The organism is Janthinobacterium darwini, from assembly GCF_051380905.1.
Lineage (GTDB): Bacteria > Pseudomonadota > Gammaproteobacteria > Burkholderiales > Burkholderiaceae_D > Janthinobacterium.
In genome coordinates this window covers 1-57,671 of record NZ_JBNYXX010000003.1, presented here as the reverse complement: position 1 = coordinate 57,671, position 57,671 = coordinate 1, and the positions used below count along the sequence as shown (strand labels likewise).

Below are 57,671 nucleotides of genomic sequence, written 5' to 3'. Positions count from 1 at the left end.
GCACCCGCTGCAGGAAGGGAATCAGCCAGGTATGCACGATGGTTTCAATGACGCCGATGCGTACTTCACCCGTGATCTGCGCGGGCGAGGAATTGGCCGCATACATGTCGCGGCACAGTTCCAGCATGCGCTCGGCATACACAAGCAGGTTGCGCCCGGCGAAAGTCAGGCGGATTTCACGCGCGTCGCGGTCGAACAAGCGCGTGCCGAAGTCCTGCTCCAGCGAGGCGATGCGGTTCGAAATGGCCGCCTGCGTGATGTGCAGCTTGTCGGCCGCCGTGCGAAAGCTGCCCAGCCGCGCAGCCCAGACAAACGCTTCGAGAAAACGGGTATTCAATTTGGCTCTTCAATCAATGGGGGCTATTCTTCACAGTTTGAGTGTTCGCCCCATTGTAAGCCAAAGCGCCCTGCCCTATTTTTCGCCCAGGAAGTCAAGCAGGGTCAGGGCGACGATCTTGCTGGCCTTGCGCAAATCGTCCAGCGCCAGGCGCTCATCGGCCTTCTTTGCGTTCGACTCGGGCACTGTGCGCGGGCCAGCGCCATACAGTACGGCGGGGATGCCCCGTTCGCCGTACAGGCGCGCATCCGCATACAGCGGCGTGCCGACGGCGGGGATGGTTTCGCCCAGGATAGATTGCGCATTCTTTTGCAGGCTCTCGACCAGTTGCTCGGAGCCGGGCAAGGGCCGCAGCGCATGCGACAGCAGCAGGCGGCGGATCTCGATGCGGATGCCCGCTTCGCCGCGCACGGCGTCTTCGATCAGCGCGCGCACCTGCGCTTCTACCGCCACCGGATCTTCTTCCGGAATCATGCGACGGTCCATCTTCATGACGACCTTGCCCGGCACCACATTGGTATTCGTGCCGCCGTCAATGCGTCCCACCAGCATGGTCGGCGAATCGATGCCTGCCACTTTGGACTTGATCTTTTTCAGCTCCGGCAACTGGCCATAGATGGCGTTGAGGATCTTGTTGGCCGCCTGCAGCGCGTCATGTCCCGTCTCCGGCATGGAGCCGTGACCAGACTTGCCGTGCACGGTGATTTCCAGCTGCAGGCAGGCGTTGTGCGCGGTGACGATGCCGTAGCTGAAACCGGCGGCAATGACGAAATCGGGCTTCGTCAGTTGCTGTTCCAGCAGCCATCCCGGCCCCAGCAAACCGCCGAATTCCTCGTCATAGGTGAAGTGAAGTTCCAGTTGGCCCTTTAGTGGAACGCCCAGCGCTTCGAGCGCGCGCGCGGCAAACACATAGGTGGCGAAGTCGCCCTTCGAGACGGCCGTCGCGCGGCCGTAGATATAGCCGTCGTCGATCTGGCCGCCATACGGCGGATAGGTCCAGTTGTCGCCGGGCGGTACCACATCGCCATGCGCATTCAGCGCCACCGTCGGCCCGCCCGCCGCATACGGCCGGCGCACGATCAGGTTGGTGATGCTCTGCATGCCATACGCCGCCACCTGGTCCGCTGGCACGGCATGTTTTTCCGCCTGCCAGCCATATGCCTGCAGCAGTTGCGCTACCAGTTCCGCATGCGGTGCGTTGTTGCCGGGCGGCGTATCCGTCGGCTGCTGCACCACCTGCTGTAGAAATGCGACTTCTTCGTCGAAGTGATCGTCGATCCAGGCCGTGATTCGTTCCGCTTGCGTTGTCATTTTGCTCCTTGCATGGTCTGTTGCAGCCAGGCGCCCAGTTCACTGCGCTCGGCCTCCGTCATGTTGGTCAGGTTGCCGATCGGCATGGCTTTAAGCTCGATGGCCTGCTTGTAAATTTGCGCCGCGTGCTGGCGAATTTCCCTTTCATTATCCAGCATCATGCCGGCCGGCGCCGTGGCGAAGCCCGGCTGCGTGGGCTGGGCCGAATGGCAGGTGGCGCAGCGCTGGGCGATGATGGCATGCACGCTCTTGAACTGCGCGGCCGGGTCCACCGCCGGCGCGGCCGCCACGGCCACGGGCGCTTTCGGCGCAATGGACACGGCCACTGCCATCAGCAGGGCCACGCCGATGGCCGGATAACGCCACTCGACACGGCCCTTGTGGCGCAGATTGAAGAAGTGGCGGATGAAGACGCCGGCCGCCATGATCAGCGCCAGCACCAGCCAGGCGTGATCGTTCCGGTAGGTCATCGCATAGTGGTTGCTGATCATGATGAACAGCACCGGCAACGTAAAATAATTGTTATGCACGCTGCGCTGCTTGGCTTTCATGCCGTGCTTGGGGTCGGGCAGCTTGCCGGCCGCCATGGCTTCGACCATCTTGCGCTGGCCGGGAATGATCAGCATCAGCACATTGGCCACCATGATGGTGCCGATCATGGCGCCCACGTGGATGTAGGCGGCGCGCCCGCTGAGCAAGTGCGTGAGCACATACGCGGCACCGACGATCAGCGCGAACACCGTCACGCCAAACCACAGTTCATATTGCGCCAGCTTGGACCGGCACAGCAGGTCGTACACGGTCCAGCCGATGACGAGGGTGGCGATGCCGATGCCGACAGCCTGGCCGCTGGAAATATCGGCCACGGATTTGTCGATCATCATGGCCTGCGCATTGAAGTAGTAGGCAATCGTCAGCAGCGCAAAACCGGACAGCCAGGTCGAATACGCTTCCCACTTGAACCAGTGCAGTTCCTTTGGCAGTTCGGCGGGCGCCACCATGTATTTTTGCGGGTTGTAGAAGCCGCCGCCATGCACGGCCCACAACTCTCCCGACACGCCCTTCTTCGCCAGCTCGGAGCCAGGCGCGGGCGGACGGATCGAATTGTCGAGCCAAACAAAATAAAAGGAAGCACCGATCCAGGCGATGCCCGTGATGACGTGCAGCCAGCGGACGATCAGGTTCAGCCACTCAAGGCCGTACGGAATCAGGTAGGCAAATACTTCCATAAATTTCCTCTAGTCAGACCGAAGCCATATTCGTGCCAATCTACACAAGATAAACGGATTTACCGCCCTTCACATGAAAAATATCGTATATTTGACATATTCAAATCGATATACAACAGAGCCGCCGCCACATGTCCAGCCTGCCGCAACACCTCGACCTGCACTTGATCCGCATCCTCTACCTGCTGCTGGTGGAAAAGAATGTCTCGCGCGTGGCGCTGAAACTCAATCAGCCGCAGCCCTCGATCTCCGCCTCCTTGCGCAAGCTGCGCGAACTGACGGGCGACCCGCTGCTCGTGCGCGGCGCGCGCGGCATGGTGCCCACCCAGCATGGAGAAAGTCTGCTCAATCCGGCCAAGCGCATCCTCGACCAGACGGAGAGCCTGTTCGTCAAGAAGACGCCATTCGTGGCGCAGGAAGAGGCGCGCACCTTCCATATCGCCGCGCCCGACTACCTGGACAGCCAGTTCCTGCCTAACGTGGTGGCCCTGCTGCGCCGCGGCTCGCCGAAAAGCCGCGTGGTGCTGCATAGCCTGGGACCGGGCATCGACCATATCCGCCAACTCTCCGACGGTGGCCTGGACCTGGTCATCGCCAACTGGGACGAGCCGCCCGCCCACCTGCATATCTCGAAGCTGTTCGAAGACCCCATCATCTGCGCCATGCATGCGGAAAACGCCTATGCGCGGCGCACGGCCAGCGACGCCATGACCCTGGACGATTATCTGAGCCTGCCCCACGTGGCGCCGTCGCAGATGATGCCCGGCTACCACGGCGTGATCGATTCCTTCCTCGAACGGCAAAACCTGCAGCGCAACGTGGTGGTGGAATCGGCGTATTTCGGCCTGATCCCCTACATGCTGACGCAGACGGATCTGGTGCTCACCACGGGCCGGCAATTCATGCGCTTCTATGAAAAGACCCTGCCGCTGAAAACGTATACCGTGCCATTGAAATTCCCGCCCATGCGCTTTTACCAGCTGTGGCACCAGCGCGTGCACCAGGCACCCGAGCATAAATGGCTGCGCGACCAGGTCAGCGCGGCCGCCAAGGCGCTGGTGCAGCGATAGCAGCTATCAGCGCGCGCATATAATGGACGCCAGGACAGGGCGCTATCATCACCGCTTGCATGATCGGAAAACCATGACCACCCTTTCAGACCTGAACACCAGCAGCCAGGCCGACTTTATTGCGCAACTGCATGGCATCTACGAACATTCGCCCTGGATACCCCAGCGCGCGGCAGCGGCCAGGCCGTTTGCCAGCCTGACGGCCCTCAAGATGGAGCTGCAGCGCGTGCTGGCCCTGGCCTCTCCCGATGAGCAGCTGGGGCTGATCCGCGCCCATCCCGAGCTGGCAGGCAAGGCCGCCATCGCGGGGCAACTGACGGCGGAGTCGACGCGCGAGCAAGCCAAGTCCGGCTTGAACCTGTGCAGTCCCGAGGAATTTTCCACCCTGCAGCGCCTCAACAGCGAATACAACGCCAAGTTCGGCTTTCCCTTCATCCTGGCCGTCAAGGGCCCGACGGGCGAAGGATTGACGCGCCAGGACATCATCGCCACGTTTGCGCGGCGCCTGAAAAACCGGCCTGCCGATGAACTGGCCGAATCGCTGCGGCAGATCAAGCGCATCGCCGAACTGCGCCTGAACGACCTGTTCGACGTGCGGCTGGACTTCGGCCCGGCCATCATGCAGCAGGCGGAAACGCTGGCCGGCTGGAGCGACAGCGATTACAACCTCACCTGCGCCTACCTGACGCCAGCGCACCGGAAGACGGCCGCGCAACTGGCCGACTGGATGCGGGAGGCGGGCATGCAGGTGCAGATCGACGCCGTCGGCAATGTCGTCGGGCGCTATCTGTCGGACGCGCCTGGCGCGAAAACGCTGATGACGGGATCGCATTACGACACTGTGCGCAACGGCGGCAAGTACGATGGCCGGCTGGGCATCGTACTGCCGATCGCCGTCGTGCGCCATCTGCATGAGCGGGGTGAAAAGCTGCCCTTCCACGTCGAGATCGTCGGCTTCGCCGAAGAGGAAGGCGTGCGCTTCAAGAGCACATTCCTGGGCAGCACGGCCATCACGGGCAAGTTCGACTTGTCTCTGCTGGAACAGCTTGACGCAGATGGCGTGAGCATGCGCGAGGCGCTGGCCGCCGCCGGCCATGAAGCGGCCGCCATCGGCACCATCGCACGCGATCCCGCCAATTTGCTCGGCTATGTGGAAGTGCATATTGAGCAGGGGCCCGTGCTGCTGGAGCGCGACCTGCCACTGGGCATCGTCACGGCAATTGCCGGCAGTTCGCGTTACCTGGTCAATCTTGGCGGCGTGGCCAGCCATGCGGGCACCACGCCCATGACCATGCGCAAGGATGCGGCCAGCGCGGCCGCCGAAATCATCTTGCTGGTCGAACAACGCTGCAGCCAGGGCGAGGCGCTGGTGGGCACGGTGGGCCAGCTGCAGGTGCCCAACGGCTCCGTCAACGTGATCGCAGGCGCCTGCACCCTGTCGCTCGACATCCGCGCCGCCGTCGATACCGTGCGCCAGGCGGCCGTCGACGATATTCTCGACGGCATCGCCGCCATCTGCGCGCGGCGCCAGATTGACTACCAGCTGGAACTGCTGCTGTCGGCGCGTGCAGCGCCGTGTGCGCCGTGGCTGATGGCGCAGCTGGCGCAGGCCGTGGAATCGGTCGGCATCGAACCATACACGTTGCTGTCTGGCGCCGGCCACGACGCCATGGCCATGGCCGCCATCACCGACGTGGCCATGCTGTTTACCCGCTGCGGCAATGGCGGCATCAGCCACAATCCGCTGGAAACCATGACGGCGGACGACGCCGACATCGCGGCGCGGGCGCTGCTGGCGTTTTTGCGCAACTTCCAGCCCAAGCCCTGAGTGGCGGACGTGGGCCGGTGACCTATACGGCCACGGCCCGCTCCAGCATTGCGTGCAGCAGCACATTGCAGCCCGCTTCCAGGTGCTCGGGCTTGGCATCCTCGATTTCATTGTGGCTGATGCCGTCCTTGCACGGCACGAAAATCATGCCGGCCGGCGCCAGCCTGGCCGCGTAGATGGCGTCGTGACCGGCGCCCGACACCACGTCCATCACGGAATAACCGAGCTTTGCGGTGGCATTGCGCACGGCGCCCACGCAGTCGGGGTGGAACGGGCATGGCGGATAATAGGAAACCCGTTCAAGAGATATATCCAGTCCCGTACCGGTGCGCGTAGCGTCGATGAAAGCCGTGATTTCGCCATGCATGGTGTTGAGCAGTTCGTCGTTCACATTGCGCAGGTCGATGCTGAACTTGACTTCGCCGGGAATCACGTTGCGGCTGTTAGGGAAGACCTGCACCATGCCCACCGTGCCGCGCCCATACGGCGGGTAGCGGTTGGCGATGGCGACGACTTCCTGCATGATGCTGGTGGCCACCTGCAGCGCATCCTTGCGCAGGCCCATGGGCGTGGGTCCCGCATGCGCTTCCATGCCCGTCACCACGCAGTCGTACCACGACAGCCCCATCACGGCAGGCACTACGCCGATGACTTTATCGGCGTCCTCCAGCACGGGGCCCTGCTCGATATGCGTTTCAAAATAGGCGCCGATGGGGTGGTCGCCCGGCACCTGCTCGCCCTTGTATCCGATGCGCGCCAACTCCTCGCCCACCGTTTTCCCTTCCGTGTCTTTCGCCGCGTAGGCGGTTTCGAGCGAGAAGGCGCCGCAAAAGACGCCGGAACCCATCATCACGGGCACGAAGCGCGAGCCTTCTTCGTTGGTCCAGAACGCCACCTCGATGGGTGCCAGCGTCTTGATCTGTAAATCGTTCAGGGTGCGCACCACTTCCAGGCCGGCCAGCACGCCGTAATTGCCATCGAACTTGCCGCCCGTGGGTTGCGTGTCGATATGGCTGCCCGTCATCACGGGCGGCAAGCTATTATCGGTGCCGTCGCGGCGCATGAAAACATTGCCGATCTGGTCGATGGTAATGCTCATGCCCGCCTCCGTGCCCCAGCGCACCACCAGGTCGCGCCCCTGTTTATCCAGGTCCGTCAGGGCCAGGCGCTTGACGCCGCCCTTTACTGTCGCGCCGATCTGCGCCAGTTCCATCAGGGCCGCCCACAGGCGCTCGCCATTGATACGCAATTCATCCATCGTCAACTCCTTATGCGGTGGTGGCGGAAAACGCGGGCCGTTCGATATAGCGTCCGGCCCCTTCGACGGCCATCAGCTCGCCCTTGTGGAACACCACCTTGCCGGCGGCAATCGTGGTGCTGGGGATGCCGCGCACGGTGCGCCCTTCGAAGACATTGAAGCCTCCCCTGGCAAACTGCGTGGCGGCGGAAATGGTGCGCGTGCCCTGCGGATCCCACAGCACGATGTCGGCGTCGCTGCCTGCGGCGATGACACCCTTGCGCGGATACATATTGAAGATTTGCGCCGCATTGGTCGATGATACCTTGACGAATTCGGAGGGCGTAAGCATGCCGGAATTGACGCCAGCATCCCACACGACGGCCATGCGCTCCTCGACGCCGCCGCAGCCGTTCGGGATGCGCGTGAAGTCGTCCTTGCCGGCCGCCTTCTGCTCGGCGCAAAAGGTACAATGGTCGGTGGCCGTCGTGTGCAGGTTGCCGCTTTGCAGGCCGTGCCACAGGGCCGCCTGATGGTGCTTGCCGCGAAACGGCGGGCTCATGACGTGGCCCGCCACGTAGTCGAAATCATCACTCTGGTAGACGCTATCGTCGATCACCAAATGGCCAGCCAGCGCTTCACCATACACGCGCTGGCCATTGGCGCGCGCCCGCGTGATGGCGTCGAGCGACTCGGCGCACGAGACGTGCACGATGTACACGGGGGTATTAAGAACATTGGCGATGGCAATGGCGCGGTTGGCCGCCTCTGCCTCCACGGCAGGAGGGCGGGACAGGGGATGCGCCTGCGGCCCCGTGATGCCCTTCTTGAGCAGCGCCTGCTGCAACTGGAATACCAGCTCACCGTTTTCCGCATGCACAGTCGGCAAAGCCCCAAGTTCCAGCGAGCGGGTAAAACTATTTACCAGGGTTTCATCGTCGGCCATGATGGCGTTTTTATAGGCCATGAAATGCTTGAAACTGTTCACGCCATGCTCGCGCACGAGGGTGCCCATCTCTTCATGTACCTGCTCGCTCCACCATGTGATCGCCACGTGGAAGGTGTAGTCGCCGGCCGCCTTGGACGACCACTCGCGCCACTGATGATAGGCCTCGAGCAAGGATTGCTTGGGGGCGGGAATGACGAAATCCATGATGGTGGTGGTGCCGCCTGCAAGTCCCGCAGCGGTGCCCGTGAAAAAATCGTCCGACGTCACGGTGCCCATGAATGGCAAATTCATGTGCGTGTGGGTGTCTATCCCGCCCGGCATCACGTACAGGCCGCCCGCATCGATCACGGTGGCGCCGACCGGCACCGGCAAGTTCTCGCCGACGGCGGCGATCATGTCACCCTCGATCAGCACATCGGCGCGGAAGGCGCGGTCGGCGTTGACGACAGTACCGCCACGTATCAGTGTAGTCATCTTGTCTCCTTTGTGTTTACGACTGCGGCGCCTGCTGCACGTGCGCCACGGCCTTGCCCTTCATCATGACGCCGTAGACGACGGCGGCGATGGCCACGCCCACGAACCAGGCGTAGGTGTAGATGGCTTTAAAGCCTTCGGCCACGCCGGGAAACGCCGTGGGAAAGGCCGCATTCAGAAAACCGGGGATATTCGGCAGCACGGCAATGACAAAGGCGATCAGCGCTGCCATGTTCCAGCCATTGCCATATGAGTAGATGCCGTCATCGCGGTACAGCTGCCTGACGTCGAGCTGCGTCTTGCGCACAAAGTAGTAGTCGACGATGAGGATGCCGGCGATGGGCCCCAGCAGGGCCGAGTAACCGATCAGCCACGTGAAGATATAGCCCTGCGTCGACTCGAGCACCTTCCACGGCATCATGACAATGGCGATGAAGGCCGTGATGTAGCCGCCCATCTTGTACGAAATCTGCTTGGGTGCCAGCGAGGAAAAGTCGTAGGCCGGCCCCACCAGGTTGGCCGCCAGGTTGACGCTGACCGTGTCGATCAGCAAGATGATCAGGGCGATCAACACGGCGGCACCCGTCATGCGGCTGGCCAGGTCGACAGGATCCCAGATGGCCTTGCCGTACATGACCACGGAGCCTGCCGTGACGATCACGGCCAGCATGGCCAGCAATCCCATGGGCACGGGCAAGCCGATGGACTGGCCGATCACCTGGTCGCGCTGCGTCCTGGCAAAGCGCGTGAAGTCGGGAATATTCAGTGCCAGGGTCGCCCAGAAACCCACCATGGCTGTCAACGATGGCCAGAAAACGCTCCAGAACTGGCCCGCCTTCTTACCGCCGGGGATGAATTGCGACGGCTGGTCCAGCAGGCTGGCCACGCCGCCGGCCTTGCTGTGCACCCAGTACAGCAGCACAAAGCAGATGAGAATTTTCAAGGGCGCCGTATAGGTTTCCAGCTTGCGGATCGATTCCATGCCGTGCAGGATGTAATAGAACTGGATGGCCCAGAAAGCCAGGAAGCACAGCAACTGGCTGCCGTTGATGCCAAGTCCCGCGATCTTCTCGCCGCCCAGTTCATGCCCCATCAGCACGCCCATCAGGGTGTAAATCATCTGGCCACCGAACCACGTCTGGATGCCATACCAGCCGCAGGCGACGATGGCGCGCATCAGGGCCGGCAGCCGCGCGCCCATGGTGCCAAACGAGGCGCGCGCCAGTACTGCGTACGGAATGCCGTACTTGGTGCCCGCATGCCCGATCAGGAGCATGGGCAAGAGCACGATGGCGTTGGCGAGAAATACCGTGAGCACCGCCTGGTAGCCGGACATGCCGCTGTCGATCAGACTGGCCGACAGGGTGTAGGCGGGAATGCACATCACCATGCCGACCCACAGCGCGGCGAAGTGATACCAGCGCCAGGTGCGCTGCGCCGCAGTGGTGGGCGCAAGGTCTTCATTCCAGAGTTGCGTGTTGCCTGAATAGTCGTGGTTCACAGGTATGCTCCATCGGTTGGGAGGGGATCGGTATTATAGAAACGGCTGCAGCCTAGCTTACCGCAAAGGACTGCTGCCGTTTACAAAATAAACACACGCAAGATACATGCCTTGCTGCGTTCCCTATGCCGTCTCCACCAACGCATGCGGGTTGCGTGGGTCCTGCGTCCAGTTCATGTACGGCTTGTCCGTGACCTGCGGCACCATCGTGATGCAGCCCTGCACCGGACAGGTGATTTCGCACAGGTTGCAGCCCACGCATTCCTCCTTGATCACCTCATACGTGCGCATGCCTGCAGCGTCGATCAGTTGCGCAATCGACTGGTGCGAGGTGTCTTCGCAGGCCACGTAGCACTTGCCGCATTTGATGCAATCATCCTGGTTGATATGCGCGATGACCTGGTAATTCATGTCCAGGTATTTCCAGTCCGTCGTATTGGCCACGGCCTTGCCGGAAAAATCGCTGATGCGTTCGTAGCCCTTCTCGTCCATCCAGCGCGACAGGCCATCCTTCATCTCTTCGACGATGCGGAAACCATGCAGCATGGCCGCCGTGCACACCTGCACGCAGCCGGCGCCCAGGGCGATGAATTCGGCCGCGTCGCGCCAATTGCCGATACCGCCGATGCCTGAAATGGGCAAGCCGCGCGTCTGCGGATCACGGGCGATTTCCGCCACCATGTTCAGGGCGATCGGTTTCACCGCAGACCCGCAATAGCCACCGTGCGTGCTGGCGCCGCCCACAATGGGCAGGGCCACCATGCGGTCCAGGTCCAGCGAGGTGATCGAGTTGATGGTGTTGATCAGCGAAACGGCGTCCGCGCCGCCCGCCTTGGCCGCGCGCGCCGGCATCCGCACGTCCGTGATGTTGGGCGTTAGCTTGACGATGACGGGAAGACGGCTGTGCTTTTTGCACCACGCGGTGACCATCTGCACGTACTCGGGCACCTGGCCCACGGCGGCCCCCATGCCCCGCTCCGGCATGCCATGCGGGCAACCGAAATTGAGTTCGATGCCGTCCGCTCCTGTCGCTTCCACCTTCGGCAAAATGTCGGCCCAATAGTGCTCTTCGCAGGGCAGCATCAGGGAGACGATCATGGCGCGGTCGGGCCAGTCCTTTTTCACCTGCGTGATTTCGCGCAGATTGATCTCCAACGAGCGGTCGGTAATGAGTTCGATATTATTGAAGCCCACCACTTCGCGGTTCTTGCCGTACAGGGCGGAGTAGCGCGACGAGACGTTGACGGCGGCCGGGTCTTCACCCAGCGTTTTCCACACGACGCCGCCCCACCCCGCTTCGAACGCGCGCACCACGTTGTAGGCCTTGTCGGTGGGTGGCGCAGAGGCCAGCCAGAAAGGATTCGGCGCCTTGATGCCGCAAAAATCGATGCTGAGATCAGCCATTATGCAGCCTCCACTTTATTCAGGAAATCGGAATGGATGGCCAGTGCGGCCAGCTTGCCATGCTGGACGGCTTGCACCGTCAAGTCCTGCCCCGGCGCCACGCAGTCGCCGCCCGCGTAGATGCCCGGCAGCACCGTGCGAAAGCCCGCATCGACGGCGATCTTGTCGCCCTCGCGTTTCAAAAGAGACGCCATCGGGTCATGCAGTACTTCAGTGTCCAGACTCTGGCCGATCGCCTTGAAGATGGCGTCGGCCGCCACGTCGAAGGTTTCGCCGGTGCCCGCCAGGCGCGTGCCCTGCATCCGCGTTTTCTCGAAACGCATGCCTGCCACATGGCCAGCCGCGTCGAGCAGCACCTGCTGCGGCTGGGCCCACGTCAGCATGCGCACCTGGTTCGCCTTGGCGATCTCCTGTTCGTGATGAGTGGCCGTCATGGCGTCGAAGCCGCGCCGGTACACAAGGGTGACCTCCTCCGCGCCCAGGCGCTGAATTTGCACGGCCATGTCGATGGCCGTGTTGCCGGCGCCAATCACAATGGCCCGCTTCGGCACGGGCAGCGCGGCCAGGTCGTGCGCCTGGCGCAGCGCGGCGATGTAGTCGACGGCAGCCAGCAAACCGGGAGCGTCCTCGCCCGTCAAGCCCAGCTTGCGGCTGGCCCCCAGGCCCAGGCCAAGGAAGACGGCATCGTACTGCGCGTGCAGGTCGCGCAATTGCAGGTTCTCGCCCAACACCTGGCGACATCGGATTTCAATGCCGCCTATGCCCAACAAAAATTCGACCTCTTTCTGGGCGAAATCGTCCGTCAGCTTGTACTTGGCGATGCCGTATTCATTCAAGCCACCTGCCTTGCCTTCCTTCTCGAAGATCACCACATCGTGCCCCAGCATGGCCAGGCGGTGCGCGCACGACAGCCCGGCCGGCCCAGCGCCGACAATGGCAATCGTCTTGCCCGTGGCGGCCGCCCGTTTGAACGGGTGCGCCGTGAAATGCATGTGGTCGACAGCATAGCGCTGCAACAGGCCGATCTTGACGGGCTGGCCTTCCGCGTCGTGGTTGCGCACGCAGACGTCTTCACACAGGATTTCCGTGGGACAGACGCGGGCGCAGCTGCCGCCCAGGATGTTCTGTTTCAGAATGCCAGCGGCGGCGCCATTGATGTTCTTGTCGTGGATGTTGCGGATGAAGCTGGCCACGTCGATTTCCGACGGACAGATGCGGCTGCACGGCGCATCGTAGCAGTACAGGCAGCGGGCGCTTTCGATGGCTGCCTGGCGCGCGCTCAAAGGCGGCGCCAGGTCCGTGAAATGGCCCGCCAATTCCTCGTTGGGCAGGGCGGGATGCGGCAAATAGTTCAGGGACTCGATCATCGCGTTTTCCTTCTTTGATCCTGCGGTGGGTTTAGTGTAAAACCGTCACTTCATCTGGGGAAAAGCAAATTCCACACCAGCGCTTGCCGTGTTTGGCCAGCGCTGCATCACGGCCTTGTGCCGCGTATAAAAACGCACGCCTTCGGGACCATAGGCATGGTGGTCGCCAAACATGCTGCGCTTCCAGCCGCCAAAACTGTTGAAGGCCATCGGCACGGGCAAGGGAATGTTGACGCCCACCATGCCGACCTGGATCTGACGCACGAATTCGCGCGCCACGCCGCCATCGCGCGTGTAGATGGCCACGCCGTTGCCATACTCGTTGGCGTTGATCAGCTCCACCGCATGCACCACGTCAGGACAGCGCAGCACGCACAGCACGGGGCCGAAAATCTCTTCCTTGTAGATGCTCATGTCGCGCGTCACATGGTCAAATAAAGTACCGCCGACAAAGAATCCGTTCTCGCGGCCCGGCACCACATGGTTGCGGCCATCGACCACCAAAGTCGCGCCCTGCTCCACGCCCGAGGCGATAAGTTTTTCGATGCGCTGCTTGGCTGCCAGCGACACGACCGGTCCCATTTCCGCACCATCAGCCATGCCGTCGCGCACTTTCAGTGCAGCCGTGCGCGTTGCCAGTGCGTCGATCAACTTGTCGCCCGCGTCGCCCACGGCCACGACGACGGAGATTGCCATGCAGCGTTCGCCAGCAGAACCGTAAGCGGCGCCGATCAGTGCATCGACCGTCATGTCCATGTCCGCGTCGGGCATCACCACCATGTGGTTCTTCGCGCCCCCCAGCGCTTGCACGCGCTTGCCGCTGGCGCTGCCACGCGCATAAATGTATTCGGCGATCGGCGTCGAGCCGACAAAGCTGATCGCCTGCACCACGGGGTGGTCGAGCAAGGCGTCGACCGTCACCTTGTCTCCCTGCACCACGTTGAAAACGCCGTCGGGCAGACCTGCTTCTTTCAGCAATTTCGCGTGCAGCAAGGAGGCCGACGGATCGCGCTCGGACGGTTTCAAGACGAAGGTATTGCCGCAGGCGATGGCGACGGGGAACATCCACATCGGCACCATCACGGGGAAGTTGAATGGCGTGATGCCGGCCACCACACCCAGAGCCTGGCGCATGGACCAGGCGTCGATGCCGCGCGAAATTTGGTCCGTGAATTCACCTTTCAACAGCTGCGGAATACCAACGGCAAACTCCACCATCTCGATGCCGCGCGCCACTTCGCCCTGCGCATCGGCAAAGGTCTTGCCATGCTCGCGCGTGAGCATTGCGGCAAAGTCATCCGTGTGCTGCTGGCACAGCTGCAGGTAGCGGAACAGGACACGGGCGCGCGTCAGGGGCGGCGTAGCGGACCACGAAGGAAAGGCGGCGGCCGCCGCCTGCACGGCCGCGTCGACGTCTTCCACGGTGCCCAGGGCCACGCGGGCTACGGGTACGCCCAGGGCGGGGTTGTAGACGTCGCCGTAGCGGCCACTCCGGGTGTCGACTTTGGCGCCGTTGATGTAGTGGGTGATGGTATCGAGATCGTTCATGACCGTCCTTAATCGAGATTTTTTAATACCTTGGCCAGCTTGCCGAATAGCTCGTCGATATGCTGTTTTTCCAGCACCAGCGGCGGCGACAGGGCGATGATGTCGCCCGTCGTGCGTATCAGCACGCCGTCGGCGAAGGCCTGCTTGAAGGCGTTGAAGGCGCGCGCACCGGGCTTGCCGGCGATGGGGGCGAGTTCGATGCCGGCGATCAGGCCGATGCTGCGCAAGTCGATCACGTGCGGCAGCCCCTTCAGGGAATGCACGGCGTCGCTCCAATACGCCTGCATGCTTTTCGCGTGACCCAGGATGTCCTGCTCCTCGAACACCTGCAGGGTGGCCAGCGAGGCGGCGCAGGCCAGCGGGTGACCGGAATACGTATAGCCGTGGAACAGTTCGATACCGGGTGGCGCGTCCATGAAGGCATCGTGGATATATTGCTTGCTGAATACGGCGCCCATCGGCACCATGCCATTGGTCAGGCCCTTGGCCGTCGTCATCAGGTCCGGCTCGACGTCGAAATAGTCGGCGGCGAATGGCGTCGTCATGCGGCCGAAACCCGTGATGACTTCATCGAAGATCAGCAGGATGCCATGCTTGGTGCACAGCTCCCGCAAGCGTTTCAGATAGCCTTTCGGCGGGATCAGCACGCCCGTGGAGCCAGCCACAGGTTCGACGATGACGGCGGCAATCGTCGAGGCGTCGTGCAGCGCAACGATGCGTTCCAGTTCATCGGCCAGGTGGGTGCCGTATTCGGGTTCGCCCACCGTGTAGGCATTCTTGTCCAGGTTATGCGTGTGCGGCAGGTGGTCCACGCCGGGCAGCAAGGGGCCGAAGGTCTTGCGGTTGCCACCGATGCCGCCCACGGAAATGCCGCCGAAGCCCACGCCGTGATAACCGCGTTCGCGGCCGATCAAACGAGTACGTGCACCCTCACCGCGCACCCGGTGATAGGCCAGCGCGATTTTTAACGCCGTGTCCACGGCCTCGGAACCGGAGTTGGTATAAAAGACGTGACCGAACTTGTGGCCCGTGTAGTCCATCAGTTTTTCCGCCAGGTCGAAGGCGGCTGGATGGCCCATCTGGAAGGTGGGTGCGAAGTCGAGCTGGCCCACCATTTCGCGGATGGCGCCGACGATTTTCGGCTGCGCATGGCCGCATGGCACGCACCAGAGGCCGGCGGTTCCATCGAGGATGGCGTTGCCATCGACATCCTTGTAATACATGCCTTCGGCCGAGACCAGCAAGCGTGGGTTGGCCTTGAAATCACGGTTATTGGTAAACGGCATCCAAAATGCCGACATCGATTCCGGCCTTGTTTCGTTCATGACCTTCTCCTTGAGATGGGCTGGCAGAGCGCCAGGATCGTTTTTGACGAAGCGTAAAATAATTTACCAGTTGGCAAAAAGCTGATGTAATAATAGTCAGGACATTCCCAATGGCACAGATACACAAACGGCAAAGTATCCCAACCGTACAGGTCGGAAAACCATTACAGTTTTGTGCAAGGCAGCATAAGGAGCCACCGTGAAGCACAGCGACAGCGCAGACGATGCCCCCGAGCAAGGCAGTGGTTGGCCCATGCTGGACATCGACCGCCAGAAAAAGGGCGGCCTCGTCGAACAGATCGTCATCGCCATCAGCGTCATGGTGGGTAGCCGCGCCCTGCGCATCGGCACGCGCATGCCCTCCGTGCGCCAGTTCGCCCGGTGCAATGGCGTGTCGACGTTCACCGTCGTCGAATCGTATGATCGCCTGGTCAACCTGGGCTTGCTGTCGTCGCGGCGCGGCTCCGGCTATTTCGTCGCACGCCACGATATCGCCGCCTCGCCGCAAGCGGCGGTGCATGCCAGCCCCACCGCCATCGACGCCCTCACGCCGGACCTGTATTCGGGCGTGTCCGATGCCCTGCCCGTGGGTGCGGGCTGGCTGCCGCCCGAGATGTATGGCGAAGCGACCGTGCTCGATGCCGTGCGCCAGGCCATGCGCATACCCGCCAGCCGGCTGCGCGGCTACGGCCATCCGCTGGGCTTTCCCTCGCTGCGCCAGCACCTGGCAACAAGCCTGTCGGAAGAGCTGTTCCAGGTCGAGCCAGACCAGGTCCTGCTGACGCACGGCGCCACGCACGCCTTCGATTTGATCTTGCGCAGCCTGACCAAGCCGGGCGACACCGTGCTGGTGGAAGACCCCGGCTACAGCAATCTGCAGTCGCTGATACGCCACCACGGCTGCATCCCCGTCGGTATAGCGCGTGGCGAGGCGGGACTCGACCTCGATGCACTGGCCAGCGAGGCCGCGCGCACCCAGCCCAAGCTAATGTTCGTCAACACGGTGCTGCAAAATCCGCTGGGTACCTCACTGAGCCAGGCGCAGACGCACCGCCTTCTGGCGCTGGCCGAGCAATTCGATTTTTGGCTGGTGGAAGACGATATCTACCGCGAACTGGCGGCGCGCGGCGAAGCATCGCTGGCGGCGATGGATGGCTTGCGCCGCGTGATCCGCGTGGGCAGCTTTTCCAAGACCTTGTCGCCCGTGCTGCGCGTCGGCTCCATCTGTGCCTCGCCCCCTCTGGTGGCCGAACTGGTGCGCGTCAAAATGCTGGCGGGTCTGACGACATCGGAAATCAATGAGCGCGCCGTCTACCACGCCATCTCCGCGCGGCCCTACAAGCGCATGGTGGAACGGCTGGTGGCGCAGCTCGACGCGGCCCGGGAACGCAGCATCGACTGCCTGGCGCAGGCGGGCATGGCGCCAGTGGCGCGTCCGCGTGGAGGCATGTTCGTCAGCGCCGGCTGGCCCGATATCCAGACGCCGGAATGGAATGGAAAAATCATCGCCGACATGGCATTAAAGGCTGGCATCCTGCTGTCGCCGAACGAATTTTTCATGCTGCGCGCGCCCGAGACGGTGTGGTTCCGCTTCAACGTGGCCTACACCGACAACCCCGTGCTGCAGGCATTCCTGCAATCGATACGCCCACGCTAAAGAATCCGCCATGGCCAGCGACAAATCCCCTGCCCTTTCCGTGAAAAATGCCGGCGGCCGGCGCCTGCAAAACCGCGACCGCCTGGAAACGGACATCCTGGAGCAAGCCGTGCGCGCGTTCGCCGAAAGCGGCTATGAGGGCGCGTCGATCGCCACCATCGCCGAGCGAGCCGGCCTGTCGAAGCAAAACCTGATGTATTACTTCCCGTCCAAGCAGCTGCTCTACCAACGCGTGCTCGACGACGTGCTCGACGACTGGCTGGCGCGCATGGAGTCGCTGGCCAATGAACACGACGAGCCACGCGACGTGCTGCGTGCGTACATCGGCGCCAAGCTGCGTTTTTCGCGCGAACAGCCATGGGCTTCGCGCGTGTATGCGCTCGAAGTGATTAATGGCGCCCCCCTGTACGGCGCACAGATACGCGACAGGGTCGTGCCCCTGCTGCGCAAGGATATCGCCGTCTTCGAAGCCTGGATCGCCGCCGGCAGGATCGCTCCCGTCAACGCCACCCACCTGATGTTCGCCATCTGGGCCATGACGCAATCGTATGCGGATTTTTCGGCGCAGATGACCCTGGTGCTGGAACGCAAGCAGCTCACGCGCAAGGATTACGAGGATGCCGAAATCCTGCTCACGCACATGGTGCAGGCGGCCATCGCCCTGCCAGCGGCAGCGCCCGCTACGTGACGAAATTTCCAACGAACAATCTGGCAGTGATAGCATGGCGCGCTGGAGCGTTTGCAATAGCGACGCCATCTATCGACAGGATAAGGAACAGGCATGAAACAATGGTCATCGGCGCGCACCGCGTCATTGCTGGGCAAGGCTGCCTGCGCGGCGCTGCTGGCAGTGGCATCCACGGCACAGGCGCAGACAGTGGGCATGATAGACAATCAGCCGCTGAGCGAAACCTGGCTCAACGCGGGCTTTTATTCGTATCACTTTCAGCGCGACAAGAATCTGAACGACAGCAATCCGGGCCTGGGCGCCGAATACCGTTTTTCCACGGTCGCGTCGGCCACGGCTGGCCGCTTCTACAATAGCGACCGCGCCTACTCGAACTATGTGGGCGTGTATTACCAGCCCATCAAGGTAGGCCCGTTGCGCGTCGGCGCCGTCGTTGGCGGCTTCAGCGGCTATCCGAAGATGCGCGATGGCGGCTGGTTCCCGGCCCTGGTCCCCACCATCAGCTATGAATACCAGCGCGTGGGCGTGAATATCGCCATCGTGCCTTCCTACAAGGACCGCCTGTATGGCGCCCTCAGTTTCCAGCTGAAACTCAAGGTCTTCGAGTAACCGTTTGTCTTCGCCTGTCACCGTTCGCTCCGCCATTCCTGCCTTTCGTCGCATACGCGATGTTCGGCGGCAAGATTTTGCCTATAGTGGTTTCATCGCCAGCATGCATACGGCAGCGGCAACCACAGGAGAACGGCATGAAAGACATCAATTCGGTACCGGGCAGCACTTCCTTCAGCGCTTTCTGGAGCGAGCTGTGCGCTTACACGCGCCAGGGCATGGCCGCCCTGCGCGCCATGTCCTGGCCCATGCTGCTGGCGTGCTGCCTGGGACTGGCGTTCCTGATCACCATCTTGCCGCTTGCCATCATGCTGTTTGCCCTAGTCATGCTGCTGAAATGGGCAAGCAACAGCGACGATGCCAGTGCAGACGAGAAAACGCCGGACTCGCAGCAGTCGCCGCAATAAAAATTTTCGTCGTGGCAAGAGTGCAATGATTGTTCTATGGCACTATGAGTGCGCGCGGCACTGACGGACATCAAACCCATCACGATGGATGGGGTCTGATACGGAACGCCGCGCAAGATTAATAATCGAAGCTACTCCCCATCTGCCATAGGAGTTTTCTGATGACCACGACAGCAAAAGCCACAACAGGTACGACCATTCCCTGCCTGCGCTACCGCGATGCCCCCGCAGCCATCGAATGGCTGTGTACCGCACTCGGTTTTGAAAAACAATTGATCGTGCCTGACGGCAACGGTGGTGTCGCCCACGCGCAACTGAGCTTTGGCAATGGCATGGTCATGGTGGCACCGGCCCTCGACAGCGACTATGGCCGCCTGATGAAACTGCCTGGCGACATCGGCGGCGCCAACACGCAAAACTGCTACCTGGTCGTCAGCGATGCCGATGCCGTCTACCGCAGCGCACGCGAAGCCGGCGCCGAGATCGTGCTCGACATCAAGGATGAAGACTACGGCGGACGGGGCTTTACCTGCCGCGATCCGGAAGGCCATATCTGGAGCCTGGGCACCTACGATCCATGGTAAGACGGAGAACAATGATTATCACCACCCTCACCGCCGCCAGCCTTGCGCTGGTCGGCGGCTTCCTGTCCGCTCCCGGACTGGTCGACCAGCAAATCAATCAAGTCTATTCCCAAGCTGCCAAGGCGCCGACGGCCACTACCCAGGCCCTGCACCAGCGCCTGTGGATCGCCGACCTGCACGCCGACAGCCTGCTATGGCAACGCAATCTGAACCGCGACAGCCAGCGCGGCCATGTCGACTTTCCCCGCCTGCAGCGGGGCAACGTGGCACTGCAAGCCTTTTCCGTTGTCACCAAGACGCCGCGCAAGATGAATATCGAGCGCAATGGCAGCGACACGGACAACATCACGGCACTGGTAGTGGCACAAGCTTTGCCACCTGCCACCTGGAACAGCCTGCTGGCGCGCGCCACTTACCAGGCCGATGAATTGCGCCAGCAAGTGGCCAGGAGCAATGGCAAGGTCCGGGTGATCGGCAGCCGCGCCCAGCTGCGCAGCTTCATTACCGCGCGCGAAAAAGACCCCGCCCTGCTGGCCGGCTGGCTGACACTGGAAGGTGCACATGCGCTCGAAGGCAAGCTGGACAACCTTGATACCTTGTACAAGGCGGGCTTCCGCATGGCCGCGCCCACGCATTTCTTTGATACAGAACTGTCCGGCTCCCAGCACGGCCTGAAAAAAGGCGGCCTGACGCCGCTGGGCCGGCAATGGTTGCGCGACATGGAACAGCGCAAGATGATCGTCGATCTGGCGCACGCCTCGCCAACCACCATCGACGACGTATTAACCATGGCGAAACGCCCCGTGATGGTGTCGCACACGGGCGTGCGCGGCACTTGCGCCAACGGCCGCAACCTCAGCGACGCACAATTGAAACGCATCGCCGCCCAGGGTGGCCTGGTGGGCATCGGCTTCTGGAATACGGCCGTCTGCGGCAAGGATGTGGCATCCATCGCGCGCGCCATCAAGTACACGGTAAAACTGATCGGCGCGGAACACGTGGCCTATGGTTCGGACTTCGATGGCGCCGTCACCACCGCTATCGACGCGGCAGGCCTGCCGCGCCTGACGCAGGCGCTGCTCGATGCGGGCTTGTCGGAAGCGCAAATTCGCCGCGTGGCGGGCGAAAACGTGCGCGACTTTTTACTCAAGAACCTGCCCGACGATGACGCCTAGGCCAAGGCCTTGACCAGGGCCTGGTCCGCCACCTGGTGTGGCCGGATACGTATCAGTTTGCGGTATAGCGGCGGCATGGCGTCGCACAGCGCCAGCAGCGCGTCTTGCGCCATGGCCGGGCGCACGTACTGGAATTGCGCGGGATTATTCTCCGGCACCGCCCCTTCCATGGTGGAACCATAGGCGCCCAGGGTCATGAAACTGGCGGCACTGTCGTCCGGCCCGACGGCCAGCACGAAGGTGCCATGCTTGGGATGACCCAGATAACTTTTGATTTCTTCCTGCAGCGCCGGCTCGGCGCCAGCCATCAATTCATAACGCAATTGCGCGTACTGGCGCGTGCATTCCATGAAAGGCGTGCGAATCAGAGAGCGCGCCAGCTGGCCCGGCATGCACAGCAGCAGGTTGCCAAAGGAATCGAGCAAGGCGGCTGCGTCGCCCTGGCCGCCATCGCGCGCGTCCTGCTCCATGGCCGCCTGCAGAAATGGCGCCAGGCCGGCATCGGGCGCATGCGGCGCGCAGCGGTAAGTCAGGGCGTCGGGATAGCGGCGGCGCAAGGCGCGCACCACGGCATGCTCGGATGGCAAGGTGGCGGGATCGCGCAAGTGCACATCGTCGCCGGCGTTCAACAGCTGCATCACCTGGGCCGATGTCGCTTCAAACACGAGCGAGCACAGTGCCTGCGTCGCCTCGTGGATGCTCTTGCCAATGAAAAAAGATTTGGGAGCGGCGCCGGAAGGCACGCGCGCATACTCGGTGGCGCCGCGCACGGCCGGATAGCAAAAGCTGCGACCAGCCTGCGCCTGCAGCGGCGCCGGCAAGGCCGTGAACGTGGCAGCGCCATCGTAATTGACGCCGGCCTTGACATCGGGCGCGGCCACCACCACATTGAAACCGGCAGCCAAAATCGCCCCCGTGCACATGCAGCAGGGGTCGAGCGAAGTAACGATAGTCAGTTCGCCTGGCGGCGGCAAGGGCGTGCCCTTGCCGCGCTCGGCGAAATACCAGTCCACCAGCTGACGCTCGCCATGCGCGGTGGGGTCGAACACCAGGCCCTGGCGCACGACATTGTTGTGCATCGATTGCAGCACGTTGCCGGTGCCATCGAGCAGCACGCCGCCCACGCCAAAGGTACCTTGCGTCTTGGCTGCCATGGCTTCGGCCGCGGCAATCGCCACGGCCGCCTGGATGTCGATCGTCTTGTTCAAGCGTATCCTGTTACTTCATGTCCAGGTCGGAATTGCCGAAGCCGTGTGGCAGCAGCCAGCCCGCCGTCACTTCCATGACATCGTTTTTCAGATTGGTAAGGATCACGGGCAGGTCGGCGCCGCCCATCTCGAACATCACCTGGCGGCAGGCGCCGCATGGCGAGATCGGTTCCGCCGTGTCTCCCGTGACGGCGAGCTTGGCGAAGTCGCCCGGTTTGCAGCCATGCGCGATGGCGCTGAAAAACGCCGTGCGCTCGGCGCAGTTGCACAGGCCATACGCGGCGTTTTCCACGTTACAGCCACGGAAGACGCGACCATCCTTGCACAGCAATGCCGCGCCCACCTTGAAACGCGAATACGGCGCGTAGGCCAGTTCACGGCCGGCGTTGGCTTCCGCGATCAGTTCTTGGTTGTTCATTTTTTCTGTCATACCTTTGAAATCATTAAAGCCGGGGTCAGCCCCTCAATGCCGCTGACGCATAGTTCAGCGTTATCGCAAACGGGAGGCAGACCCCAGTGTTACTTTAGGGACGAATCGTACGGTAAATCACCGGATTGGCCGTCAACGCGATCGCGCTGATGGCATACGCTTCCTGGATTTCCTTGACGGCTTGCTGCGCCGCCGCTTCCGTGCGCGCGTGCACCATGGCCAACGGCTGGCCAACGGCAACTTGCTCGCCCAGGCCCACCAGATCCGTCAGGCCGACGGCGAAATCGATGCTGTCGCTTGGACGGCGACGGCCACCGCCCAGCGCGACGACTGCCAGGCCGATGCCGCGGCAATCGCGCACATTGGCAAAACCGGCGGTGAGCGCTGGCGCCGGCACGACGAATGGCGCCTGTTCCAGATGCTTGTCCGGATTCTCGACCAGGTCCGCCGGGCCGCCCAGGGCGGACACCATGCGCGAGAAGCGTTCAGCCGCTTCGCCCGAATCGAGGGCCGCCATCAATTTGACGCGCGCTTCCTCTTCGGTGGCGGCCAGGCCACCCAGCACCAGCATCTCGGCGCACAGCGCCAGGGTCACTTCATGCAGGCGTGCGGGACGCGAACGGCCCGTCAGGTAATCCATGGCACCACGCACTTCCAGCGCATTGCCGGCGTACGGCGCCAACGATTCATTCATGTCCGTCAAAATAGCCGAGGTCTGCATGCCCGCGCCATTGCCGACGGCGACGATGCTCTCGGCCAGCTCCACCGACTTGTCGTAGGTAGGCATGAAGGCGCCAGTGCCCACTTTCACGTCCATCACCAGCGCGTCCAGCCCCGCCGACAGTTTCTTCGACAGGATGGAGCCGGTGATCATGGCCACAGATTCCACCGTGGCGGTGACGTCGCGGATACTGTAAAAACGCTTGTCGGCCGGTGCCAGCTGCGCCGTCTGGCCGATAATGGCCACGCCAACTTCATTGACCACTTTGCGGAACAATTCATTGTCCGGCACCGTGCAATAGCCGGGAATGGCGTCGAACTTGTCCAGGGTGCCGCCGGTATGGCCCAGGCCGCGGCCAGAGATCATCGGCACGTAGCCGCCGCACGCGGCGATCATGGGACCCAGCAGCAGGGAAACCACGTCGCCCACGCCACCCGTCGAATGCTTGTCGACGACGGGACCAGGCAGGTTCAGCGAACGCCAGTCCAGCACATGGCCGGAATCGCGCATGGCCAGGGTGAACGCCACGCGCTCGTCCATGTTCATGTCATTGAAAAAGACGGCCATGCCCAGTGCCGCGATCTGGCCTTCGCTGACGCTGCCGTCAGTGATGCCGCGCACGAAAAACTGGATTTCCTCGGCGCTCAAAACACCCTTGTCGCGCTTCTTGCGGATGATTTCTTGGGTTAACAACATGGAATAACTCCAATCATGAGATCTGGGGTCAGAGCCGACGGCTCTGACCCCAGCTTTTCCAGCACTACTTATCGATTAGACGCCGTAAGGGATCCACACGTTTTTCACTTGCGACGCATGCGCCAGCACGGCACGGCCACCGCTTTGAGCGGCACTGTACCAGTCGCGGCCTTTGGCGCCACCGACCCAGGTGCGCTTCAGGGTACCGGCCGACAGACGCTCGACTTCCGCGCAACCTTCGGCGGAACCGTCATGGCGCCAGACGGCGTCGATGTCGGCGTGTGTCGCCAGGGTACGCGCCAGTTCATCGGCGTTGCCGCTGATGATGTTGACGACGCCGCCCGGCAAGTCGGACGTATCGAAGACCTGGTACAGGTCCAGCGCGGAGAGCGGATGCGCTTCCGACGGCACTACCACCACGCGGTTGCCCAGCGCGATGGCCGGCGCCACCAGCGAGATGAAGCCGAGCAGTGGCGCTTCATTCGGGCAGACGATGCCGATCACGCCGACCGCTTCGTTGAGTGCCACGGTGATGCCCTTGGTAGGCGGCTGGTGCGCCAGGCCGTCGTACTTGTCGGCCCAGGCGGCGTAGTAGAACAGGCGCTCGATCGATGCCTGCACTTCCTTCTCCGGATTTTTACTGCCCGTCATGGCGGCAATGCGGGCGGCAAATTCGTCGGCGCGCGCTGCCAGATTTTCGGCGATGTAGTACAGCACTTGCGCGCGGTTGTGCGCCGTAGCGCTGGTCCAGCCGGACGCTTTATGTGCCGCTTCGACGGCATTGCGGATATCCTTGCGGCTACCCACGCCCACTTCGGCCAGCAGAGTGCCATTGGCGCCGAACACGGGTGCGCTGTAGGCGCTGTCAGGGCGCGCCTGCTTGCCGCCGATGTACATCTTGGCCGTGCGGTCGATGGCGAACGGATCGGCTGCCGCCGGTTTCGCGTTGCCTTTAGCCTTGGCTTCCACTACCGGCAAGGCCGGACGCGCATCTTCGGCCAGGGCCGTCATGTATTCCAGCATGCCTTCGCGGCCGCCTTCGCGACCGAAACCCGACTCGCGGTAGCCGCCGAAGCCGCAAGCGGCGTCGAACTGGTTCGCGCTATTGATCCACACCACGCCGGCCTTGATGGCGGGAGCAATGTCCAGCGCTAGGCTGATCGACTCGGTCCACACACTGGCGGCCAGGCCGTACACCGTGTTGTTCGCCAGCTGCACCGCTTCGGGCGGCGTGCGGAAGCTCATGGCCACCAGCACGGGGCCGAAGATTTCAGCCTGTGCCACGGCAGCCGACGTCGACGCGCCCGTGATCAGCGTAGGCGGGAACCAGGAGCCGTCCGCCGGCAATTCGCACGCGGGCTGCCAGACGTCGCAGCCTTCGGCTCTAGCCGAATCGACCAGCGCGGCGATACGCTGGCGCTGCACAGGGTCGACCAGCGCGCCCACGTCCATCGATTTGTCCAGGGGCGAACCAAGGCGCAGGTTTTCCATGCGCGCGCGCACCTTGTTCAGGAAGCGCTCCTGGATCGATTCCTGCACCAGCAGGCGCGAACCGGCGCAGCACACTTGCCCTTGGTTGAACCAGATCGAATCGACCAGGCCTTCCACGGCACCATCCAGGTCAGCGTCTTCGAAGACGATGAACGGCGACTTGCCTCCCAGCTCCAGGGACAGCTTCTTGCCGCTGCCGGCCGTCGCTACACGAATCAAACGGCCCACTTCCGTGGAGCCCGTAAACGCGATCTTGTCGACGCCAGGGTGGTTGACGATGGCCGAGCCCACGCGGCCGTCGCCGGTGACAATATTGACCACGCCGGCCGGCACGCCCGCCTGCACGCACAATTCAGCGAACAGCATGGCGGTCAGCGACGTGAATTCGGCCGGCTTGAAGACCACCGTGTTACCGGCCGCCAGCGCCGGGGCGATTTTCCACGACAGCATCAGCAGGGGGAAATTCCACGGCACGATCTGTCCCACCACGCCCACGGCGCGGTAGTCGGCGAATTCTTCCGATTGGAGCTGCGCCCAGCCGGCGTGATGGTAGAAGTGGCGCGCGGCCAGCGGCAGGTCGATATCGCGCGTTTCGCGGATGGTCTTGCCGTTGTCCAGGGTTTCGAGCACGGCGAACAGGCGCGAATGCCTTTGCAGCAGACGGGCCAGCGCATACATGACTTTCGCGCGGCCGTGGCCGCCCATGCCCTGCCATACGGGCAGCGCGCGGCGTGCCGCTTCCACGGCGCGTTCCACGTCAGCATCAGTGGCTTGCGTCAGCTCGGCCAGCTGCGTGCCGTCGGCAGGATTGGTCGAGGCGAACAGCTCCGCCGGCTCGCTCCATGCATTGTCGATGAACAGACCGAATGTGCGCTGGTGGCCATCGAGCCACGCCTGCGCTTCTTTTTGACTTTCGGGAGCAGGGCCGTAGTCCATAGTAGTGAGAATCTCGTTAATTGTTGGCATGACGATTGTTCTTTAAGGTTGTGCGTGACGATGATTGGCCGAGTAGCTGCCGGTGACGTAGTGCTCGAGCTGGCGCTCGATGTCGGTCAGCAGGCTGGAAGCGCCGATGCGGAACAGGTGCGGCTGCAGCCATTCGTTACCCAGTTCTTCCTTCATCAGGGTCAGGAACTGCAGCGCGCTCTTGGCCGAACTGACGCCGCCGGCCGGCTTGAAGCCCACCTTGAAACCCGTCTGCTCGTAGTATTCGCGCACCGTGCGCACCATCGTCAGGGCCACGGGTATGGTGGCGTTCACGCTTTCCTTGCCGGTGGAGGTCTTGATGAAATCGGCGCCCGCCATCATGCAGACCCACGATGCCTTGGCCACGTTTTCCATGGTCAGCAAGTCGCCCGTGGCGAGAATCGCCTTCACGTGCGCTTCGCCGCACGCCTTGCGGTAAGCGAGCATTTCGTCGTACAGCACTTGCCAGTTGCCGTTCAGGACGTGCTGGCGCGTGATGACGATATCGATTTCGGAAGCGCCTGCGGCGACCGACAGTTCGATCTCGCGCAGCTTCGTTTCCATGTTCGTCAGGCCGGCCGGGAAGGCGGTCGACACGGCGGCGATAGGCAAACGGCCCTGGATGACGTTTACGGCCGGGGCGATCATCTCGTGGTACACGCACACGGCGCCGGTGCTCAGTTCCGTCAGGCCCAGTGCATCCATCAGGTCTGCACGCAGCGGGCGCATGGCCTTCATGCACAGACGTTCCACGCGGCCTGGCGTATCGTCGCCGCCCAGGGTGGTCAGGTCGATCATCTGGATGGCTTTGACCAGCCAGGCGGCCTGGTATTCCTTTTTCACCGTACGGCGGTTCGCCAGGCTGGCCGCGCGGCGGTCCGTCGCGGCGCGGTTGACGCGGATCTGGTTGATCCAGCCCAGGTCGAGGCCTACGGCCTCGTTACGCTTGAATTCGGGGTGCATGAGTGTCATAACAAGCTGGTTCCATTAGCAAGTGGTGGTACGCCAAGGTGCTTGGCGAGGGTTTGGCCAATATCGGAGAAGGTCTCGGAAATACCCAGTGCGCGCGGGGCGACGCCGGGGCCGAAGAAGATCATCGGTATATGTTCGCGGGTGTGGTCGGAGCCGTGCCAGGTGGGGTCGCAGCCATGGTCGGCGGTGATCACGACCAGGTCGCCATCTTTGAGTTTGGCCATGAATTCAGGCAGGCGGGCATCCATTTCGCGCAGCGCATCGGCATAGCCCTCGACGTTGCGACGGTGGCCGAAAGCCTGGTCGAAATCGACGAAGTTCACAAAAGTGAGCGACTTGTCCTGCACTTCATCGGCCGTCTTCAACAGCGCTTCGAACAGCGCCATGTTGTCGACGCCCTTGACGACGCGCGAGATGCCCTGGGTGGCGAAAATGTCGCTGATCTTGCCCAGGCCGACGACTTCGCCGCCCGCATTTTTCACGTGATCGAGCAGGGTCGGTGCGGGTGGCGCGACGGCGTAGTCGTGGCGGTTGGAAGTGCGCGTGTAGTTGCCATTGCTGCCCGTGAACGGGCGGGCGATGACGCGGCCGATGTTGTATGGCTCCACCAGCTTGAAAGCCATTTCGCACACTTGGTACAGGCGCTCAAGGCCGAACGATTCTTCGTGCGCGGCGATCTGCATCACCGAGTCGCCCGACGTATAAATAATCAGCTTGCCGGTGGCGACGTGTTCATCGCCATGCTTGTTGATGATGTCCGTGCCCGAGGCATGGCAGTCGCCCAGGAAGCCGGGGACGCCGGACATGGCTTTCAGCTTGTCGGTCAGGTCAGCGGGGAACGACGGCGTGGTGCGAGGGAAGTAGCCCCAGTCGAATTCGACGGGCACGCCGGCGATTTCCCAGTGGCCGCTCTGCGTGTCCTTGCCGGTGGAGCGCTCGCGCGCCGCGCCGTAGGCACCGGTAAAACCGTCGCGCTGGTCGAAGCCCGAGGCCCATTCGCCGCTGGCCAGGTGCGCGGCGGCGCCCAGTCCCAGGCGTTCCATGTTCGGGAGTTTCAAGGTCTTGCCGCTTTTGGCGACAGTGCTGGCAATGTGGCCAAAGGTATTGGCACCTGCGTCGCCATACTTGGCGGCGTCTGGCGTCGCGCCAAGGCCGAAGGAATCAAGCAGGAGGATAAATGCGCGTGACATGATAAGGCTCGCTTTATGGATTGATGCGGGGTGATGCGGACAGTGTAGGCCGGATTTCCCCGGCCTGCCGCGCGGCAGCGCCGGTGGCCGGCGCGCCGCTACTGCGTAAAAAGGTGCTTAGGCTTGCGGCGTAGCCGATACGGTCGCCAGGAAAGCCAGGATCAGCTTGACCAGATCTTTCGCGCCGATGGCCGCGTATTTCAGGGTTTGCTCGTGCGACAGTGCGAATGGCGACATGCCTTCGGCTAGGTTGGTGATGACGGACACGCCCACCACTTTCAGGTCGCAATGACGGGCCGAGACCACTTCCGGCACCACGGACATGCCGACCGTGTCGGCGCCCAGGCGGGCCATCATGCGGATTTCAGCGGCCGTCTCGAAGTTCGGGCCAGGGTAGGCGACGAACACGCCCTCGTGCAGGGTGATGCCGTTCGAGGCAGCCGTGTCCTTGACCAGCTTGCGCAGGTCCGCATCATAGGCGTTGGCCATGCTGAAGAAGCGCGGGCCGAAGCGGTCGTCGTTCGGGCCGACCATCGGCGTGCCTGGCAGCAGGTTGATATGGTCGCTGATGGCCACCAGGCTGCCGGCGTCCACTTCAGGGCGCAGGGAACCGGCGGCGTTGGTGACGAACAGCATTTCGCAGCCCAGCAGTTTCAGGGTGCGGATGGCGCTCGTCATCACGCCCATGCCATAGCCTTCATAGAAGTGGCCACGGCCCTTCATGCAGACGACGGCGACGCCCGACAGGGTACCGACCACCAGTTCGCCGGCATGGCCGTGCACGGTGCTGATAGGGAAGCCTGGCAATTCGTCAAAGCTGATGCTGACGGCGTCCGTCATCTGCTCGGCCAACACACCCAGGCCGGAGCCGAGGATCATCGCCACGCGCGGCTTGAAATTTTCAGGAGCGCGGGCACGGATGATTTCGGCGGCGTGGAAAGGGGTGTTGTTCGACATGGTTATCCTCTGATTGACTAATGATGATGGTTGCTGCCTGCGTGGCCGTGCCCGGTGAGGGATTACGGCCCAGGTATCGGGTATGTTTGCTGTTACAGGTATATCGAAATGCGTATTGCTTCTATTTGCCGCCACTATGCATCAAACGGAATATGTATGGCAAATACCATTTTTCTTGCCCATTTATACAATTCAAATATAAATGGCCGATATTATAGTCCAGGCAAGCGCTCGCCTGCCAGCAGCGGCCACGCCCCGGCGATGCCCCGGAAATGCATGCATACATGCTCCATACGAACACGTTTCGCGCTCTCCTGACACGAACTTGACATCAAACAGACAAATGTTTACAGTTTCAGACAAATGTTTAAACCTTCAGTGAAAACCTTGTGACCGATACCAATAAAAAAGACCAGCTGTACACGCTGATCCGCAACAACCCCTTCATCTCGCAGCAAGACCTGGCGAGCGAACTGGGCTTGTCGCGCTCTGCCGTCGCCGGCCACATCGCCGGATTGATCCGCGAGCGCCGCCTGCTGGGACGCGCCTACGTGCTGCCCGATAGCCGCCCCGTGCTGTGCATAGGCGCCGCCAACCTCGACCGCAAGATGCGCACCATGGCAACCCTGCAGATGGGGACCTCGAATCCCGTGCGTTCGGAAGAAGTGTTTGGCGGCGTAGGCCGCAACATCGCGGAAAACCTGGCCCGCCTGGCTATTCCCGTCGCCTTGCTGACGGCGCTGGGCGACGACGCGGCCGGCCACGCCCTGCAGACGCATGCGGAAGACGCGGGCATCGATATGCGCGGCAGCTTGCATCTGAGCAACACCAGCAGCGGCACCTATACGGCCGTGCTCGACGAACATGGCGAAATGCTGCTGGCGATGGCCAACATGCAACTCTACGAACAGCTGACCCCGGCCTTCTTGCATAGCCGTCAACCGCAGCGCGCCGCCGCCGCCCTCACCGTCTGCGACCTGAACCTGGGCCACGACAGCGTGCAGGCATTGCTGGCCGACGCGCGCCAGGACGCGGCCAACGCGACGCCGCTCGTCATCGTCGCCGTCTCGCAGCCGAAGATGGCGCACTTGCCGCAAGACCTGACGGGCTTGCACCTGCTGATCCTTAACCGGGGCGAACTGGAAACGCGCGTGGCGCGGGCCTTGCCAACGGCGTTTGACGTGCGCGCCGCCTGTCGTGAAGTGCAGCGCCAGGGCGCGCGCCAAGTGATCGTCACCTGCGGCGGCGAAGGCGTGTACTTTACAGATGGCGAAAGCCCGGACGCGCCTGTCGTGCATCTGGCCGCGCGCGAAGTGGACGCCGTCGACGTGACGGGCGCCGGCGACGCGTTTTCCGCCGCCGTCTGCTGGTCGCTCTACCACGACAGCAGCGACTTGAAACTGGCGTGCCGGCGCGGCCTGAAGCTGGCCGCCATGACGCTGGAATCCGATGCCACCGTCTCGCCCCTGATTTCGGCGGGCGCGCTCGACGACATCGACGACGCCGATCTGGCGCCACCTCCCCCTACCCTCTTTCAACAGGATTGAACCATGACGCAACTGAATAATTTCCTCTCGTTCTCGCAAGAAGTCCTCGACGCGCGCGCCGCCGGCAAGGCCATCGTGGCACTGGAATCGACCATCATTTCGCACGGCATGCCGTATCCGCAAAACGTGGAAATGGCACGCGAAGTGGAACAGATCATCCGCGACGGCGGCGCCGTGCCGGCCACTATCGCCATCATCGACGGCAAAATCTGCGTAGGCCTCTCGCCCGAGCAGCTGGAATTGCTGGGCACTTCGCCCGACGCCATGAAAGTCAGCCGCCGCGACCTGCCGTTCGTCTTGTCGCAAGGCAAGCTGGGCGCCACCACCGTGGCCGCCACCATGATTTGCGCGGAACTGGCCGGCATCGCCGTATTCGTCACGGGCGGCATCGGCGGCGTGCACCGCGGCGCAGAAACCAGCTTCGACATTTCCGCCGACTTGCAGGAACTGGCGCAAACGTCGGTGGCCGTCGTCTGCGCGGGCGTCAAATCCATCCTCGACATCGGCCTGACCCTGGAATACCTGGAAACCCATGGCGTGCCCGTCATCAGCGTAGGCCAGGAAGGTTTCCCCGCCTTCTTCACGCGCGAAAGCGGCTACAAAGCCGATTTCCGCCTCGACACTGCCGCCGAGCAGGCTGCCTTCATCGGTACCAAGTGGCAACTGGGATTGAAAGGCGGCGTGATCGTCAGCAACCCCGTGCCAGCCGCGCAAGCCATGCCCAAGGAAGAAATCGATGCGATCACCACGCAGGCCTTGCAGGAAGCGGATGCGGGCGGCGTGAAAGGCAAGCAAGTCACGCCATTCCTGTTGTCGCGCATTAAGCAGCTGACGGACGGGCGCAGCCTGGCGACGAATATCGCCCTGGTCAAGCACAATGCCCAGGTCGGTACGGCACTTGCCATTGCCATGCAGGCAGTCGTGGCACGATAATAGGACTGCTGTAAAGAAAGCGCGCATGCCTGCATCAAGGTCTGCGCGCCGTTCCATCGCCAAGCACCACGCAACGCCAAGGAAAGCATGTCCATCGATCTGAAACAGTTAAAGTATTTTCTTGCCGTCGCCGAGGAGAAAAGCTTCAGCCGCGCCGCCGAGCGCCTGCATATCTCGCAGCCGCCCCTGAGCCAGCAGATCATGAAACTGGAAAGCGAACTGGGCGTGCGCCTGTTTGCGCGCACCACGCGTACTTTCGAGCTGACCGTGGCAGGCAAGGCGCTGATGAACGAAGCGGCCGACCTGCTGGCCAAGATGCGCATGACCATCGATACCATCCGCCAGATCGACCGTGGCGAAGTGGGCCGCTTGCGCGTGGGCATCGTCGGCTCGGCCATGTGGGGTCCCATCCCCAGCCTCCTGGAAGAATTCCAGACCAAATTTCCCCGCGTCAGCTGGACCATCCACGAATTTGGTCCCACGGTGCAATACGAAGCCTTGCGCGCCAAGCAGATCGACGTGGGTTTCTGGCGCGAACCCAAGCTCAATGACGACGACTTACGCCACGACAACCTGCGCCAGGAGCTGTGCTTCCGCGAAAATGTCTGCGTGGCCGTCAACGAACACCATCCGCTGGCAAAAAACACGGCCATCGAGCTGATCGACATCGCCCACGAGCCGATGCTGACCCTGAACCTCGATAAATCCGCGTTTCCGCGCTACCTGGTGCAATGCTGCATCAATGCCGGTTTCGAACCCGTGATTTTCCAGGAAGCGAGCGAGCCGCAAACCCTGCTGGCCATGGTGGGCGCGGGCCTGGGCGTGACCCTGGTGCCGGAAACGACAAGCCGCATCGGCTGGCCCGGCGTCGTCTTCCTGCCGATCAAGACCAATCCGCCGTCGGCCAACCTGTACATCAGCTACACCACGCTCGACGACGCTCCCGTCGTGCGGGCCTTCCTGAATATCATCAATCCCCCGTCAGCCTGACGCTGCCCGGCCTGACACGGCCTATTTATATGGCATTCATATAAATAGTTAAACAAAAACGTATTTGTCATACATATCTGGCATGATGCATAGTGATTCGGACGCCCATCGTGGCGCCGGTCCTGCGCCTGCCCTGCCCGTCCATTGACGGCGCATCCCAGCCCGCTCCGGCAGCCCCATTCGATGTTGTAACTATAAAAGAGACGGGGCGCGACTGTTGCATGAGCATCACACTGTTGACATAAAAGCACACGAGGCCGGCAATGATCTTGTGCAATACGGTGCAATGTTGATAAGGAATTATCATCTCGTGCATCAAAAACAGGCTAAATCAGCCCCAAATTATATGTTTCACCTATAAAAAATATACAATATCGATCTTCCAGGAGCCAATTCATGAAACTTACACAATTTAGTTTGACGATCGCAGCCGTATTTCTGACTGCTCAAGCGTCCGCGGCTACCCCAAAACTGGGTGTCGTGTATGACGCGGGCGGCAAGTTCGACAAGTCGTTCAACCAATCCGCTTTCGAAGGCGCATCGCGCTTCAAAAAAGACACAGGCATTTCCTTCATCGAAGTTCAGGCATCGAGCGATACGCAAGCCGAGCAAGTCATGCGTGGCCTGGCCCGCAAGAAACTCGACATGATCGCCGCCATCGGCTTTGCGCAAACGCAAGCCGTGCAAAAAGTCGCAAAAGAATTCCCTAACGTGAAATTCGTGCTGATCGACGGCCAGGCTGCCGGCAGCAACGTCAATTCCGTCGTCTTCAAGGAAGAAGAAGGCTCTTATCTGGTGGGTGTGGCTGCAGCCATGGCCAGCAAGAGCAAGAAGGTCGGCTTCATCGGCGGCATCGATATTCCTCTGATCCGCAACTTCGCCTGCGGCTACGCGCAAGGCGTCAAGGCCGTCAATGCAAAGACGGAAATCACGCAAAACATGGTCGGCACCACGTCCGGCGCCTGGAATGACCCGGCCAAGGGTGGCGAACTGGCCCGCTCGCAATTCGAGCGCGGCGTCGATGTCGTCTTCGCCGTCGCTGGCGGCAGCGGCATGGGTACCCTGCAAATGGCCAAGGAAAAAGGCAAGCTGGCCATCGGCGTTGATTCGAACCAGAATGGTTTGTACCCGGGCAGCATCCTGACTTCGATGGTCAAGCGCGTCGACAACACGGTGTATGACAGCTTCATGGAAGTCAAGAACGGCACCTGGAAGGGCGGCGTCAGCTATAAAGGCTTGAAAGAAGGCGGCGTGGATTGGGCGCTCGATGCGAACAACCGCAAGCTGATTACGCCGGAAATCGAAAAACGCGTGTTGGGTGCGCGTAAGGACATTATCGATGGCAAGATCAAAGTGATCGATTACCGCGTCGGCAGCAGCTGCCCGGTTTAATTTTTCTCCGTATCTTTTAGCGCGCCGCCGGGGCCTGTCTCCGCGCGGCGCGTTTCCATGAAACTATCCAGTTATGAACCTATGCAGCCAGCAGTAGAATTTCGCAGCATTTCCAAGCAGTTTGGACATGTGAAGGCGAACGCCGACGTCAGTTTCTCCATCGCCAAGGGCAGTATCCACGGCTTGGTGGGGGAGAACGGCGCCGGCAAATCGACCTTGATGAGTATCCTGTACGGGTATTACCGTGCCGACGGCGGAGAAATCCTGCTCGACGGAAAAGTACAGCCTATCCGCAACAGCCAGGAAGCGATCAATCTCGGCATCGGCATGGTGCACCAGCATTTCATGCTGGTCGAGAACTTCACCGTCCTCGACAATATTATGCTGGGCACGGAAGGCGGTTTCCGTCTGGCCAGCCACCGTACCGAAGCGGAAGCCAAATTGCGCGAGATTTGCGCGCGCTACCGCCTCGACGTCGACCCGCTGGCGAAGATCGAAGACCTCTCCGTCGGGGCGCAGCAGCGCGTGGAAATCCTCAAGCAGATTTACCGCAGCGCCAACATCCTGATCCTCGACGAGCCGACGGCCGTGCTGACGGCCCAGGAAACGGCCTCGCTGTTTGAAATCCTGCGCCTGTTCAAGGAACAGGGCAAGACCATCATCCTGATCACGCACAAACTGCAAGAGATCCTGGAAATCACCGACAACGTCACCGTCATGCGCGGCGGCACGGTGGTGGGCGCCGTGGCGACAGCCGGCACCTCGAAAGAAGAACTGGCCAACATGATGGTGGGCCGCCCCATCCAGAGCCACTTGCCACGCGCGCCCTACAATCCGGGCGCCACGGTGCTGGAAGTGGACGGTTTGCAACTGGCCGACGCGCAGCAAGTCAAGCTGCTGGCCGACATCGGTTTCAACTTGCGCGCCGGCGAAATCGTCGCCATCGCGGGTGTTTCCGGCAATGGTCAGAGCGAATTGCTGGAAATCCTGTCCGGCATGCGTTTGCCGACGTCCGGCAAGCTGCGTTTCCTGGACAAGGACTTGCCGTTTGGCAAGCGCACTGATGCCGACGGCTTGCCGCTGGCTTTCCGCGAACTGGGCATCGCCCACATTCCGGAAGACCGCTTGCGCGATGGTGTGGTGAAAAATTTCTCCGTCATGCAAAACACCATCCTCGGTTACCAGGATCACCTGAAAAACCGCTGGGGCCTGTTCAACTTCAAGGCCATCGGCGCCCGCTGCGCGCAACTGCTGAAAACCTTCGACGTGCGCCCGGCCAATCCGGACCTGCGCATCGGCTTGTTGTCTGGCGGTAACCAGCAAAAGGTGGTGATCGCGCGCGAAGTGCTGGCCAAGCCGAAACTGATGCTGGTGGGCCAGCCCACGCGCGGCGTCGACATCGGCACCATCGAAAGCATCCATACGCAATTGCTGGCCCTGCGCGACGCGGGCGTCGCGATCCTGCTGGTGTCCGTCGAACTGGAAGAAGTGCGGGCGCTGGCCGATCGCATTCTGGTCATGTGCGGCGGACGCATCACCGGCGAACTGAAAATTGAAGAATTCGATACCACCCGCATCGGTCTGCTGATGGGGGGAATGCATAAATCATGAATAACGACTTGCCACGCTGGGCGACAGCCTTTGTCATGCCCATGTTAAACCTGCTGTCGGCCTTGCTGGTCGCAGCCCTGGTAATTTATATGCTGGGCGAAGACCCGGCCGAATCGCTGTCGATCCTGATCCACAGCGCCATCCTCAATCCGGAAGGCTTGAGCTACACCCTGTTCTATGCCAGTACCTTCATTTTCACGGGCCTGTCGGTTTCCGTGGCAATGCAGGCCGGCCTGTTCAATATCGGTTCCGAAGGCCAGATGTATATCGGCGGCCTGGGCTTGACGGTAGCCATGCTGGCCTTCGACCAGACGCTGCCCGCCTGGCTGCTGATACCCGCAGCCATGATCGGCGCGGCCCTGTTCGGCGCGCTGTGGGGCTTGCTGCCCGGCTATCTGCAAGCCAGGCGCGGCAGCCATATCGTGGTCACCACCATCATGTTCAACTTCATCGCCGCCAGCCTGATGAACTTCGTGATCGTGAAATACCTGATTCCGCCCGGCGAACAGAACACGGCCAGCCGTGTCTTCGCGGAAAGCGGCGAAATGCCGCGCCTCTCCACCTGGTTCCCATCCTTGGGCGACACACCGCTGAACATCAGCTTTATCCTGGCAATCGCCGCACTGGTCATCTATGGCGTGATGGTCTGGCGTTCGTCGTGGGGTTTCAAGCTGCGCGCCACCGGCCTCAACAAGCATGCGGCGCACTACGCGGGCGTGTCGATCAGCAAGATGATCATCATCGTCATGCTGATTTCCGGCGCGCTGGCGGGCCTCGGTTCCGTCAATTCCATCATGGGTTCGACGCATTATCTGTCGCTCAATTTCGTGGGCGGCGCCGGCTTCATCGGCATCGCCATCGCCCTGATGGGCCGCCAGCATCCGGTCGGCATCTTTTTGTCGGCCGTGCTGTTCGGCGCCCTGATCCAGGGGGGCTTCGACCTGTCGCTGGAAAAACCGAATATCCCGACGGAAACCTTCATTTTCATCCAGGGCTTGATCATCCTGTTCTGCGGCGCCATGGAAAACTTCTACGCACCGGCCATTTCCGCCCTGCTCAAGCGCACCAAAGGCTAACACCATGACACTCGACGACTTTCAATTCGCCAGCATCCTGGTATCGACCGTGCGCAATGCGCCCGTCCTGATCTTTGCCGCCATGGCCGGCCTGTTTGCCGAACGCAGCGGCATGATCGACATCGGCCTGGAAGGCAAGATCCTGGCCAGCGCCTTCGCCTCCGCCGCCGTGGCCTACACGACGCAAAACCCATACTACGGCATGGCTGCCGGCATGCTCGTGTGCGTCGCCCTGGCCCTGCTGCAGGCGTATGTCAGCATCACGCAAAAGGGCAACCAGCTGGTGGCGGGCATGGCGATTAACATTGCCATGAGCGGCCTGACGTTTGTGCTGGCACAATTTTTCTTCCAGCAAGGCGGCCGTACGCCCGACCTCGGTTCGGCGCGCTTGTTCGACGTGGTCTTGCCAGGCACGCAGTATGTGGAACACATTCCCTTCATCGGCTGGGTGTATGCCCACCTGATCGGCGGCCATTCCATCCTCGTCTACGTGGCGTTCCTGCTGATACCGCTCGTGCACTGGCTGCTGTACCACACGCGCTTCGGCCTGCGCCTGCGTGCCTGCGGCGAAAACCCGCATGCGGCAGACTCCGCTGGTGTGAGCGTCGAAGCAACGCGCTACATGGCGATGCTGGTGGCCGGCGTTCTGTGCTCGTTCTCGGGCGCCTATCTGGCCATCGTGCAAAGCGGCTTCTTCCTGCGCGACATGTCAGCCGGCGCCGGCTACCTGGCCCTGACGGCCATGGTGTTCGGCAACTGGCGCCCTGTCTACACTTTCCTCGGCTGTTTGATGTTCGGCTTCTTCGCGGCCATCCAGATCCAGATCGAAGGCGTGGATTTACCAGTCGTGGGCCGCATCCCCGGCTCGCTGATCCAGATGGTGCCTTACGTGGTCACGGTGATCGTGCTGGCGGGCTTGATGGCGAAATCCATCGCGCCAAAAGCTATTGGCATCCCCTTTGTAAAATCTCGCTAAGTCTGACTGTAACTTGATGCAAAAAAAAGCGAAGCCCGCGGGCTTCGCTTTTTTTACGCCGGTGGAATCTCGTCCAGCGACAAATAGACCGGCAGCCCCAGGCCATGCGCCACATCCACCATCTGGTCGGCGCCCTGGGACGCGCCGCCGATGCGCAGCACGGCATCGCAGTGGCTGAGCAGGCGCGTCGCGTGTGCATGGAACAGTTCTTCATACACAAGGTCGCCCACCCGGGTTGAGCCGGCCAGCGCCAGCATGGGCAAGGCCAGCCATTCACCGAGCACGGGCATGTGACCGTTCGCGTACAAGGGCAGGCAGACGGCTTCCATGGCCGCTACATTGCGCGCAATCAAGACCGTATCGTCGCCCGTGCCCGAACGGTAAGGGCCGGCAACCAGAATCTGCAGTCCCCGTTTGCGCGGCATCAAGTGCAACTGCGCATGCTGCAGCAGCATGATGGTCTTGCCGTCGCAGATGCGGCCGTCCGCCACCATCTGCAGTGCCTGCGCCAATGGCAATTCCAGCACTTCGATATCTTCCCCCTCGTGCGCCAGGCCGCCACCGTCGCCGATGCGGCTGGCGGGGTCGTACTCGCCCACGAAGAAATGCAAACGCTCCGTCACGGAACCGGGGCTCATGAAGGCCTGGAATATCTTTTGCACCTGCCCCACCCGGTAACCGGTTTCCTCTTCCACCTCGGCGCGGATGCGCTGCTCCGCGCTGGCTTCTTCCAGCAAGCCGGCCGCTGATTCGATCAGGAATCCATCGTGCCCCTCGCGATACGTGGGAAAGCGGAACTGGCGGATCAGGATCACCGTGCGTTTGACTTTGTTGTAGAGCAAGATGGTGGCGCCATCGCCGCGGTCATAGGTTTCCCGCGTCTGCGTCTGCCACTGGCCATCGTGGCGCAGATAGTCGAACGTCGTCTTTTGCAATAGATACCAGTCGTGCGACAGGGTCTGCACTTGCTGGATGCGAACCCGTTCCTGCTTTGTACTGTCTTCGCGCATGTCATCTCCTTGTGCTTGCGTGTACTTGCTTTTGTCGACTTTATCATGCAGACTCGTGCAATATCAAGAAAATACAAGAAAACTCAAGAAAATCCATGCTCACACATCAGCGCAAACAATACCTGCTGGACTTGCTCCAGCGCGAAGGACAGATCGTCGCCAGGGCCGTCAGCGATGCCCTGGGCTTGTCGGAAGACACGATACGGCGCGACCTGCGCGAACTGGCCAAGGAGGGCTTGCTGGAACGTGTGCACGGCGGCGCCTTGCCCTTGCTGCCCCGCTCGCCCGCCCTGGCGCCGTTTGCCGGGCGTGAACAGATTTCGCCGCAAGCAAAACCCGCCATCGGCCGCGCGGCAGCGGCCATGATACAAGCGGGACACGTGGTGTTCATTGATGGCGGCACGACCGCCGTGCAACTGGCGCGCCAGCTGCCGCGCGAATTGCACGCCACCGTCGTCACGCACAGTCCCTCGATTGCCGTCGAACTGGTGAATCACCCATCAATCGAGGTGCTGATGCTGGGCGGGCGCCTGTACAAGCACTCCATCGTGGGCGTCGGCGCAGCCACCGTGGAAGCCATCGGCCGCATTCGCGCCGACCTGTATTTCATGGGTGTGGCCAGCCTGCATCCGCAAGCGGGCATCACCACCGGGGACTATGAAGAAGCGTGCGTGAAACGCGCGCTGAGCGAGGCGTCAAACCGCACTGTCGTGCTGGCCTCGCCGGAAAAGTTCAATACGGCCTCGCCGTTCCAGATCGCGCCCTTGAGCCAGGTCAGCGACATCATCGTGCACCGCGACATCGAAGACGCCCTGGTCGCGCCCTACCGCGACATGGGAATTGCCATCACCCTGGCATAAAAAAAGCGGCCCGCAGGCCGCTTTCTTTCTATTCCACAGCCTGTCGCCGCCAAATTACTGTGGCCAAATCACCTGCAACACGGCAGCCAGATGATAGCCCGCCTCGATCAGTTGCTGCTTCGCCAGCGCCGAGCTGGGCACGGGGTAATTGTCCGGCACCGTCAAGGCCCACACCTTATACACCTCGCCCTTGCGGCTGGTCTGCTGCGTGGCCGGACCGGCTACCACGTCCGTGAAAGCAATTTTTGATGCCGCCAGCGAGGCATCAGCCCACTGATACGGCCAGGTGGCAGGGTCGCCAGTATTGCCGCTCACTTGTGGCTGGCTCGCAATCACCGTACGCGCAAACTGCTGCGGCGTGCGCGTGCTCAGGCGGCGCATGGCGTAATCGACCACGGTCGTATCCCAGTACGAATGCAGGGGCTTGGTGGGCGACTTCGGATAGGCGGGAGCTTTCGCCATGCCTTCTTCCACCGGCGGCGGCGCGGGAATCACGGCGTCCGACAGCGCCGTCATCTTCGCATCGTCGAGCAGCAAGTCGTTACCGCCGCGCGCATTGAAAATGGCGACGTCGTCGATCTGTGCCTGCGTGGCGGGCACGAAAAACTGGCCATCCTTGCCGAGAAACGCATTGCCAACATGTAATGGCTGGTGGATATCGCCCACCAGGTGCGTGATCAGGATCAGCGCCTCGCGCTGGCTGAAGCCACGCGGATTGCTGGCGGCATCAGCCTTGCCCTGCAATACCAGGATAGCCTGTTTGAGCGTTTGCACGATATCGTCGTCAGCCGTGCCCACGCCATGGTCATGGTAGTGCTCGTTCTGGAATGGCACGTTCGTGTAATGGTATTGGCCATGCTTGGGGTTTGCCGCGACATAGGTCAACATTTCCGGCGATTGCGGGCCGCAATACGTACCCTTCACGCAGTCGGGCCAGTTGGCGATCTTTTCCAGGCTTTCGCCCGGCAGCAGCAACTTGGCCATCTGAACCTGGGCGGCGCTGCCCTTGAGCAATTGGTCGGCGATGGCGCCCACGGCGCGGTGGCCGTCGTTGCCCCAGGCCAGTACGTTGCCGGAAGCAAAAGCGGCGCCCAGCGCCAGCACGCAAAGTAACTTCTTCATCGATTTTCTCACCATTACTCCTTGCCTTGCGGCGCTGCCTTGGCCGGTTTCGGGTACTGCTTGTTGATGTCGATGGGCTGCGCATACGCCGAGCTCCACGTCTGTTCATGCAGCGCGGCAATCCGCTGCGCCATGGCATCATTGCGCAGTACCACTTCCAGGTTGCGCGACAAGTCGAAATAGCCTCCCGCCCAGTTACTCGTGCCGACCCAGGCCAGCTTGCCATCGATGCTCATGGTCTTGCTGTGGATCACGCGCGCAAACGGAATGAACCCTGTCGAAGCCGTAGGAATCGTCACGATGCGGATTTCGACGTTCGGCAGCAGGGCCAGGCTTTTCAGGTAGGCGATGGCCGGCGCTTCCGTATTCCAGCTTGATACCATCAGCTTGATCTTCACGCCACGCTGGGCAGCTGCGCGCACGGCGTTGTCAATCACGGCGTAGTACGGACGCGTGCGGTTCGGGCCATACGACAAGGGCGCATAGTCGAGCAGCTGAATGCGCACTTCGCTTTTCGCTTCGGCCAGCAAGGCGGGCAAGCCCGTTTCCGAATCGCCCACGCCAGCCGGGTTGTAGGCATTCGGGCTGGCCAGCAAAAAGGCGTTTTGCGCGTAGTTGGCCGGTACCACCTTGCTGTTGAGCACCGTGGCGCGGCCGCCCTGGGACGTCAACGCCTGGGCTTGCCAATCCTGTTCAAAAATCGTCTGCACCTGGCTGACCATGACAGGCTCCGTGATCTTCAAGCCCGTTTCATGAATGTGCTCGAACGAGCGCCAGTCGAAGTTCTGGCTGCCGATGTACGCCACCTGGCCATCGACGGCCAGGTATTTCGCATGCACGATGCCATTGCCCGTGATTTTATTGAAATCGATGAGGCGCAAGTCCAGATTCGGAATCGCCTTGATCCGGGCGATGGTGGCCGCTTCTGACAGGCCCACGCCCTTCTGGTCCAGCAGGAAGCGGATTTTCACGCCGCGCTGGCCGGCGGCCGTCAAACTGGCCAGCACCTTTTCAAAGGCCGTGCCCGGCTTGCTGACGGCATAGAACTGGGCGATAACGATCTCTTTTTTTGCCGCATCGAACAGCTCAGTCCACACGGCGACAGGTTCGCGCAAGTCGGGATTCGTCAAGGTGGTTTCCACGGGCGAGGTATGCACCAGCTCAAAGCCGGGAATGCTGAATTCGGCGTGGGCCGTGCCTGCGAACAGGCTGGAGAGAAGTACGGAAACAAATAAGCGACGCATGGTTATTCCTTGAAATGTTATTTGACGCGCACGATGCGGCCGGCTGCCGTGGCGCTGCCAGCGGGCTTGCCGGCGCGCGCGCGGGCAATCAGGTAATCGCTGAAGGCGTCGATATCGCGCACGCCCGTGTCGAGGCGGCGGGTGCCGGCCGCCAGCACGGTGAAACGGTCGCCGCCGCCAGCGAGAAAGCTATTGGCGGCGACACGATATTGTTGATTGTCATCAATAGCCGCGCCATTGAGCATGATGCTGCCCGGCAGCACGCGCTGGCCCTGGGGACGTGTACTGTCCCAGCGATAGCTGAAACCTTCGGACACTTGCAGCAAGTTGTTGTCTTCCGCTTCGGCACCCGGCCATTGCTGCTCGAGCAAGGTACGAATTTGTGCGCCGGACAGGCTGACCACGATCAGGGTATTACCGAACGGGACAACCGCCTGGTTCTGGCCCACGTTCGTCATCAGATCGGCGCCCGCTGCCAGATCCTTGCGGATGCCGCCATTGTTCATCAGACCGATTTGTGCGCCGGCAGCGCGCGCGCCGAACAGGGTGCTGTCGGCCACCAGGTCGCCCAGCGCGGAAGCGCCGCTGCCCTTGGTGCTGCGCCCCACGGTGGGCACGGCGATGGCGGCCACGGGGCGCGACAATTCTTGCGCGCTGCGCTGCTTCACCGATTCCAGGTAAGCTGCCACGGCCGGGTCCGGCTCATACATTCCCGGCAACATGACAACGTTTTGCGCGCTGGCATTGATCAGCGCATTCTTGAGGGGATCGACCTTGAGCTTGATGCGAGTCAACATGTGTCCGCCCATCTGCGCCTGCGTCACCAGCCGGCCATCGACACGGCACAGATAGCCCTGGTGCGAATGACCGCTGATGACCAGTTGAATGGCAGGGTCGAGACGTTTCACCACGTCGACCACTGCGCCCTTCAGGTGGCTGCAATCGGCCTGGTCGACGGCTTCCTTCGTCTCGCCGCCCTGGTGCAGCAGCACCACGAAGACCCCCACGCCCTGCGCGCGCAGCTGCGGCAAGGTGGCGTTGATGGCGTCCGCTTCATCGCCGAACTGCAAGCCGGTAATGCCGGCGGCCGTCACCACGGACGGGGTATCTTTCAGCACGGCGCCGATCAGGCCCACCTTGACGCCATGCGCCTCTTCGATTCGGTAGGCCGGCAGCAGGGACTTGCCCGTTTGCTTGTCGATCACGTTGGCCGCCATATAGGTATAGCTGGCGCCCTTGAAGTCGGGCGTGAACTTGCAGGCCTTGTCGGAGCGCGACGACTCGCAGCCGCCGCGCTGCTGGCGCAGCAGCTCCTCCTTGCCCTGGTCAAATTCATGGTTGCCGACCGAGCTAGCCTTCATGCCCAGCATATTCATGGCCACGATGCTCGGCTCATCGGCCCATAGCGCCGACATGGCGGGGCTGGCACCGACCAGGTCGCCATTGCCGACAAAGATCAGCTGCGCATCTTCGCGCCGCCAGGCCGTCAACGCGCCGGACAAGGTATCGATGCCACCGGCCTGCACCGTCTTGCGCTCCGCATCGGCAGCGCTCGTGTAGGTGAATTTGCTGCGGTCGAGGTTGCCGTGAAAATCGTTCAGGGCAACCAGATTCACTTCAATCGGGCCGCTGGGCGCAGGCGCCAGGTTGCTGCAGGCGGACAGGATCAGGATCAGGGCCGCGGCAGCGACCGGAGTGCGTGGGAAGTGAGCCATGGAATGATATTTATTGAAAAGGGGAAGAGTAAACCATCTTGTGTATAAAAAAAACGGCTGGTGTCGCCACCAGCCGTTTTTTACTTTGCCGAGCTACGAGGCAAGGACGAAATTAGAATTCGTACTTGATCGTTGCTTGCAGCGCCCATTGCGATTCGCCTTTGACTTGACGCGTTTCCAGGCTTTCCACCACAGGACGGGTGTTGTACACATACTTGCCGTTTTCCATACCGACATTGTCAACGAAGCTGCGCACCAGGCCACCGGAGCCCTGGAAGCCCACTTCATTGATGCGGCCCCATTTGCGATTCAGCAGGTTACCGACGTTCAGGATATCGAAGGTAAAGATGCCTTTGTTACCCTTGAAGAAGCCCGGTACTTCCTGGCTCATGCGCACATCGAAGCTGTTGGTCCATGGAGCAAAGCTCTCGTTACGGCCGATCACGCTACCTTTGGCTTTGCGCAGGTCGCCATTCGCATTGACCACTTTCCAGAACGCTGCCTCATTGGCGGCGCGTGCTGCTGGCGTCGCACCGGCGAACACCACTTCGCCCGAACCTGGCGCGCTAGGGATGTACATCAAGTCGTTGCCGGCCAGGCCGTCACCGTTCAAGTCGTTGTTGATGGTCCAGCTGTATGGCTTACCGCTACGGCCTTCATAGAACAGACCGAAGGTGGTCTTGTATTCGCCGAAGAAACGTTTTTGCCAGTTGATGTTGGCCGTGAAGCGATCCTTGACCAGGTAGTTCGAGTTGGACGCCACGTTTTCGTTCGGATTGAACACGGCGCGCGAACCCCAGTTCGAGCTCGAGGTCGACGACGTCAGTGGTGACACTTCCGTGGCATCGCTGTACGTGTACGACGAGCCCCACGACAGGCCATCACGGGTCGGGCTGCGCACCGACAGGGTCAGCACGTTCGACTCGCCTTTGTCGGTATTTTTAGCCATCAGCACCTGGCCGAAGGCTGCATTACTGCCAGCCTTGGTCAAGGCGCTGCAATTTGCGCCGCCGATCAGGGCGCCATTTGCATTCCAGCAAGCCGTATTGTAGGCGTTAGGACCATAGTACATTGGACGGCCATCGCTACCGGTTGCCGTTGGCGCGCCCATGTTCAGCTCTTCGTAGTAAATCGCGCTCTTGGTCTGGAAACGCAGGTATTCCGCGCTGACAATCAGGCCCATCCATGGCAGCTCATGTTCGATGGCCAGGTTGGCTTTCCATACCGATGGTTGCGCCAGGTCCGTGCTCAAGGCATCGACCTTCATTGCCGGGATAACCGCTGGCACGCTCGATGGTTGCTTGGTTGGATCGGGGTTGAAGAAGCCATCGGTGGTCGGGCAAGTGCCGGCAGACGAGGCGCAAGTAATGTTCTGGGTTGCCATACCGGTGTTCTGGTAAGGATTACCCAGCCAGACGCTCATCGCCGCACCCTGGAACAAGCCGAAGCCGCCGCGAATTTGCGTCGGACGCGCCGATTCCAGCTTGTAGTTGAAGCCAAAACGTGGCTGATACAGGTTTTCGCCATCGATGGTATGCGAGTTATCGATACCGAAACCGCCGGTCTGACGACCGTTAGGCGTGGTACGAGCGACAGTTGCCTGTGCTGCACGCGCATTGTAGATCGGCTTTTCGCCGATGCGGGTGCCGTCGATGCGCAGGCCCGCGGTCAACGTCAGCTGCTTGTTGACTTCCCAGGTATCTTGCAGGAAGAGGCCGATGTTTTTCAGCGAGAACGTCGCCACGGCATCGTCCAGAGTACGGCCTGCTTGTGGCACCTGGTAGGTGTACGAGCTAGGACGGCCACGGCTGAAGTTTTCCAGCACGGCTGCCTGCAATTGCGCTGCCGTGGCATTACCGCAATTGATGGCGCCGAACGAATAGGCAAACGTGGCGCTGCTATTAATACAGCCGAAGGTGTAGTTACCGTTGACGTTCTGCAGGAACGCGTTATAAACGTCATTCTTGCTGTAATCGGTGCCGAACTTGACTTCATGGTCGCCCAGCGACCAGGTACCGGCTGCGTAGAAATCCTTGGTTTTGGTGCCAAGAATGTTACGCTGACGGCTCAGTTCCGTACCAAAGTTCAGGAAGCGGTTGCCAGTAGCCAGGCTCGAAGGTGCGCCAGCTGGCAGCGCGCCGCTGAACTGCAGGCCGATTGCCGGCAGATAAGCGTTGTTGCGCGGTACGCTGTCGTAGTCGCGCGACGACACTTTGACTTCGGTCGAGAAGGTCGGCGTCCACTCGGCGGTCCATTGACCAACCAGGGTTTCCAGGCTCTTGTTCTGGTCATACCAGTACGAGCTCAGCGACAGGCCAGTGCCGGAAAAACCCGTGTAAATCGGCTCGGACTGTTCGGTCTTGGTGTAACGCAGCATCATGCGCTGGGTGTCGGTCAAGTTCCAGTCCAGCTTGAGCAACTTTTCCGTTGCCGTGAATTCGGAACCCGTAGGAACTGCCGAAGTACCGGCATTGATACCGTATTTGTCCTTGGCAATAGCAATCGCGCTATCGATGGCGCCTTGGGTAATGGCAACGTTGGTCTGTGCGCTGCCGATAGGACCGAATGCTGGCGCGCCGCGCGAGCTGGTGGTTTTTTCGTAGTTGGCAAACAGGAACAGCTTGTCTTCGATCAGCGGGCCACCCATGGTGATGCCCTTGGTGGTGTCTTTCGATTTCGGCGCTGCGTAGTAAGTGTCGTCGGTGCTGTTGTAACGGTCGCCCGCCATGGTGTCGTTACGGAAAACGTAGTAGACGCTACCCTTGACCTTGTTGGTGCCCGATTTGGTCACCGCGTTGACGTTCGCGCCGGTGTAGCCTTTTTGGGTGACGTCATAGTTGGCAACGTTCACCTGCACCGACTGGATCGCTTCGATCGAAATCGGCTGCTTGCCGGTCGCGGTGCCGGACGCTTCCAGGCCGAAGGTGTCGTTCACGGCCACGCCGTCAATCGTCATCGAGTTGTAGCGCGAGTTTTGACCGGCAACGGAGATTTCACCGCGCTCTTTGTCGGTTTGCGACAGGCGTGGGTCGGCGCGGGCATAGTCTTGCAGGCTGCGCGAGATCGATGCCTGGGTAGCCAGTTCGGTCGGGCCGATATTGGTGCCGGCGCCCATGTTGTTGCGGTTGAAAACCTGATTGCGAATAGCATTGGTGCTGACTTTCACCACTTGCATGTCGGCGCCCAGCGTGGCGTCGACGTTGGCCGTTTCGGCCAGGGCGATAAACACGCCTTCGCGTTTTTCAACTACGCCATTCTTCGTAATGGTGATGGTGTAAGGACCGCCGGCGCGCAAGCCGCGAGCGACGTAACGGCCTTCTGCATCGGTGGTCACGTTGCTCGCCGAACCGGAATCTACGTGAACGATAGTGACTTGCGCACCAGCTGCCGGCTTGCCGTCCGTGGCCGAGATACGGCCACCAATGGAGGAAGTAGTGTTCTGTGCGAACGATGGTACCGCCGCCAGTGCAATAGACAGGCTGAACGCGATTTGCGTTAGCCGAAGTCGTTTGTGATTGATCATCTTTAACCCCAGAAAAGACTATTATTTTTGAAAATCCTGGATTGCCCCACCGTCCGGCTGCGCCGCACAGCAACACAAACTCAAGATCTCCTCTTTACGATGCTGCAACTGTTACGCCGGCGGGACTGGCTGCGGTCCTGACAAGACCATCACAAAACGCCGCTCCACACATCACAACTATTCCTATCCAGACAAAAACGGCGGAAAAAACTGCGACCGATCCGTACGACCCAGGGCGCTAGCACCTGTGTCATTCACCCGACAGCCTTACCCGGCTAACATGGCAAGCCGCGAGTGTAATTGTTAAATATTTCAAGACTGTGACACGGTGGCAAAATACAGAAGAATGTCGTCATCTAGCTGCGCGACTGTGTGTTTCACTCTGCATCTCACCTTTATTTACTGCAAATACCCATCTTCATACGATATCGCCAAAGTAAATTGTGACTTTTTAATATCACCCTCATCCCACTATGCATCATCAAAAAATGGATGACAAATACGTTTTTTTTTACATATTTATATGTTTAAAGTATAAATAGCATGAGTAACTAGCTGGATTGATATCGTGCTGGCAGCGTCCGGGCTTATGGCGCGAGATTATAAATGAGCAATATGTACTTGAAATTGATTCATCCAGGAAATTGTATAAAGTCGTGCATCTGGTGTGAATTGTGTCGCATGGCTGCCACAAAATTGGCAAAATAGCATCACGAAGGTTTGAGGGGGGAAATGAAAAACGGCCGGAAGATCCGGCCGCTTTGATAGTATCAGTCGTGAACGTCGCGCAACTTACGGTTTGTTGCTCTTGCCTGCCTTGTCGGCTGCGGCAATGTCCGCTTCAAAACGGGTGAAACGGGCATCGAGTGCTTTCAGCAAACGTTGTTTGTCCGCTTCCGCCAGGAAGGAATACCGCAGGCTGTTATAGGACAGCTTTTTAATTTCCGCATAATCGGTCTTGTACTGGCTGGCAAACAGCACATATTCATTCGACAGGGTATTGCGCGAAACGCCCGCATCATCAGTGGAGATGACGAATGGCACGCCATACTTGCGGTACAGGGTGATCGGATGGGCCTGGCCCTTGATACCGAGAATGTAATCGTTGCTGGTCAGATTCACTTCCACGGGAATGCCCCGCTCGCGCATCTTCTGCATGGTGGCCAGCGCATTGTGCTCGTAGGCGATATCCATGCCGTGGCCGATACGGTCGGCGCCCGCCACATCGACGGCTTCGGCGATATGGAAGGCCATGCCTTCCGGCGGCACCATGCCCAGCGCCAGCTCGCCGGCATGCAGGGCGATCTTGACGTTCGGATACTTTGCCTTGAGGAACTTGAACATTTCCATGTGCAGGCTGTAATCGCGCATGGACACGTTCACGCTTTCCTGGCCCACGATGTTCACGCCCACCAGCAGCGGATTCAGGCTCGCTGCCTTGAACGCAGCCACCATCGAGGAAAAAACTTGCGATGGCGACAGGAAACGCAGCACATACGCCTGGTAACGCATGGTGAAATTCGCATCGTCAATGCCGGCACTGCTGGCGTTGACGTTATCGTTGTAGGCGGTGATGCTTTTCTGAAAGCTGGCGTCCTGCTCCAGGCTCTGCGTCCAGTTGGCCAGCACGGCTTGCAACGCTGCCGGCTGCAAGCCCGGCGCCAGCACTTGCTGGTCGAACTGCGCGTTCTGCACGAAGGGCGACAGCTCGAAAATCGTCTCGATGTAGCTGAGGTTTTCCGCGATGGCGCGCTGCTTCAGGGTTTTCAGGCCATCCGCCGTGTTGCTCGACGCCACGGGGCCGAAATAGCCAAAGGTATCAAAAAAAGTGCGGTCCGGCGGCGTCTGGATGGCGCCGTGGTTGTAGAAATCCTTGGTTGACCAGCGCTGCAGCAATTCCGCATACAGGCCCGCATCGGCAAACACTTCCGTGGACGACAGGCAGCCACGCTGCGCGGCCGGCTTGGCGCGCTCGGCCGCCACGACGTCCTTGTTGCTTTCGATGCGGTAGGTCGTCTTGTTGACGCAGTAATTCTCCTTGTCGACCCAGTCGAGGAATTGCTCGGCGTAAATGGCGCCTGAGTAATGGTGATGCAAGTCCCCGCCCTTGGGCATCATGGAAAAGAACAGGCTCAACTCGGCCGTCTTCGGCTGCGTACCCGCAACCAAGGCGGCAAAATGGCGCGCGGTGGCAGCTTCGTTGGAAGTTGGGGCGGCCACTGCTTTGGCTGCTTGCGCCGGTCCGGTCAATGCCAGCGCGGCGCCAAGCGCCAGGCCAGTGAGTTTCTTGTGCATTCGCGTTCTCGCTCAGGATAATTCGTATGGAACAACGGGTAGGTCAGCCCTGCCCCCGCACATGCACGCATTGCCCGCCTGAATAGGTGGCAGCCACGGCCCGGTCGTCGCCCAGCAGCGCAAAGGCAAACAGCAATTCCTCCAGACTTTGACAGCCGGCCGTGCGGCGAGCCAGCAGCGGCGTCGATTGCTTGTCGAGCACGATAAAATCCGCTTCCGTGCCAGCCGTGAAATTGCCCAGGATGCCTTCCAGTTGCATGGCCCGTGCTGCGCCCAGGGTTGCCAGGTAAAACATGCGCAAGGCGGGCAGATAGCTGCCTTTCAAGCGTGCTACTTTATAGGCTTCGTTCATGGTTTGCAACATCGAGAACGAGGTGCCGCCGCCCACGTCGGTGGCCAGCGACAGCAGCACTCTCGCCGCATCGGCCCGCTCGAAATCGAACAGGCCGCTGCCCAGGAACAGGTTGGATGTGGGACAAATGGCGGCCGCCGAGGACGTTTCCGCCATGCGCGCGCGGTCGCGCTCATCGAGCCAGATGCAGTGGCCAAACATGGCGCGCGGGCGCAGCATGCCGTACTGGTCATACACATCGAGGTAGCTGCGCGCCTGCGGATGCAGTTCGCGCACCCAGCGGCACTCATCCTCGTTCTCCGACACGTGGGTTTGCAGATACGTATCCGGATAGGCGCGCGCCAGCTCGCCCGCCAGGTGCATCTGTTCGTTCGTCGAAGTGGGTACGAAACGGGGGGTGATCGCATATAGCGAGCGGCCATGCTTGTGCCAGCGCCGGATCAGTTCCTCGCTTTCACGCGCGCCGGACTCTGCCGTGTCGCGCAGGAATTCAGGACAATTGCGGTCCATCATGACTTTGCCCGCCACCATGCGCAAGCCGCGCGCCTCGCTGGCGCCAAAGAAGGCATCGACCGATTGCGGATGCACGCTGCCATACACCATGGCCGTCGTGGTGCCGCAGCGCAGCAGTTCATCGAGGAAAAACTCGGCCACATCGCGTGCATGGACAGGATCTTCAAATGCGCGTTCGGTGGGGAAGGTGTAAGTTTCCAGCCACGGCAGCAAACCGGGCGCGGGCGAGGCGATCATTTCCGTCTGCGGGAAATGCAAATGCGTGTCGATAAAGCCGGGCACGATCAGCTTGCCCCGGTAATCGACGACAGGCGTGCCGGGCAGCAAGGTGGCCAGCAGTTGCGCGTAATCGCCGGCTGCCACGACCTTGCCATCAGCCACGATCAGCAAGCCATCCGCATGCCAGGCGTGCGCCTCCTCGTTGACAGCGGGATCGGCGTGGAAGTGCAGCAAGCTGGCACGGTAAGCTTGCAATGTGGCAGGAACAATCGGCATGACTTCTTTCTATAAGGGGTGAATGGCGGCGCGGGTTGGGCGGCGCAGTGGCGTGCTGGCATTAGCCAGCCGCAGCGGTGCGGCCAGGGCCGCGCTGGCGGCCTCTTCCCACACCATCAATAATTGACAGGCCACGGAGGCGGCGATCACGGCCGGGGCCTTGTTGCGGATGCCTGGCATGCCGATCGGGCACACCATGGCGGCAATGCGCTCATCCGGCACGCCGCGCGCCTGCAGACGGTGCTCGAACTGCTTGCGTTTCGTTTGCGAGCCGATCAAGCCGAACCAGCCCGCATCCTCACGCTCCATGATGGCTTGCGTCAGGCGCTGATCGAGCGCATGACTATGTGTCATGACAAGAAAACTGCCGCCCGGCGGCGCCATCGCAACAAATTCCTCCGGCATATCGGTGGCGGCGATGCGCACATTCGCTGGCAACCCCGCAGGCAACGCTGCGGGAAACATGTCTTCGCGCTCGTCAACCCAGGTGATATTGCAGGGCAAGTGGGCCAGCGCGCGCACGATGGCGGCGCCCACGTGGCCGGCGCCGAACAAGGTCAGGTGCGCGCGCGGTGCCCGGCAAGGGTCGACCAGCCAGCGCCGCCCCGTGCCATCCTGCGCAACATGGGTACTGCGTTCGCGCGAAAACGTGTCCGGCGCCTGTGCCGGCACACCGGCGATCAGCGCGCCCGCCGCATCGAACAGGGCGGCGGCGGTGTCGCCATCGAGCGCCGTCAGGCGCCAACTATCCTGCTGACGGCGCTCGCGCAAGGCGGCCAGCAACGCTGTCAGGCTGGCGTCGACATGCTCAAATGCCAGGTGCACGACGCCGCCGCAGCATTGGCCCAGGCTGGGGCCCAGCGCGAAACGCTCGAGCCGCGCATGGGTGTCTCCCGTGGCCAGCATGGTCTTGGCGATTTCTACTGCACGCAATTCCAGGTGGCCGCCACCGATGGTATCGACCTGGCCATCGAGGGTGACGCGCATCTTCGCCCCCGCTTCGCGCGGACCCGAGCCTTCCACCAGGGCCACCGTCACCAGCACGGATGCCTGCGTGTCGTTCTCGATTGCCGTCAACCAGTCGCTCATCATCTGTTCCTATACCTTGGCGCAAACCGCTTGTACGGCCATGATTGCCTTGAGGATTTCCTCGCTGGTGGCCGGTGCATTCAGCGGCGGCTGCACGGCGTGATTTCCCACGCTGGAAATGGCGTCGCGGATGGCAAAGAACACGGAAAACGGCAACAGCAGCGGCGGCTCGCCCACGGCTTTGGAACGGTGGATGCTGTCTTCCACGTTGCGGTTCTGGAACAGTTTCACACGGAAATCTTCCGGACAATCCGAAATGCCGGGAATCTTGTATGTCGATGGCGCGTGCGTCATCAGCTTGCCCGCCGCATTCCACCACAGCTGCTCCGTGGTCAACCAGCCCATGCCCTGGATAAATGCGCCTTCCACCTGACCCAGATCAATCGCGGGATTGAGCGACTGGCCCGCGTCATACAAGGCGTCGGCACGCAGCAGTTTCCATTCGCCCGTCAAGGTATCGACCACCACTTCGGCCACGGCCGCGCCATACGCGTAGTAGGAAAACGGATGGCCCGTCATCGTCTTCGCATCCCACGACAGGCCGGGCGTGGCATAAAAACCATCCGACCACAGTTGTACCCTGGCCAGGTAAGCCTTCTGCACCAGCTCGGCAAACGGCACGACATGGCCGTTGACGTGGATGTGATTGTCGAAGAAGCGCACGCAAGCTGGCTCGCCGCCATACAGCTTGACCGCATAACCGGCCAGGCGTTCACGGATTTGGCGCGCAGCATCCTGCGCCGCCTTGCCGTTCAGGTCTGCGCCGGTGGACGCTGCCGTGGCCGAGGTGTTCGCCACCTTGCTGGTGTCGGTGGCCGTGGCACGTACTCTGTCCAGGTCCAGTCCCAGTTCGTGCGCCACCACCTGCATCACCTTGGTATTGATGCCCTGTCCCATTTCCGTGCCGCCATGGTTGACCAGCACTGAGCCATCCACGTACACGTGCACGAGCGCACCGGCCTGGTTCAGATGCGTGACGTTGAAGGCGATGCCGAATTTCAGGGGCGTGAATGCCAAGCCCTTCTTCAAGATAGGGCTGGCCTCGTTAAAGGCATCGATGGCGCGGCGACGCGCCCGGTAATCGCTGCTGTCTTCCAGTTCGGCAACGAGTTCATGGATCACGTTATCGACGATTTTCTGCCCGTAAGGCGTGACGTTGCGCCCTTCCGCATCATTGCGACCATAGAAATTGAGCAGGCGGATATCGAGCGCATCGCGTTGCAAATGGCGGGCAATTTCATCGATCACGTACTCGATGGCGATGGCGCCTTGGGGCCCGCCGAATCCGCGAAAAGCCGTGTTCGACTGGGTATTCGTCTTGCCGCAGGCGGCGCGGATATCCACGTCGGACAAATAATAGGTGTTATCAAAGTGACAGACGGCGCGCGTGGCGACGGGACCAGACAAGTCCGCCGAGTAGCCGGCGCGCGTGGTCATGTCGACCTTGGCGGCAAGGATGTTGCCGTCATCGTCATAGCCCACTTCGTATTCATAGTAAAAACAGTGGCGCTTGCCCGTCACCAACATATCGTCGTCGCGGTCGGCACGCAGCTTCACGGGGCGCTTCAGTTTGGCTGCCGCAATCGATGCCGCCGCCGCCCACAGAGCCGATTGCGATTCCTTGCCTCCGAAACCACCGCCCATGCGGCGGCATTCGACGGTGATGTTATGCGAATGCACGCCCAGCGCATGCGCTACCACGTGCTGCATCTCGCTCGGATGCTGGGTCGAACACAACACCAACATGCCTTGCGCTTCCTTGGGGATGGCGTAGGAAATCTGTCCTTCGAGGTAAAACTGTTCCTGGCCGCCCACATACAGCTGGCCCTTGACCACGTGCGGCGCCTTCTCGAACGCGGCCTGGTAGTTGCCCCGCGTCAGCTGCATCGGCGGCAGCACGTACGATTGCGCCGCCTTGGCCGCCTGCGGCGTCATGATCGCGGGCAATTCCTCATACGACACTTGCGCCAGGCGGGCGGCGCGGCGCGCATGGTCATGCGTATCGGCCACGACGATGAAGATGGGCTGGCCCACGTATTGCACCAGATCAAAAGCCAGGATGGGGTCGTCATGGATGATGGGGCCGCAATCATTGGTGCCGGGAATATCCTGCGCCGTGTAGACGGCGACGACACCCTGCGCATTGCGCACGGCCGACAAGTCCATGGCCGTGATGCGCGCATGAGGCTTTTGCGACAGGCCCAGCGCCGCGTGCAAAGTACCCTGCAATTCGGCGATATCGTCCGTGTACGTGGCTTGCCCCAGCACATGCAATTGCGCCGATTCATGGGGGCTGGGCTTGCCCACGGCGGCCCAGGCGGCCGCTTGCAATTCGGGCGTGACAGGATGGTTCATGCTGGTCCTTTCAGGCGCGGCAAGCGTAGGCGTTGACGGCAGTGCGCAGCAGCGGCGCACCAGGGCGTGTTTCCAGCCAGAAGCGGCGCAACAGGTTTTGCGCCGTCGTCATGCGGTAGGTATTCGAGGCGCGCATGTCCGACAGCGGCGCGTAATCGTCGGCCAGCAAGCGCATGGCGATGACGAGGTTGTCCTCCGTCCACGCCTGCCCAAGCAAAAATGCTTCCGTTTGCGCTGCCCGTTGCGGCGTGGCCGCCATGCCGCCAAAGGCGATGCGCGCATCGACGATCACGTCGCCATCCAGACGAAAGGCAAACGCGGCGCACACGGCCGAAATATCCTGGTCAAAACGCTTCGCCAGTTTATACGTGCGGAAATGCACATCGGCACGCGGCAAGGGCACGCGCACGGCTTCGACGAATTCGCCAGGTTGCAGATCTTTCTTTTGGTAAGCCAGATAGAACTTTTCCAGCAGCATCACGCGCTGGCCTCCGGGGCCCCGGAGCACGATATCGCTACCCAGCGCAATCAGCCACGGCATCGAGTCACCGATGGGCGAACCATTGGCCACATTGCCGCCCAAAGTACCCGCGTTGCGGATAGGCAAAGAGGCAAAGCGCTGCCACAGTTCCGACAACTCGTCTGGATAGTGCTGGCACAGCGCCGCATAGGCATCGTTGAGGCTGGCGCCAGCGCCGATGTGCAGCTTGCCGTCAACGATGCTGATGGTTTTCAACGCGGCCACGTTGCCCAGATAAATGATGTCACCCAGGTCACGCAGTTGCTTGGTGACCCACAAGCCCACGTCAGTAGAGCCGGCCAGCAGGCACGCTTGCGGCTTTTCCGCGCGCAGCGCCACCAGTTCGTCGATGCTGCGCGGTGCGTGGAAGTGCTGGCCGCCATGTTCATAGGTGCTCAGGCTGCCGCGCTGCAGCGCCTGCAATTGTTGCGCCAGAGCATCGCGGTCAAACGCGACATGCGGCAACTCGCCCATGCGCCTGGCCGCATCGATGATCGGCCGGTAGCCCGTGCAGCGACACAAATTGCCGGACAGCGTATCGTCGATTTCGCAGCGCGTGGGGGTTTCGCCGTTTTTCTGCAGATACATGCCCCACAACGACATCACGAAACCTGGCGTACAAAAACCGCACTGGGAACCGTGGCACTCGACCATCGCCTGCTGCACCGGGTGCAAGGCGCCATCGGGCTGTTGCAAGTCTTCCACGGAAAACAGGGCCTTGCCGTCGAGGGTAGGGGTGAGCTGGATGCAGGCGTTGACGGCCTTCATCTCGACCTGGCCATCGACCAGGCTGCCGATGACGACGGTGCAGGCGCCGCAATCGCCTTCCGCGCAGCCCTCCTTGGTGCCCGTGCAATGCAAATCCTCCCGCAGGTGCTGCAACACAGTCTGCGTAGGGGCGGCGTTACGTACTTCCTGTACGGCACCACGGTAGTAAAAGCGGATCGGTTCTGACATGCTGGCCTCGGTATAGTCCCAGTATAGGAGATTAACACCGGCATATGGGACAACTATATGCAAAGACTGATTTTACTTATCATCCAATATCAATACCTATCAAGCGGCATAGGGATGTGTCGCATGCCAATGTTCGGCAATATCGATGCGGCGCGTGATCCACACCTGCTCGTGTCGCTGTACATAATCGAGAAAGCGCGCCAGTGCCGCGGCCCGTCCGGGACGCCCCACCAGACGGCAATGCAAGCCCACCGACAGCATCTTCGGCTGATTCAAGCCGTTCGGATCGCCTTCCGCATACAGCACATCGAAGGCATCCTTCAGATAATCGAAAAACTGCGTACCCGAATTAAAGCCTTGCATGGCGGCAAAGCGCATGTCGTTCGTATCCAGGGTGTAGGGCACGATCAACTGCGGCTGCACGGCCGGCATGCCGGCTGCATCCGTGTACGCCACTTTCTCCCAGAATGGCAAGTCATCGCCGTAATAATCGGCGTCGTAGCGGAAACCGCCGTGCTCGACCACCAGTTTACGTGTATTGGGCGAATCACGCCCCGTGTACCAGCCTTGCGGGGCGGCTCCCGTCAATTCACGGATGATCTGCACGGCGACACGCATGTGTTCGCGTTCCGTCGCTTCATCCATATTTTGATAAGAAATCCAGCGCAAGCCGTGACAGGCGATTTCATGTCCCAGTTCTTGGAACGCGGCCACCGCATCCGGATTGCGCTTCAAGGCCATCGAGACACCAAACACCGTCAACGGCAAGCGCCGCTCCTCAAACATGCGCAGCAGGCGCCACAACCCGGCGCGCGAGCCATATTCATAAATCGACTCCATGCTGAGGTGGCGCGCAGGAAAAGCGGCCGCGCCGATCATTTCCGATAAAAACGTTTCCGACGCGGGGTCGCCATGCAGCACGCTATTTTCCGCCCCCTCCTCGTAATTGAGGACGAATTGCAGCGCGATGCGGGCCTTGCCTGGCCATTGCGGATGGGGTGGCGTGCGGCCGTAGCCAATCAAGTCGCGTGGATAATGTTCGTAATTGTTCATGCGGAGGCGCGCCTATAGGAGGACAATGTTGGCTATATGCCCAATCATATAGCGGGGCGCAGTCACCGGTATATGATTTGCACGATAAGCACATTCACTCACCCTATATACAGGATAGCAAATGGGAAAACTCAGCACGCATGTACTCGATATCGCCCACGGCAGACCGGGAGCCGGCGTCAAGGTGGCCTTGTTTTCAGTCGCGCCGGAAGGAAAAGTGCTGTTAAAGATGGATATGACCAATAGCGACGGCCGTTGCAGCACGCCTTTGCTGGAAGGCGACAGCATGAAAGCGGGCCAGTATGAGCTGGTGTTCAACGCAGGCGACTACTTCGCCGCCCAAGGCCTCGACTTGCCTACACCGCGCTTCATCGACCTGGTTACCCTGGCCTTCGGCATTGCGCATACCGATGAAAACTACCACGTACCGCTGGTGGTATCTCCTTGGTCGTATTCGACTTACCGGGGGAGTTAAGCGACGTTAAGCGACAAAGGCAGCGCGCAGCGCTGCTTTTTTTACGCCTGTTTGCTTTGCAAGACAAAGCAGCAGACGAAAAAAAACCCCACCGGATTCCGGTGGGGTTTTCTTCTACTGCGAATAACAAGCCTGACGATAACCTACTTTCACACTGGTTGCAGCACTATCATCGGCGCAAAGTTGTTTCACGGTCCTGTTCGGGATGGGAAGGGGTGGGACCAACTTGCTATGGTC

At 61.2% G+C, this 57,671-nt stretch carries 44 protein-coding genes, 1 rRNA gene and 1 pseudogene (1 of these 46 running past the window's edge); 17 read left to right on the top strand and 29 right to left on the bottom strand.

The window, feature by feature from the left end; translation table 11 throughout:
* From ACQ4WZ_RS18690 to ACQ4WZ_RS18680, 3 genes are all read right to left on the bottom strand, one after another.
* Positions 1-337 carry the 5' portion of a LysR family transcriptional regulator gene (locus ACQ4WZ_RS18690; protein WP_133994096.1) on the bottom strand. Its footprint begins 590 nt before the window's first position, so the window shows 337 of its 927 coding nt (coding positions 1-337); the start codon lies at positions 335-337; its stop codon lies off the left edge, out of view.
* Positions 338-412: 75 nt separating this feature from the next.
* Complete coding sequence (locus tag ACQ4WZ_RS18685) at positions 413-1,648, bottom strand: ArgE/DapE family deacylase (protein WP_436574200.1); 1,236 nt, start codon at positions 1,646-1,648, stop codon at positions 413-415.
* Positions 1,645-2,877: a urate hydroxylase PuuD gene (locus tag ACQ4WZ_RS18680; RefSeq protein WP_436574199.1), complete on the bottom strand. Its 1,233-nt coding sequence runs from the start codon at positions 2,875-2,877 to the stop codon at positions 1,645-1,647. Before ACQ4WZ_RS18680 ends, ACQ4WZ_RS18685 begins: the two co-directional genes overlap by 4 nt.
* A gap of 131 nt (positions 2,878-3,008) precedes the next feature.
* Between ACQ4WZ_RS18680 and ACQ4WZ_RS18675 the strand changes: the two genes are divergently transcribed.
* On the top strand, positions 3,009-3,947 hold the full coding sequence (locus ACQ4WZ_RS18675; RefSeq protein ID WP_034754583.1) for a LysR family transcriptional regulator: 939 nt from the start codon (positions 3,009-3,011) through the stop codon (positions 3,945-3,947).
* A gap of 73 nt (positions 3,948-4,020) precedes the next feature.
* The gene (locus ACQ4WZ_RS18670) at positions 4,021-5,775 is read left to right on the top strand and encodes an allantoate amidohydrolase (protein WP_436574198.1); all 1,755 of its coding nucleotides are present in this window, start codon (positions 4,021-4,023) and stop codon (positions 5,773-5,775) included.
* 22 nt (positions 5,776-5,797) lie between these two features.
* On the opposite strand, the gene ACQ4WZ_RS18665 is transcribed toward ACQ4WZ_RS18670, so the two are convergent.
* From ACQ4WZ_RS18665 to aptA, 7 genes are all read right to left on the bottom strand, one after another.
* The gene (locus ACQ4WZ_RS18665) at positions 5,798-7,033 is read right to left on the bottom strand and encodes a Zn-dependent hydrolase (RefSeq protein ID WP_133994104.1); all 1,236 of its coding nucleotides are present in this window, start codon (positions 7,031-7,033) and stop codon (positions 5,798-5,800) included.
* Between the two features lie 10 nt (positions 7,034-7,043).
* Positions 7,044-8,435: a dihydropyrimidinase gene (gene hydA, locus ACQ4WZ_RS18660; protein WP_436574197.1), complete on the bottom strand. Its 1,392-nt coding sequence runs from the start codon at positions 8,433-8,435 to the stop codon at positions 7,044-7,046.
* Between the two features lie 16 nt (positions 8,436-8,451).
* A complete protein-coding gene (locus tag ACQ4WZ_RS18655) occupies positions 8,452-9,936 on the bottom strand; it encodes an NCS1 family nucleobase:cation symporter-1 (RefSeq protein ID WP_436574196.1) in 1,485 nt (494 codons plus the stop codon).
* A gap of 123 nt (positions 9,937-10,059) precedes the next feature.
* Positions 10,060-11,340, bottom strand: a complete 1,281-nt coding sequence (gene preA / locus ACQ4WZ_RS18650; protein ID WP_208327820.1) for an NAD-dependent dihydropyrimidine dehydrogenase subunit PreA — start codon at positions 11,338-11,340, stop codon at positions 10,060-10,062.
* Positions 11,340-12,707 (bottom strand): NAD(P)-dependent oxidoreductase, encoded by a 1,368-nt coding sequence (locus tag ACQ4WZ_RS18645; protein WP_436574195.1) that lies wholly within the window; start codon positions 12,705-12,707, stop codon positions 11,340-11,342. Before ACQ4WZ_RS18645 ends, preA begins: the two co-directional genes overlap by 1 nt.
* 45 nt (positions 12,708-12,752) lie before the next feature.
* A complete protein-coding gene (locus tag ACQ4WZ_RS18640; RefSeq protein WP_133994108.1) occupies positions 12,753-14,255 on the bottom strand; it encodes a CoA-acylating methylmalonate-semialdehyde dehydrogenase in 1,503 nt (500 codons plus the stop codon).
* A gap of 8 nt (positions 14,256-14,263) precedes the next feature.
* Positions 14,264-15,580, bottom strand: coding sequence for an omega-aminotransferase AptA (gene aptA / locus ACQ4WZ_RS18635; RefSeq protein WP_436574194.1), 1,317 nt, complete (start codon positions 15,578-15,580; stop codon positions 14,264-14,266).
* 253 nt (positions 15,581-15,833) lie between these two features.
* Between aptA and ACQ4WZ_RS18630 the strand changes: the two genes are divergently transcribed.
* The 6 genes from ACQ4WZ_RS18630 (at position 15,834) to ACQ4WZ_RS18605 (ending at position 20,700) form a co-directional block, all read left to right on the top strand.
* Positions 15,834-17,237 carry an aminotransferase-like domain-containing protein gene (locus ACQ4WZ_RS18630; protein WP_436574460.1) on the top strand — a complete coding sequence of 468 codons (1,404 nt, stop codon included), beginning with the start codon at positions 15,834-15,836 and terminating at the stop codon, positions 17,235-17,237.
* A gap of 10 nt (positions 17,238-17,247) precedes the next feature.
* Entirely contained in the window at positions 17,248-17,925 is a 678-nt protein-coding gene (locus ACQ4WZ_RS18625) for a TetR/AcrR family transcriptional regulator (protein WP_436574193.1), read from the top strand.
* A 93-nt stretch (positions 17,926-18,018) separates the two neighbouring features.
* The gene (locus ACQ4WZ_RS18620; RefSeq protein ID WP_436552815.1) at positions 18,019-18,534 is read left to right on the top strand and encodes a hypothetical protein; all 516 of its coding nucleotides are present in this window, start codon (positions 18,019-18,021) and stop codon (positions 18,532-18,534) included.
* A gap of 137 nt (positions 18,535-18,671) precedes the next feature.
* Positions 18,672-18,941: a hypothetical protein gene (locus ACQ4WZ_RS18615; protein ID WP_101483998.1), complete on the top strand. Its 270-nt coding sequence runs from the start codon at positions 18,672-18,674 to the stop codon at positions 18,939-18,941.
* Between the two features lie 161 nt (positions 18,942-19,102).
* On the top strand, positions 19,103-19,525 hold the full coding sequence (locus tag ACQ4WZ_RS18610; RefSeq protein ID WP_101483997.1) for a VOC family protein: 423 nt from the start codon (positions 19,103-19,105) through the stop codon (positions 19,523-19,525).
* A gap of 11 nt (positions 19,526-19,536) precedes the next feature.
* The gene (locus ACQ4WZ_RS18605) at positions 19,537-20,700 is read left to right on the top strand and encodes a dipeptidase (RefSeq protein ID WP_436574192.1); all 1,164 of its coding nucleotides are present in this window, start codon (positions 19,537-19,539) and stop codon (positions 20,698-20,700) included.
* Here ACQ4WZ_RS18605 and ACQ4WZ_RS18600 read toward each other — a convergent pair.
* From ACQ4WZ_RS18600 to xapA, 7 genes are all read right to left on the bottom strand, one after another.
* Positions 20,697-21,908 carry a nucleoside deaminase gene (locus tag ACQ4WZ_RS18600; protein WP_436574191.1) on the bottom strand — a complete coding sequence of 404 codons (1,212 nt, stop codon included), beginning with the start codon at positions 21,906-21,908 and terminating at the stop codon, positions 20,697-20,699. The genes ACQ4WZ_RS18605 and ACQ4WZ_RS18600 overlap by 4 nt on opposite strands.
* Positions 21,909-21,918: 10 nt before the next feature.
* Positions 21,919-22,326, bottom strand: coding sequence for a cytidine deaminase (locus tag ACQ4WZ_RS18595; RefSeq protein WP_101483994.1), 408 nt, complete (start codon positions 22,324-22,326; stop codon positions 21,919-21,921).
* A 106-nt stretch (positions 22,327-22,432) separates the two neighbouring features.
* Positions 22,433-23,755, bottom strand: a complete 1,323-nt coding sequence (deoA, locus tag ACQ4WZ_RS18590) for a thymidine phosphorylase (RefSeq protein WP_133994122.1) — start codon at positions 23,753-23,755, stop codon at positions 22,433-22,435.
* A gap of 75 nt (positions 23,756-23,830) precedes the next feature.
* Entirely contained in the window at positions 23,831-26,212 is a 2,382-nt protein-coding gene (locus ACQ4WZ_RS18585; RefSeq protein ID WP_436574190.1) for an aldehyde dehydrogenase family protein, read from the bottom strand.
* A gap of 12 nt (positions 26,213-26,224) precedes the next feature.
* Positions 26,225-27,184, bottom strand: a complete 960-nt coding sequence (gene deoC, locus ACQ4WZ_RS18580) for a deoxyribose-phosphate aldolase (protein WP_133994125.1) — start codon at positions 27,182-27,184, stop codon at positions 26,225-26,227.
* Complete coding sequence (locus ACQ4WZ_RS18575; protein WP_101483990.1) at positions 27,181-28,374, bottom strand: phosphopentomutase; 1,194 nt, start codon at positions 28,372-28,374, stop codon at positions 27,181-27,183. Before ACQ4WZ_RS18575 ends, deoC begins: the two co-directional genes overlap by 4 nt.
* Before the next feature lie 117 nt (positions 28,375-28,491).
* Complete coding sequence (xapA, locus tag ACQ4WZ_RS18570; protein ID WP_070312734.1) at positions 28,492-29,331, bottom strand: xanthosine phosphorylase; 840 nt, start codon at positions 29,329-29,331, stop codon at positions 28,492-28,494.
* Between the two features lie 389 nt (positions 29,332-29,720).
* Here xapA and ACQ4WZ_RS18565 point away from each other — a divergent pair, with 389 nt between their 5' ends.
* The 7 genes from ACQ4WZ_RS18565 to ACQ4WZ_RS18535 all read left to right on the top strand — a co-directional run bounded on the left by ACQ4WZ_RS18565 (position 29,721) and on the right by ACQ4WZ_RS18535 (position 37,856).
* Entirely contained in the window at positions 29,721-30,878 is a 1,158-nt protein-coding gene (locus ACQ4WZ_RS18565) for a carbohydrate kinase (protein WP_133994127.1), read from the top strand.
* Between the two features lie 3 nt (positions 30,879-30,881).
* On the top strand, positions 30,882-31,811 hold the full coding sequence (locus tag ACQ4WZ_RS18560) for a pseudouridine-5'-phosphate glycosidase (RefSeq protein ID WP_373918690.1): 930 nt from the start codon (positions 30,882-30,884) through the stop codon (positions 31,809-31,811).
* 87 nt (positions 31,812-31,898) lie between these two features.
* Complete coding sequence (locus ACQ4WZ_RS18555) at positions 31,899-32,801, top strand: LysR family transcriptional regulator (protein WP_436574189.1); 903 nt, start codon at positions 31,899-31,901, stop codon at positions 32,799-32,801.
* 396 nt (positions 32,802-33,197) lie between these two features.
* On the top strand, positions 33,198-34,193 hold the full coding sequence (locus ACQ4WZ_RS18550) for a BMP family lipoprotein (protein WP_101483986.1): 996 nt from the start codon (positions 33,198-33,200) through the stop codon (positions 34,191-34,193).
* Positions 34,194-34,274: 81 nt separating this feature from the next.
* Positions 34,275-35,804, top strand: coding sequence for an ABC transporter ATP-binding protein (locus tag ACQ4WZ_RS18545; protein ID WP_101483985.1), 1,530 nt, complete (start codon positions 34,275-34,277; stop codon positions 35,802-35,804).
* On the top strand, positions 35,801-36,880 hold the full coding sequence (locus tag ACQ4WZ_RS18540; protein WP_436574188.1) for an ABC transporter permease: 1,080 nt from the start codon (positions 35,801-35,803) through the stop codon (positions 36,878-36,880). The genes ACQ4WZ_RS18545 and ACQ4WZ_RS18540 overlap by 4 nt, the downstream gene beginning before the upstream one ends.
* A gap of 4 nt (positions 36,881-36,884) precedes the next feature.
* The gene (locus tag ACQ4WZ_RS18535) at positions 36,885-37,856 is read left to right on the top strand and encodes an ABC transporter permease (RefSeq protein WP_101483983.1); all 972 of its coding nucleotides are present in this window, start codon (positions 36,885-36,887) and stop codon (positions 37,854-37,856) included.
* 425 nt (positions 37,857-38,281) lie between these two features.
* Here ACQ4WZ_RS18535 and ACQ4WZ_RS18530 read toward each other — a convergent pair.
* Positions 38,282-38,866: pseudogene (locus ACQ4WZ_RS18530) on the bottom strand (NUDIX domain-containing protein); the annotation flags it as partial.
* A 95-nt stretch (positions 38,867-38,961) separates the two neighbouring features.
* On the opposite strand from ACQ4WZ_RS18530, the gene ACQ4WZ_RS18525 reads away from it, so the two are divergent.
* Positions 38,962-39,726 (top strand): DeoR/GlpR family DNA-binding transcription regulator, encoded by a 765-nt coding sequence (locus ACQ4WZ_RS18525; protein ID WP_436574187.1) that lies wholly within the window; start codon positions 38,962-38,964, stop codon positions 39,724-39,726.
* Positions 39,727-39,780: 54 nt separating this feature from the next.
* Here the strand turns inward: ACQ4WZ_RS18525 and ACQ4WZ_RS18520 are convergent, their stop codons facing one another.
* The 10 genes from ACQ4WZ_RS18520 to puuE all read right to left on the bottom strand — a co-directional run bounded on the left by ACQ4WZ_RS18520 (position 39,781) and on the right by puuE (position 56,959).
* The gene (locus ACQ4WZ_RS18520) at positions 39,781-40,848 is read right to left on the bottom strand and encodes a S1/P1 nuclease (protein WP_436574186.1); all 1,068 of its coding nucleotides are present in this window, start codon (positions 40,846-40,848) and stop codon (positions 39,781-39,783) included.
* Positions 40,849-40,862: 14 nt separating this feature from the next.
* Positions 40,863-42,092, bottom strand: a complete 1,230-nt coding sequence (locus ACQ4WZ_RS18515; protein WP_436574185.1) for a phospholipase D-like domain-containing protein — start codon at positions 42,090-42,092, stop codon at positions 40,863-40,865.
* A 17-nt stretch (positions 42,093-42,109) separates the two neighbouring features.
* Positions 42,110-43,807, bottom strand: a complete 1,698-nt coding sequence (locus tag ACQ4WZ_RS18510) for a bifunctional metallophosphatase/5'-nucleotidase (RefSeq protein WP_436574184.1) — start codon at positions 43,805-43,807, stop codon at positions 42,110-42,112.
* A 112-nt stretch (positions 43,808-43,919) separates the two neighbouring features.
* Positions 43,920-47,330: a TonB-dependent receptor gene (locus ACQ4WZ_RS18505; protein ID WP_133994141.1), complete on the bottom strand. Its 3,411-nt coding sequence runs from the start codon at positions 47,328-47,330 to the stop codon at positions 43,920-43,922.
* 792 nt (positions 47,331-48,122) lie between these two features.
* Positions 48,123-49,625 carry an adenosine deaminase family protein gene (locus ACQ4WZ_RS18500; protein WP_436574183.1) on the bottom strand — a complete coding sequence of 501 codons (1,503 nt, stop codon included), beginning with the start codon at positions 49,623-49,625 and terminating at the stop codon, positions 48,123-48,125.
* A 43-nt stretch (positions 49,626-49,668) separates the two neighbouring features.
* A complete protein-coding gene (gene guaD / locus ACQ4WZ_RS18495; RefSeq protein ID WP_436574182.1) occupies positions 49,669-50,985 on the bottom strand; it encodes a guanine deaminase in 1,317 nt (438 codons plus the stop codon).
* Between the two features lie 9 nt (positions 50,986-50,994).
* Positions 50,995-52,074 carry a xanthine dehydrogenase accessory protein XdhC gene (gene xdhC / locus ACQ4WZ_RS18490; RefSeq protein ID WP_133994205.1) on the bottom strand — a complete coding sequence of 360 codons (1,080 nt, stop codon included), beginning with the start codon at positions 52,072-52,074 and terminating at the stop codon, positions 50,995-50,997.
* A gap of 9 nt (positions 52,075-52,083) precedes the next feature.
* Positions 52,084-54,429 (bottom strand): xanthine dehydrogenase molybdopterin binding subunit, encoded by a 2,346-nt coding sequence (gene xdhB, locus ACQ4WZ_RS18485; protein WP_436574181.1) that lies wholly within the window; start codon positions 54,427-54,429, stop codon positions 52,084-52,086.
* A gap of 10 nt (positions 54,430-54,439) precedes the next feature.
* The gene (gene xdhA / locus ACQ4WZ_RS18480) at positions 54,440-55,906 is read right to left on the bottom strand and encodes a xanthine dehydrogenase small subunit (protein ID WP_436574180.1); all 1,467 of its coding nucleotides are present in this window, start codon (positions 55,904-55,906) and stop codon (positions 54,440-54,442) included.
* Positions 55,907-56,005: 99 nt separating this feature from the next.
* Entirely contained in the window at positions 56,006-56,959 is a 954-nt protein-coding gene (puuE, locus tag ACQ4WZ_RS18475; RefSeq protein ID WP_101483973.1) for an allantoinase PuuE, read from the bottom strand.
* Between the two features lie 121 nt (positions 56,960-57,080).
* On the opposite strand from puuE, the gene uraH reads away from it, so the two are divergent.
* On the top strand, positions 57,081-57,434 hold the full coding sequence (uraH, locus tag ACQ4WZ_RS18470; protein ID WP_010395048.1) for a hydroxyisourate hydrolase: 354 nt from the start codon (positions 57,081-57,083) through the stop codon (positions 57,432-57,434).
* 130 nt (positions 57,435-57,564) lie between these two features.
* Here the strand turns inward: uraH and rrf are convergent.
* Positions 57,565-57,671, bottom strand: a 5S ribosomal RNA gene (rrf, locus tag ACQ4WZ_RS18465); the annotation flags it as partial.

What these genes read in the sequence shown, in the direction of transcription:
- ACQ4WZ_RS18685 (WP_436574200.1), bottom strand. Translation starts at nt 1,648, where the DNA reads ATGACAACGCAAGCGGAACGAATCACGGCCTGGATCGACGATCACTTC.
- ACQ4WZ_RS18680 (WP_436574199.1), bottom strand. Translation starts at nt 2,877, where the DNA reads ATGGAAGTATTTGCCTACCTGATTCCGTACGGCCTTGAGTGGCTGAAC.
- ACQ4WZ_RS18675 (WP_034754583.1), top strand. Translation starts at nt 3,009, where the DNA reads ATGTCCAGCCTGCCGCAACACCTCGACCTGCACTTGATCCGCATCCTC.
- ACQ4WZ_RS18670 (WP_436574198.1), top strand. Translation starts at nt 4,021, where the DNA reads ATGACCACCCTTTCAGACCTGAACACCAGCAGCCAGGCCGACTTTATT.
- ACQ4WZ_RS18665 (WP_133994104.1), bottom strand. Translation starts at nt 7,033, where the DNA reads ATGGATGAATTGCGTATCAATGGCGAGCGCCTGTGGGCGGCCCTGATG.
- hydA (WP_436574197.1), bottom strand. Translation starts at nt 8,435, where the DNA reads ATGACTACACTGATACGTGGCGGTACTGTCGTCAACGCCGACCGCGCC.
- preA (WP_208327820.1), bottom strand. Translation starts at nt 11,340, where the DNA reads ATGGCTGATCTCAGCATCGATTTTTGCGGCATCAAGGCGCCGAATCCT.
- ACQ4WZ_RS18645 (WP_436574195.1), bottom strand. Translation starts at nt 12,707, where the DNA reads ATGATCGAGTCCCTGAACTATTTGCCGCATCCCGCCCTGCCCAACGAG.
- ACQ4WZ_RS18640 (WP_133994108.1), bottom strand. Translation starts at nt 14,255, where the DNA reads ATGAACGATCTCGATACCATCACCCACTACATCAACGGCGCCAAAGTC.
- aptA (WP_436574194.1), bottom strand. Translation starts at nt 15,580, where the DNA reads ATGAACGAAACAAGGCCGGAATCGATGTCGGCATTTTGGATGCCGTTT.
- ACQ4WZ_RS18630 (WP_436574460.1), top strand. Translation starts at nt 15,834, where the DNA reads ATGCTGGACATCGACCGCCAGAAAAAGGGCGGCCTCGTCGAACAGATC.
- ACQ4WZ_RS18625 (WP_436574193.1), top strand. Translation starts at nt 17,248, where the DNA reads ATGGCCAGCGACAAATCCCCTGCCCTTTCCGTGAAAAATGCCGGCGGC.
- ACQ4WZ_RS18620 (WP_436552815.1), top strand. Translation starts at nt 18,019, where the DNA reads ATGAAACAATGGTCATCGGCGCGCACCGCGTCATTGCTGGGCAAGGCT.
- ACQ4WZ_RS18615 (WP_101483998.1), top strand. Translation starts at nt 18,672, where the DNA reads ATGAAAGACATCAATTCGGTACCGGGCAGCACTTCCTTCAGCGCTTTC.
- ACQ4WZ_RS18610 (WP_101483997.1), top strand. Translation starts at nt 19,103, where the DNA reads ATGACCACGACAGCAAAAGCCACAACAGGTACGACCATTCCCTGCCTG.
- ACQ4WZ_RS18605 (WP_436574192.1), top strand. Translation starts at nt 19,537, where the DNA reads ATGATTATCACCACCCTCACCGCCGCCAGCCTTGCGCTGGTCGGCGGC.
- ACQ4WZ_RS18595 (WP_101483994.1), bottom strand. Translation starts at nt 22,326, where the DNA reads ATGAACAACCAAGAACTGATCGCGGAAGCCAACGCCGGCCGTGAACTG.
- deoA (WP_133994122.1), bottom strand. Translation starts at nt 23,755, where the DNA reads ATGTTGTTAACCCAAGAAATCATCCGCAAGAAGCGCGACAAGGGTGTT.
- ACQ4WZ_RS18585 (WP_436574190.1), bottom strand. Translation starts at nt 26,212, where the DNA reads ATGCCAACAATTAACGAGATTCTCACTACTATGGACTACGGCCCTGCT.
- deoC (WP_133994125.1), bottom strand. Translation starts at nt 27,184, where the DNA reads ATGACACTCATGCACCCCGAATTCAAGCGTAACGAGGCCGTAGGCCTC.
- ACQ4WZ_RS18575 (WP_101483990.1), bottom strand. Translation starts at nt 28,374, where the DNA reads ATGTCACGCGCATTTATCCTCCTGCTTGATTCCTTCGGCCTTGGCGCG.
- xapA (WP_070312734.1), bottom strand. Translation starts at nt 29,331, where the DNA reads ATGTCGAACAACACCCCTTTCCACGCCGCCGAAATCATCCGTGCCCGC.
- ACQ4WZ_RS18560 (WP_373918690.1), top strand. Translation starts at nt 30,882, where the DNA reads ATGACGCAACTGAATAATTTCCTCTCGTTCTCGCAAGAAGTCCTCGAC.
- ACQ4WZ_RS18555 (WP_436574189.1), top strand. Translation starts at nt 31,899, where the DNA reads ATGTCCATCGATCTGAAACAGTTAAAGTATTTTCTTGCCGTCGCCGAG.
- ACQ4WZ_RS18550 (WP_101483986.1), top strand. Translation starts at nt 33,198, where the DNA reads ATGAAACTTACACAATTTAGTTTGACGATCGCAGCCGTATTTCTGACT.
- ACQ4WZ_RS18545 (WP_101483985.1), top strand. Translation starts at nt 34,275, where the DNA reads ATGCAGCCAGCAGTAGAATTTCGCAGCATTTCCAAGCAGTTTGGACAT.
- ACQ4WZ_RS18540 (WP_436574188.1), top strand. Translation starts at nt 35,801, where the DNA reads ATGAATAACGACTTGCCACGCTGGGCGACAGCCTTTGTCATGCCCATG.
- ACQ4WZ_RS18535 (WP_101483983.1), top strand. Translation starts at nt 36,885, where the DNA reads ATGACACTCGACGACTTTCAATTCGCCAGCATCCTGGTATCGACCGTG.
- ACQ4WZ_RS18525 (WP_436574187.1), top strand. Translation starts at nt 38,962, where the DNA reads ATGCTCACACATCAGCGCAAACAATACCTGCTGGACTTGCTCCAGCGC.
- ACQ4WZ_RS18520 (WP_436574186.1), bottom strand. Translation starts at nt 40,848, where the DNA reads ATGAAGAAGTTACTTTGCGTGCTGGCGCTGGGCGCCGCTTTTGCTTCC.
- ACQ4WZ_RS18515 (WP_436574185.1), bottom strand. Translation starts at nt 42,092, where the DNA reads ATGCGTCGCTTATTTGTTTCCGTACTTCTCTCCAGCCTGTTCGCAGGC.
- ACQ4WZ_RS18510 (WP_436574184.1), bottom strand. Translation starts at nt 43,807, where the DNA reads ATGGCTCACTTCCCACGCACTCCGGTCGCTGCCGCGGCCCTGATCCTG.
- ACQ4WZ_RS18505 (WP_133994141.1), bottom strand. Translation starts at nt 47,330, where the DNA reads ATGATCAATCACAAACGACTTCGGCTAACGCAAATCGCGTTCAGCCTG.
- ACQ4WZ_RS18500 (WP_436574183.1), bottom strand. Translation starts at nt 49,625, where the DNA reads ATGCACAAGAAACTCACTGGCCTGGCGCTTGGCGCCGCGCTGGCATTG.
- guaD (WP_436574182.1), bottom strand. Translation starts at nt 50,985, where the DNA reads ATGCCGATTGTTCCTGCCACATTGCAAGCTTACCGTGCCAGCTTGCTG.
- xdhC (WP_133994205.1), bottom strand. Translation starts at nt 52,074, where the DNA reads ATGAGCGACTGGTTGACGGCAATCGAGAACGACACGCAGGCATCCGTG.
- xdhB (WP_436574181.1), bottom strand. Translation starts at nt 54,429, where the DNA reads ATGAACCATCCTGTCACGCCCGAATTGCAAGCGGCCGCCTGGGCCGCC.
- xdhA (WP_436574180.1), bottom strand. Translation starts at nt 55,906, where the DNA reads ATGTCAGAACCGATCCGCTTTTACTACCGTGGTGCCGTACAGGAAGTA.
- puuE (WP_101483973.1), bottom strand. Translation starts at nt 56,959, where the DNA reads ATGAACAATTACGAACATTATCCACGCGACTTGATTGGCTACGGCCGC.
- uraH (WP_010395048.1), top strand. Translation starts at nt 57,081, where the DNA reads ATGGGAAAACTCAGCACGCATGTACTCGATATCGCCCACGGCAGACCG.